The organism is Pseudomonas sp. Z3-6 (assembly GCF_051131985.1).
GTDB lineage: Bacteria > Pseudomonadota > Gammaproteobacteria > Pseudomonadales > Pseudomonadaceae > Aquipseudomonas > Aquipseudomonas zanjanensis.
On sequence record NZ_CP071644.1, the window covers coordinates 688,941 to 746,611 of the forward strand.

49 protein-coding genes, 2 tRNA genes and 2 rRNA genes (1 of these 53 only partly in view) are annotated in these 57,671 nt (G+C 59.7%); 28 read left to right on the forward strand and 25 right to left on the reverse strand.

Annotation, left to right across the window (positions count from 1 at the left end; all coding sequences use genetic code 11):
• Nucleotides 1-704, reverse strand: partial view of a DNA primase gene (gene dnaG, locus J3P88_RS03060; protein WP_024616738.1) — the start only. Its footprint begins 1,255 nt before the window's first position; the window shows 704 of its 1,959 coding nt (coding positions 1-704); it begins with the start codon at nt 702-704; its stop codon lies beyond the left edge, outside the window.
• A gap of 478 nt (nt 705-1,182) precedes the next feature.
• The gene (gene rpsU / locus J3P88_RS03065; RefSeq protein WP_002551877.1) at nt 1,183-1,398 is read right to left on the reverse strand and encodes a 30S ribosomal protein S21; all 216 of its coding nucleotides are present in this window, start codon (nt 1,396-1,398) and stop codon (nt 1,183-1,185) included.
• 199 nt (nt 1,399-1,597) lie between these two features.
• Here rpsU and tsaD point away from each other — a divergent pair, with 199 nt between their 5' ends.
• Nucleotides 1,598-2,623, forward strand: coding sequence for a tRNA (adenosine(37)-N6)-threonylcarbamoyltransferase complex transferase subunit TsaD (gene tsaD / locus J3P88_RS03070; RefSeq protein ID WP_186706959.1), 1,026 nt, complete (start codon nt 1,598-1,600; stop codon nt 2,621-2,623).
• A gap of 8 nt (nt 2,624-2,631) precedes the next feature.
• Here the strand turns inward: tsaD and plsY are convergent, their stop codons facing one another.
• The gene (gene plsY, locus J3P88_RS03075; RefSeq protein ID WP_003206189.1) at nt 2,632-3,201 is read right to left on the reverse strand and encodes a glycerol-3-phosphate 1-O-acyltransferase PlsY; all 570 of its coding nucleotides are present in this window, start codon (nt 3,199-3,201) and stop codon (nt 2,632-2,634) included.
• A gap of 74 nt (nt 3,202-3,275) precedes the next feature.
• On the opposite strand from plsY, the gene folB reads away from it, so the two are divergent.
• Together folB and folK are read left to right on the forward strand one after the other, a co-directional pair.
• Nucleotides 3,276-3,629 (forward strand): dihydroneopterin aldolase, encoded by a 354-nt coding sequence (gene folB / locus J3P88_RS03080; RefSeq protein WP_039590767.1) that lies wholly within the window; start codon nt 3,276-3,278, stop codon nt 3,627-3,629.
• Entirely contained in the window at nt 3,620-4,138 is a 519-nt protein-coding gene (gene folK, locus J3P88_RS03085) for a 2-amino-4-hydroxy-6-hydroxymethyldihydropteridine diphosphokinase (protein WP_186729599.1), read from the forward strand. Before folB ends, folK begins: the two co-directional genes overlap by 10 nt.
• Before the next feature lie 131 nt (nt 4,139-4,269).
• Here the strand turns inward: folK and J3P88_RS03090 are convergent, their stop codons facing one another.
• The 11 genes from J3P88_RS03090 to J3P88_RS03140 form a co-directional block, all read right to left on the reverse strand.
• Nucleotides 4,270-5,496, reverse strand: a complete 1,227-nt coding sequence (locus J3P88_RS03090; RefSeq protein WP_434573957.1) for a multifunctional CCA addition/repair protein — start codon at nt 5,494-5,496, stop codon at nt 4,270-4,272.
• 63 nt (nt 5,497-5,559) lie between these two features.
• Nucleotides 5,560-7,125 (reverse strand): SpoVR family protein, encoded by a 1,566-nt coding sequence (locus tag J3P88_RS03095; protein ID WP_186706962.1) that lies wholly within the window; start codon nt 7,123-7,125, stop codon nt 5,560-5,562.
• Nucleotides 7,122-8,393 carry a YeaH/YhbH family protein gene (locus J3P88_RS03100; RefSeq protein WP_003206179.1) on the reverse strand — a complete coding sequence of 424 codons (1,272 nt, stop codon included), beginning with the start codon at nt 8,391-8,393 and terminating at the stop codon, nt 7,122-7,124. The genes J3P88_RS03095 and J3P88_RS03100 overlap by 4 nt, the downstream gene beginning before the upstream one ends.
• A gap of 113 nt (nt 8,394-8,506) precedes the next feature.
• Nucleotides 8,507-10,429, reverse strand: coding sequence for a PrkA family serine protein kinase (locus J3P88_RS03105; RefSeq protein ID WP_003177689.1), 1,923 nt, complete (start codon nt 10,427-10,429; stop codon nt 8,507-8,509).
• 299 nt (nt 10,430-10,728) lie between these two features.
• The gene (gene glpE, locus J3P88_RS03110) at nt 10,729-11,058 is read right to left on the reverse strand and encodes a thiosulfate sulfurtransferase GlpE (RefSeq protein WP_434573960.1); all 330 of its coding nucleotides are present in this window, start codon (nt 11,056-11,058) and stop codon (nt 10,729-10,731) included.
• Between the two features lie 32 nt (nt 11,059-11,090).
• Nucleotides 11,091-11,966 (reverse strand): symmetrical bis(5'-nucleosyl)-tetraphosphatase, encoded by an 876-nt coding sequence (locus J3P88_RS03115; protein ID WP_434573961.1) that lies wholly within the window; start codon nt 11,964-11,966, stop codon nt 11,091-11,093.
• Entirely contained in the window at nt 11,966-12,346 is a 381-nt protein-coding gene (gene apaG / locus J3P88_RS03120) for a Co2+/Mg2+ efflux protein ApaG (protein WP_434573963.1), read from the reverse strand. The genes J3P88_RS03115 and apaG overlap by 1 nt, the downstream gene beginning before the upstream one ends.
• 116 nt (nt 12,347-12,462) lie before the next feature.
• Nucleotides 12,463-13,281, reverse strand: coding sequence for a 16S rRNA (adenine(1518)-N(6)/adenine(1519)-N(6))-dimethyltransferase RsmA (gene rsmA / locus J3P88_RS03125; protein WP_186706966.1), 819 nt, complete (start codon nt 13,279-13,281; stop codon nt 12,463-12,465).
• Entirely contained in the window at nt 13,278-14,267 is a 990-nt protein-coding gene (gene pdxA, locus J3P88_RS03130; RefSeq protein ID WP_186729596.1) for a 4-hydroxythreonine-4-phosphate dehydrogenase PdxA, read from the reverse strand. Before pdxA ends, rsmA begins: the two co-directional genes overlap by 4 nt.
• Nucleotides 14,264-15,580, reverse strand: coding sequence for a peptidylprolyl isomerase SurA (gene surA / locus J3P88_RS03135; protein WP_139197732.1), 1,317 nt, complete (start codon nt 15,578-15,580; stop codon nt 14,264-14,266). The genes pdxA and surA overlap by 4 nt, the downstream gene beginning before the upstream one ends.
• The gene (locus J3P88_RS03140; protein WP_434573966.1) at nt 15,561-18,359 is read right to left on the reverse strand and encodes an LPS-assembly protein LptD; all 2,799 of its coding nucleotides are present in this window, start codon (nt 18,357-18,359) and stop codon (nt 15,561-15,563) included. The genes surA and J3P88_RS03140 overlap by 20 nt, the downstream gene beginning before the upstream one ends.
• Before the next feature lie 130 nt (nt 18,360-18,489).
• On the opposite strand from J3P88_RS03140, the gene J3P88_RS03145 reads away from it, so the two are divergent.
• Genes J3P88_RS03145 through J3P88_RS03155 form a run of 3 tightly spaced genes read left to right on the forward strand, consistent with a single transcriptional unit; the run spans nt 18,490 to nt 20,952 of the window.
• Entirely contained in the window at nt 18,490-19,515 is a 1,026-nt protein-coding gene (locus J3P88_RS03145; protein WP_434573968.1) for an aminoglycoside phosphotransferase family protein, read from the forward strand.
• Entirely contained in the window at nt 19,512-20,183 is a 672-nt protein-coding gene (gene murU, locus J3P88_RS03150; RefSeq protein WP_186729595.1) for an N-acetylmuramate alpha-1-phosphate uridylyltransferase MurU, read from the forward strand. Before J3P88_RS03145 ends, murU begins: the two co-directional genes overlap by 4 nt.
• 1 nt (nt 20,184) lies before the next feature.
• Nucleotides 20,185-20,952: a TerB family tellurite resistance protein gene (locus tag J3P88_RS03155; protein ID WP_434573970.1), complete on the forward strand. Its 768-nt coding sequence runs from the start codon at nt 20,185-20,187 to the stop codon at nt 20,950-20,952.
• Between the two features lie 179 nt (nt 20,953-21,131).
• Here J3P88_RS03155 and J3P88_RS03160 read toward each other — a convergent pair whose 3' ends face one another.
• Nucleotides 21,132-22,124, reverse strand: a complete 993-nt coding sequence (locus J3P88_RS03160) for an alpha/beta hydrolase family protein (protein WP_434573972.1) — start codon at nt 22,122-22,124, stop codon at nt 21,132-21,134.
• A gap of 74 nt (nt 22,125-22,198) precedes the next feature.
• Between J3P88_RS03160 and J3P88_RS03165 the strand changes: the two genes are divergently transcribed.
• From J3P88_RS03165 to trpE, 10 genes are all read left to right on the forward strand, one after another.
• Complete coding sequence (locus J3P88_RS03165) at nt 22,199-24,595, forward strand: PAS domain-containing sensor histidine kinase (RefSeq protein WP_434573974.1); 2,397 nt, start codon at nt 22,199-22,201, stop codon at nt 24,593-24,595.
• 205 nt (nt 24,596-24,800) lie between these two features.
• Nucleotides 24,801-25,430, forward strand: a complete 630-nt coding sequence (locus J3P88_RS03170; RefSeq protein ID WP_003206156.1) for a response regulator — start codon at nt 24,801-24,803, stop codon at nt 25,428-25,430.
• Nucleotides 25,431-25,776: 346 nt separating this feature from the next.
• On the forward strand, nt 25,777-26,901 hold the full coding sequence (locus J3P88_RS03175; RefSeq protein WP_053125916.1) for an ABC transporter ATP-binding protein: 1,125 nt from the start codon (nt 25,777-25,779) through the stop codon (nt 26,899-26,901).
• A 49-nt stretch (nt 26,902-26,950) separates the two neighbouring features.
• On the forward strand, nt 26,951-27,994 hold the full coding sequence (locus J3P88_RS03180) for an ABC transporter substrate-binding protein (RefSeq protein WP_003206153.1): 1,044 nt from the start codon (nt 26,951-26,953) through the stop codon (nt 27,992-27,994).
• A gap of 225 nt (nt 27,995-28,219) precedes the next feature.
• Nucleotides 28,220-29,467, forward strand: a complete 1,248-nt coding sequence (locus tag J3P88_RS03185) for an ABC transporter permease (RefSeq protein WP_434573977.1) — start codon at nt 28,220-28,222, stop codon at nt 29,465-29,467.
• Between the two features lie 13 nt (nt 29,468-29,480).
• Nucleotides 29,481-30,305: an ABC transporter permease gene (locus J3P88_RS03190; protein ID WP_186706975.1), complete on the forward strand. Its 825-nt coding sequence runs from the start codon at nt 29,481-29,483 to the stop codon at nt 30,303-30,305.
• Nucleotides 30,306-30,506: 201 nt separating this feature from the next.
• On the forward strand, nt 30,507-31,655 hold the full coding sequence (locus J3P88_RS03195; RefSeq protein ID WP_434573979.1) for an iron-containing alcohol dehydrogenase: 1,149 nt from the start codon (nt 30,507-30,509) through the stop codon (nt 31,653-31,655).
• A gap of 78 nt (nt 31,656-31,733) precedes the next feature.
• Nucleotides 31,734-32,408, forward strand: a complete 675-nt coding sequence (rpe, locus tag J3P88_RS03200) for a ribulose-phosphate 3-epimerase (protein WP_186706977.1) — start codon at nt 31,734-31,736, stop codon at nt 32,406-32,408.
• Nucleotides 32,405-33,223, forward strand: a complete 819-nt coding sequence (locus tag J3P88_RS03205) for a phosphoglycolate phosphatase (protein WP_186729591.1) — start codon at nt 32,405-32,407, stop codon at nt 33,221-33,223. Before rpe ends, J3P88_RS03205 begins: the two co-directional genes overlap by 4 nt.
• A gap of 70 nt (nt 33,224-33,293) precedes the next feature.
• Nucleotides 33,294-34,775 (forward strand): anthranilate synthase component I, encoded by a 1,482-nt coding sequence (gene trpE / locus J3P88_RS03210; protein WP_434573982.1) that lies wholly within the window; start codon nt 33,294-33,296, stop codon nt 34,773-34,775.
• A 225-nt stretch (nt 34,776-35,000) separates the two neighbouring features.
• Here trpE and estP read toward each other — a convergent pair whose 3' ends face one another.
• Entirely contained in the window at nt 35,001-36,908 is a 1,908-nt protein-coding gene (gene estP / locus J3P88_RS03215; protein WP_434573984.1) for an esterase EstP, read from the reverse strand.
• 410 nt (nt 36,909-37,318) lie between these two features.
• On the opposite strand from estP, the gene J3P88_RS03220 reads away from it, so the two are divergent.
• From J3P88_RS03220 to J3P88_RS03235, 4 genes are read left to right on the forward strand one after another with little or no spacing between them, the layout of a single operon-like run.
• Nucleotides 37,319-37,912: an aminodeoxychorismate/anthranilate synthase component II gene (locus tag J3P88_RS03220; protein WP_434573985.1), complete on the forward strand. Its 594-nt coding sequence runs from the start codon at nt 37,319-37,321 to the stop codon at nt 37,910-37,912.
• Between the two features lie 9 nt (nt 37,913-37,921).
• Entirely contained in the window at nt 37,922-38,971 is a 1,050-nt protein-coding gene (gene trpD / locus J3P88_RS03225; RefSeq protein WP_092146427.1) for an anthranilate phosphoribosyltransferase, read from the forward strand.
• Nucleotides 38,968-39,804, forward strand: a complete 837-nt coding sequence (trpC, locus tag J3P88_RS03230) for an indole-3-glycerol phosphate synthase TrpC (protein ID WP_186729588.1) — start codon at nt 38,968-38,970, stop codon at nt 39,802-39,804. Before trpD ends, trpC begins: the two co-directional genes overlap by 4 nt.
• A 3-nt stretch (nt 39,805-39,807) precedes the next feature.
• The gene (locus J3P88_RS03235; RefSeq protein WP_434573988.1) at nt 39,808-40,509 is read left to right on the forward strand and encodes a lipoate--protein ligase family protein; all 702 of its coding nucleotides are present in this window, start codon (nt 39,808-39,810) and stop codon (nt 40,507-40,509) included.
• Here J3P88_RS03235 and crp read toward each other — a convergent pair.
• Entirely contained in the window at nt 40,506-41,150 is a 645-nt protein-coding gene (crp, locus tag J3P88_RS03240; RefSeq protein WP_186706984.1) for a cAMP-activated global transcriptional regulator CRP, read from the reverse strand. The two genes, J3P88_RS03235 and crp, sit on opposite strands and share 4 nt — an antisense overlap.
• Nucleotides 41,151-41,385: 235 nt before the next feature.
• Between crp and J3P88_RS03245 the strand changes: the two genes are divergently transcribed.
• Nucleotides 41,386-41,808, forward strand: coding sequence for an OsmC family protein (locus tag J3P88_RS03245; RefSeq protein ID WP_003206127.1), 423 nt, complete (start codon nt 41,386-41,388; stop codon nt 41,806-41,808).
• Nucleotides 41,809-41,935: 127 nt separating this feature from the next.
• Here J3P88_RS03245 and coq7 read toward each other — a convergent pair whose 3' ends face one another.
• From coq7 to hemJ, 6 genes are all read right to left on the reverse strand, one after another.
• Nucleotides 41,936-42,583 carry a 2-polyprenyl-3-methyl-6-methoxy-1,4-benzoquinone monooxygenase gene (coq7, locus tag J3P88_RS03250; protein WP_060740380.1) on the reverse strand — a complete coding sequence of 216 codons (648 nt, stop codon included), beginning with the start codon at nt 42,581-42,583 and terminating at the stop codon, nt 41,936-41,938.
• A gap of 75 nt (nt 42,584-42,658) precedes the next feature.
• Nucleotides 42,659-42,997, reverse strand: coding sequence for a histidine triad nucleotide-binding protein (locus J3P88_RS03255; protein ID WP_003316306.1), 339 nt, complete (start codon nt 42,995-42,997; stop codon nt 42,659-42,661).
• Nucleotides 42,998-43,080: 83 nt separating this feature from the next.
• Entirely contained in the window at nt 43,081-43,869 is a 789-nt protein-coding gene (locus J3P88_RS03260; RefSeq protein WP_434573992.1) for an SDR family NAD(P)-dependent oxidoreductase, read from the reverse strand.
• A gap of 62 nt (nt 43,870-43,931) precedes the next feature.
• Nucleotides 43,932-44,897 (reverse strand): DUF805 domain-containing protein, encoded by a 966-nt coding sequence (locus J3P88_RS03265; protein WP_186706986.1) that lies wholly within the window; start codon nt 44,895-44,897, stop codon nt 43,932-43,934.
• Between the two features lie 51 nt (nt 44,898-44,948).
• A complete protein-coding gene (locus tag J3P88_RS03270; RefSeq protein ID WP_186706987.1) occupies nt 44,949-45,917 on the reverse strand; it encodes an NAD(P)H-dependent flavin oxidoreductase in 969 nt (322 codons plus the stop codon).
• A gap of 35 nt (nt 45,918-45,952) precedes the next feature.
• Nucleotides 45,953-46,384: a protoporphyrinogen oxidase HemJ gene (gene hemJ, locus J3P88_RS03275; protein WP_186706988.1), complete on the reverse strand. Its 432-nt coding sequence runs from the start codon at nt 46,382-46,384 to the stop codon at nt 45,953-45,955.
• A gap of 135 nt (nt 46,385-46,519) precedes the next feature.
• Between hemJ and argC the strand changes: the two genes are divergently transcribed.
• Nucleotides 46,520-47,554: an N-acetyl-gamma-glutamyl-phosphate reductase gene (argC, locus tag J3P88_RS03280; protein WP_122566710.1), complete on the forward strand. Its 1,035-nt coding sequence runs from the start codon at nt 46,520-46,522 to the stop codon at nt 47,552-47,554.
• 141 nt (nt 47,555-47,695) lie between these two features.
• On the forward strand, nt 47,696-48,046 hold the full coding sequence (gene erpA, locus J3P88_RS03285) for an iron-sulfur cluster insertion protein ErpA (protein WP_003177727.1): 351 nt from the start codon (nt 47,696-47,698) through the stop codon (nt 48,044-48,046).
• A gap of 67 nt (nt 48,047-48,113) precedes the next feature.
• On the opposite strand, the gene J3P88_RS03290 is transcribed toward erpA, so the two are convergent.
• Nucleotides 48,114-49,205: an anhydro-N-acetylmuramic acid kinase gene (locus tag J3P88_RS03290; protein ID WP_434573995.1), complete on the reverse strand. Its 1,092-nt coding sequence runs from the start codon at nt 49,203-49,205 to the stop codon at nt 48,114-48,116.
• A 2-nt stretch (nt 49,206-49,207) separates the two neighbouring features.
• Complete coding sequence (locus J3P88_RS03295) at nt 49,208-50,626, reverse strand: peptidoglycan DD-metalloendopeptidase family protein (protein WP_434573997.1); 1,419 nt, start codon at nt 50,624-50,626, stop codon at nt 49,208-49,210.
• A gap of 212 nt (nt 50,627-50,838) precedes the next feature.
• On the opposite strand from J3P88_RS03295, the gene tyrS reads away from it, so the two are divergent.
• The 5 genes from tyrS (at nt 50,839) to J3P88_RS03320 (ending at nt 57,555) form a co-directional block, all read left to right on the forward strand.
• On the forward strand, nt 50,839-52,038 hold the full coding sequence (tyrS, locus tag J3P88_RS03300) for a tyrosine--tRNA ligase (protein ID WP_434573999.1): 1,200 nt from the start codon (nt 50,839-50,841) through the stop codon (nt 52,036-52,038).
• 561 nt (nt 52,039-52,599) lie between these two features.
• A 16S ribosomal RNA gene (locus J3P88_RS03305) occupies nt 52,600-54,136 on the forward strand.
• Nucleotides 54,137-54,259: 123 nt separating this feature from the next.
• Nucleotides 54,260-54,336, forward strand: a tRNA-Ile gene (locus J3P88_RS03310).
• Between the two features lie 10 nt (nt 54,337-54,346).
• Nucleotides 54,347-54,422, forward strand: a tRNA-Ala gene (locus J3P88_RS03315).
• A gap of 241 nt (nt 54,423-54,663) precedes the next feature.
• Nucleotides 54,664-57,555, forward strand: a 23S ribosomal RNA gene (locus J3P88_RS03320).
• The 16S and 23S rRNA genes sit together here with 2 tRNA genes alongside, the layout of an rRNA operon.
• Nucleotides 57,556-57,671: the final 116 nt, after the last annotated feature.

The window sequence follows — 57,671 nt, forward strand, 5'->3', positions numbered from 1 at the left end:
GAGTTCAGGTATTTCGGCTTGTCGTCGCCCAGTACCCGGCCACCAAAGGCGATGATCCGCCCGCGTGTGTCGCGGATCGGAAACATGACCCGGTCGCGGAAGCGGTCGTAGCGCTTGCCGGTTTCGGCGTTTTCGATCAGCAGGCCGGCGTCGATCATGGCGCGCTGCTGCAGTGTGTCGCTGCTTAAGTGCTTGTACAGGTTGTCCCAGCCGGGCGGGGCGAAGCCGAGGCCGAAGTCCCGGGCGATTTCGCCAGTCAGGCCGCGGCCCTTGAGATAATCCACCGCGGCCTTGCGCGCCGGATGGCTTTTGAGGGCCTGGCGATAGAAATCGGCTGCAGCCGTCAGTAGCGGGTAGAGCGGCGAATCGGTCGGTTGGCGCGGCTTGTGTTGTCGACCGCTTTCCTCCCGGGGAATTTCCATGCCCGCGGCTTTGGCCAGTTCTTCGACGGCCTGGGGAAAGTCCAGGTTGTCGTGGTCCATGATGAAGCCGAGGGCGTTGCCGCCAGCGCCGCAACCGAAGCAATAGTAGAACTGCTTGTCGGGGCTGACGCTGAAGGAGGGGGTTTTCTCTTTGTGAAACGGGCAGCAGGCGGTGTAGTTCTTGCCTGCTTTCTTCATTTGCAGGCGAGAGCTGACCACGTCGACGATGTCGGTGCGGTTCAGGAGGTCGTCAATAAAGCTCTGGGGAATCAGCCCGGCCATGGCGTTCTCATCATCACTGCGCGAAATAGGGGCCCGAAATCGGCAGGCGTAACCGGGTCTGGGTTTGAGGCACGCTGAATCGGTGGCTCGACCGGGTCGTCTGCATCATCGCTGTCGGGAAGTGTATCTGCCGATAATCCACTGACGTTAATAACTATCAGTATTCGACTGTTTGAATGTGTTGCGCTGAGTCCGGTAACGGCCGGTCGGGCCTCGGATAGCTCATGAAGCGGGCACGCAGGTAGGTGCCTTGGGCTGATCGTCGTTAGAGGAATCAGGGTGTGCTCGTCGGTAGCCTTGGAAGGCTCGTCAGGAAAGACGTGCACCGCTGGCAAAAGAGCCAGGTCTGACGCAGTGAAGCGGTTGTCTTGGTCGCGTCTGCGGCTTTGACGGTGAAGCATCAAGCGTTATTCCGCAAATGCCATAAGCCCGGCTTGAAGGCCGGGCTTGGCAGAAGCTTGCTACGGACGTCTGTGTATTAGTACAGACGTACGGCGCGGCGCTGTTCGCGCTGAACTTTCTTGGCGTGACGCTTAACAGCGGCTGCTGCCTTGCGCTTACGCTCAGAAGTCGGCTTCTCGTAGAATTCGCGGCTACGAACTTCAGCCAGAACACCGGCTTTTTCGCAGGAGCGCTTGAAACGACGCAGAGCTACGTCGAAGGGTTCGTTCTCTTTTACTTTGACGGCTGGCATCCAGAGCTACCTTCATTCATTACCGGGGTCAACATCCTCGCGGCAAAAGAGCACTTGAAGACGTCGGTTTTTAAGGGTTGCGGATGTTAACCCCTCATCGCTCGGAATGCAAAGCCTCTGATCGAAAACCGCTGGTCGGGGCACAACGCGGCGACTATTATGCGCGCCTTCGAATTCAGCCTCTACAAGGCGCAAACCCATGCTAGTACTGGGATTAGAAACCTCCTGCGACGAAACCGGTGTCGCACTTTACGACAGTGAGCGCGGCTTGCTGGCCGACGCGCTGTTCAGCCAGATCGACCTGCATCGCGCCTACGGCGGGGTGGTGCCCGAGCTTGCCTCTCGCGATCACGTCAAACGCATGCTGCCCTTGATCCGTCAGGTCCTGGCTGAAGCCGGCTGCGTGCCGACCGAGATCGACGGCATCGCCTACACCGCCGGCCCGGGCCTGGTGGGCGCGTTGCTGGTGGGCGCTTCCTGTGCCCAGGCGCTGGCCTTTGCCTGGGGCATTCCAGCCTTGGGCGTGCATCACATGGAAGGCCATTTGCTGGCGCCGATGCTGGAGTCGCAACCACCAGAGTTCCCGTTCGTCGCTTTGTTGGTTTCGGGTGGCCATACGCAGCTCATCCGGGTCGATGGAATCGGCCAATACGAGCTGCTCGGCGAAACCCTCGACGATGCCGCCGGCGAAGCGTTCGACAAAACCGCAAAAATGATGGGACTCAATTATCCAGGCGGGCCGGAAATTTCCCGGCTGGCGACGCAAGGGGTCGAGGGGCGTTTCGTGTTCCCGCGGCCGATGTGCGACCGTCCCGGCCTGGATTTCAGTTTCAGTGGGCTGAAGACCTTCGCCCTGAACACCTGGCAGCAGTGCGTCAGCGCCGGGGACGACAGTGAACAAGCCCGTTGCGACATCTCACTGGCGTTCCAGCAGGCCGTGGTGGAGACTTTGACCATCAAGTGCAAGCGTGCCCTGAAGCAGGCCGGACTCAAGCGGTTAGTCATCGCCGGCGGCGTGAGTGCGAACAAGGCCTTGCGGACATCGTTGGAGAAAATGCTCGGCGACATGAAGGGCGACGTTTACTACGCCCGGCCGGAGTTCTGCACAGATAACGGTGCGATGATTGCCTTTGCCGGCTGCCAGCGTTTGCAGGCCGGCCAGCAGGAAAGCCTGGCGATCAGCGTGCAGGCGCGCTGGCCCATGGAGCAGTTGGCACCCTTGTGAAACGTTATTTAAAAATGCCGTTCGCGCCCGGCGAACAGGTCGCGTAGATTGCCGCGGTGACGCCAGACGATCAGGGCAACCAGCGCGGTCATTGGCAGCAAGGCCGCCGGTTCCTGCCAGGCCAGTAACGGCAGGGTCAGCGGTGTGGCGATCAGCGCGGCCAGGGAGCTGGTGCGGGTCAGGTAGAACGTCAGCAGCCAGGCACAGACAGCCAGCAGGGCGGCGGGCGGGTACAGGCCCAGCAGCATGCCGGCGGCGGTGGCGACACCCTTGCCGCCACGAAAGCGAAAGTACAGCGGGAATAGATGGCCGATGACGGCGCAGACGCCGATCCAGGCCTGTTGCTGCAACGAAAGCCCTGCAAGGCTGGCGATCAGTACCGGGACAAGGCCTTTGCAGAGGTCGCCCAGCAGGGTCAGGATGGCGAGTTTGCGTCCGGCCAGGCGCAGCATGTTGGTGGCGCCGGCATTGCCCGAGCCACTCATTCGCGGATCCGGGCGACCGGTCAGGCGGCTGAGCAAAATGGCGAAGGACAGCGAGCCGAGCAGGTAGGCGAGAATCGCCAGTAACCAAAACATGCTAACTATTCCGGGCGAGGACGCCCTGATTCTAACGGGGCATCGCGCCCTTGTCGTGCTGCGGAGAAGAGTGCTTGGACAGAGTGTTTATCGAGGGCCTGGAAGTCGACACGGTAATCGGTGCCTACGACTGGGAGCGAGGCATCCGACAGTGCCTGCGGCTTGACCTGAGCTTCGCCTGGGACAACCGCCCGGCCGCCGCAGGCGACGACCTGACCCTGGCGCTCGACTACGCCAGCGTGTCGTCGCGCATCCAGGCGTTTGCCGAGCAGGCGCAGTTCCAGTTGGTCGAGACCTTCGCCGAACGACTGGCCCAGGAGCTCATGGACGAGTTCAAGATCACCTGGTTGCGTCTGAAAGTGACCAAGCCTGGCGCCGTACCGGCGGCCAGCGGCGTTGGCGTGGAGATCGAGCGCGGATGTCGCTGACTCAGGTTTTTCTCGGGCTCGGCAGCAATATCGAGCGCGAAACCCATTTGTGCGCCGGTCTTGAGGCCTTGGCTGGATTCCTCGTGGACATGCGCTGTTCAGCCGTGTTCGAGAGCCAGCCGGTGGGGATCAAGAGCGGGCCGTTCTTCAATTTTGTCGTCTCGGCCTTCACGGATCTGCCGCTGATGGAATTGGACCGTCGCCTCAAGTTCATCGAGGCGGATAACGGTCGCTATGCGCCGGACCGCAAGGGATTGCCACTGGATATCGACGTGTTGTTGTATGGCGAACAGGTCGGCAACTTCGATGGGCTGATCCTGCCGCGCGCGGAAATTCTCAAGAACGCCTTCGTCCTGTGGCCTTTGTCATTGATGGCGCCGGATCGAATTCATCCGGGCGTGGGCAAGAGCTTCGCCACGCTGTGGGAAGAAGCGCAGATCGACCAGGTGCTGGCACCGGTGGCTTTCGAATGGCGAGGCCAGCCGCTTACGCCGTCGAATCTGTTGTGAGACGGCTGCCGTCATCGCGAGCAAGCTCGCTCCCACATTAGGATTTCAGCGTGCACCTATCTTGTGCTCAACGAGATCCACTGTGGGAGCGAGCTTGCTCGCGATGACGGCGGTTGACCTGAAAACGCCTGTCAGTTCGCCGCTTCCTTGTAGGCTTTCAACGCCCTGAGGCGCTCACGCTTGATTGCCTCTCCCAACTGCGGCCCCTTGAAACCCTTCTCCAGCAAAGGCTGCACCGCCACCGCGCGGGCCGCTGCCGCAGCGCCCCGCAGATACTCAGCCTGTGGATAACTTCGCTCTTCGAGCCCCTTGCGCCCCCGTGCATCCATCTCGCATGCCGCAATGAATTCCTCGAAGCGCTGGGGCCGACGATACACATCAAAACTTTGCAGCAGCTCAAGCAAAGTAGAGGCCTTCAGTTCAAGCGCACGGTGGCCATGGGTGTGGTACTGGCCAACCAGTAACGCCAGTTCCTGACAGTCCCGCGGTGCCTTGAAGCGTTCGCTGACGGCTCTGATCAGCTTCAGGCCCGTGTGCTCATGGGCGATGTGACGCGGCCATTCGTGTTGAGGTGTCAGGCCTTTACCCAAGTCATGGAGCAGGCAGGCCCAGCGGACCGTTAACGGTTGTTGGTGCAATGCCGCCTGCTCCAGCACGCTCAAGGTGTGGACGCCGGTATCGATTTCCGGGTGATGGGCTTCAGGCTGCGGCACGCCGAACAGCGCGTCGACCTCGGGCATCAAGATCTTGAGCGCCGTGCAGTCGCGCAACACCTGGATAAATACCTGTGGCTGTTTTTCCATGAGGGCGCGGGAAATTTCTTTCCAGCTGCGCTCGGCCGTCAACGCCTCCAATTCGCCGGACTCACTGAGCTGGCGCATCAGTTCGAGGGTTTCGTCCGCCACCTTGAAACCCAGCGGCGCATAACGGGCGGCAAATCGGGCAACACGCAGGACTCGGAGTGGATCTTCGGCGAAAGCGGGGGAAACGTGGCGTAATACCCGGGCTTCCAGATCGCGCTGGCCGTGGTACGGATCGGTCAGGTTGCCATGGTCATCTTCAGCCATGGCATTGATGGTCAAGTCCCGGCGAACCAAGTCTTCTTCCAAGGTCACTTCGGGGCTGGCATGGAACACGAAGCCGCCATAGCCGCGGCCGCTCTTGCGCTCAGTGCGGGCGAGGGCGTATTCCTCGCCAGTCTTCGGGTCGAGGAATACTGGAAAGTCGGCCCCCACAGGGCGAAAACCCTTGGCGAGCATTTCCTCGGCAGTCGCCCCCACCACGACCCGATCGACGTCGGTGACGGGAATGCCCAGCAGGCGATCGCGAACGGCGCCGCCAACTTTATAGATCTGCATAAAAAACCTCCGTTGGTTCGACAGGATAACCTTTGCGTCGGACCTCTGGAGGCGAAAACGGGATCAAAGATGGATGACGGCCAGGTCCAGGCGGCCATAGTCGCCTTCGGCTTGTTCGCTTCTTGGAGGGACGTGATGGGTTTTCATCACTTGGTCGCCTTGCAGGGTTTCCAGATGAATATCGAAACCCCAGAGCCGATGCAGGTGCTTGAGCACCTCATCGGTGGAGTCACCAAGAGGTTTACGGTTGTGGGCCTGGTGGCGCAGGGTCAGCGAGCGGTCTCCGCGGCGATCGATGCTGTAGATCTGCACATTGGGTTCGCGGTTACCCAGGTTGTACTGCGCCGCCAGGGTTTCGCGGATGATGCGGTAGCCGCTCTCATCATGAATGGCAGGAACCACCAAGTCATCTTTCTGATCGTCATCAAGGATGCTGAACAATTTCAGGTCGCGGATCACCTTGGGTGAAAGGTACTGCAGGATGAAGCTTTCGTCCTTGAAGCTGCTCATGGCGAATTTGATGGCGGACAACCAGTCCGAGCCGGCGATCTCGGGGAACCAGCGACGATCTTCCTCGGTAGGGTTTTCGCACATCCGCCGGATGTCGCGGTACATGGCGAAGCCCAGTGCGTAAGGATTGATGCCACTGTAGTACGGGCTGTCGAAGCCAGGTTGGAACACCACGCTGGTATGGGACGTCAGGAACTCCATCATGAAGCCGTCGGTGACCAGGCCTTCGTCGTACAGGTCGTTCATCAGCGTGTAGTGCCAGAACGTGGCCCAGCCTTCGTTCATCACCTGGGTCTGGCGCTGTGGATAGAAGTACTGGGCAATCTTGCGCACGATGCGCACGATTTCCCGCTGCCACGGCTCCAGCAACGGCGCATGTTTTTCAATGAAATAGAGAATGTTCTCCTGGGGCTCGGCCGGGAAACGGGCATTGTCTTTTTCGTTGTACTTGTCGGCACCTTTGGGAATGGTGCGCCATAGGTCGTTGATCTGTTTTTGCAGGTGCTCTTCGCGGTCCTTCTGGCGTCGGCGTTCCTCTTCGGCGGAAATCGGATAGGGGCGCTTGTAGCGATCCACGCCATAGTTCATCAGGGCGTGGCAGGAGTCCAGCAAGTCCTCCACCGCGTCGATCCCATGGCGCTCCTCGCATTGCATGATGTACTGCTTGGCGAACACCAGGTAATCGATGATCGAACTGGCATCGGTCCACGTGCGGAACAGGTAGTTGCCCTTGAAGAAGCTGTTGTGCCCGTAGCAGGCATGCGCCACCACCAAAGCCTGCATGCAGATGGTGTTTTCTTCCATCAAGTAGGCGATGCATGGGTCGGAATTGATCACGATCTCATAGGCCAGCCCCATCTGGCCGCGGCTGTAGGATTTCTCGGTACTGAGGAAATGCTTGCCGTAGGACCAGTGGTGATAGCCCAGCGGCATGCCGACCGACGCGTAGGCGTCCATCATTTGCTCGGCGGTGATCACCTCGATCTGGTTCGGGTAGGTGTCCAGGGCATAACGGTCTGCGATACGGCTGATTTCGCGGTCGTAGGCCTTGATCAGCTCGAACGTCCATTCGGAGCCGGTGGAAATGGGCTGGCGCTTCTGCTCTTTTTTGGCGGTCATGTCACTAACCTGCGCTGGAAGAGTTCACGGAAGACCGGGTAGATATCCCCGGCCGAGACCAGTTGCTGTTGGGCAAACGTGTCGGAAAATGCTTCGGCAATCCGTTCGTATTCGTACCACAAGGCCTGGTGTTCCCGTGGGGTAATTTCCACATAGGTGTAGTACTGGACGAACGGCATGATCTGGTTGATCAGGATGTCACGGCAGATCGGTGAATCGTCGTTCCAGTTGTCGCCGTCCGACGCCTGGGCCGCATAGATGTTCCACTCGTTGGCGGGGTAGCGTTCGGCCATGATTTCCTGCATCAGCTTCAGGGCGCTGGACACAATGGTGCCGCCGGTTTCCCTGGAGTAGAAAAACTCCTCTTCGTCCACTTCCCGGGCGCTGGTGTGATGGCGGATGAACACCACGTCGATCTTGTCGTAATTCCGTTTCAGGAACAGGTACAACAGGATGAAGAAGCGCTTGGCGATGTCCTTGGTCGCTTGGGTCATGGAGCCGGAAACGTCCATCAGGCAGAACATCACCGCCTTGGAGCTGGGGTTTGGCTGCTTCACCAGCAAGTTGTACTTGAGGTCGAAGGTATCGAGGAACGGGACGCGATGGATGCGGGCGCTAAGCTTCTCGATTTCCGCTTCGAGGTCTTGAATATCGCCGAAATTGTCGGGTTCTTCGCGTTTGAGGCGAGCCAGTTCTTCCTTGGCTTCGCGCAGCTTTGCCCGGCTGCTGCCCGACAGCGCGATGCGCCGGGCGTGGGCGGAGCGAAGGGTGCGGATGATGTTGATGCGTGATGGGTTGCCTTCATTGCTGATACCGGCACGCACGGTCTTGAAGGTGTCGGTGCCGGTCAGGTTGCGCTTGACCAGGTTCGGCAGCTCCAGGTCCTCGAACATGAACTCCAGGAATTCCTCCTGGGTGATCTGGAAGACGAACTCATCCATGCCTTCGCCGGAGTTGCCGGCCTTGCCGGGGCCCTTGCCGCCACCTCCGCCTTGGGGACGGGGGATATGCTCGCCACTGGTGAACTCCTTGTTGCCAGGGTGCACGACGGTCTGCTTGCCGCCGCGCCCATGGTGCAGCACCGGCTCGTCGATGTCGCGGCCGGGGATGCTGATCTGTTCGCCGTGTTCCATGTCGGTAATGGAGCGTCGGCTGACCGCCTCTTCAACGGCCTTCTTGATGTGGTCACGGTAACGCCGCAGAAACCGCTGGCGGTTCACCGTGCTTTTGTTCTTGCCATTAAGGCGTCGGTCGATCACATAGCTCATAGGCCCCTCCGGGGGAGCTTCAAGTCGTAAGCCTCAAGCCGTAAGGGGCGTGGCGTCGAGCCTTGGGCTCAACGCCGTTCCCTTGCAGTCTGTAGCTAGAAGCTTGCCGCTGCTTATTGCGATTTCCGGACCCGCAGGTACCACTCGGAAAGCAGTCGTACCTGTTTGTCGGTGTAGCCACGTTCGACCATGCGTGTGACGAAGTCGTTGTGTTTTTGCTGGTCCTCCTTGCTGGCCTTGGCGTTGAAGCTGATTACGGGCAGCAGGTCTTCGGTGTTGGAGAACATTTTCTTCTCGATGACCACCCGCAGCTTTTCATAGCTGAGCCAGGTTGGGTTCTTGCCGTTGTTGTTGGCCCGGGCGCGCAGCACGAAGTTGACGATTTCGTTGCGGAAGTCCTTCGGATTGCTGATGCCGGCTGGTTTCTCGATTTTCTCCAGTTCCTCGTTGAGGGCCACGCGGTTGAGTATCTCGCCGGTTTCCGGGTCGCGGTATTCCTGGTCCTGGATCCAGAAGTCTGCATACAGCACATAGCGGTCGAAGATGTTCTGGCCGTATTCGCTGTAGGACTCCAGGTACGCCGTCTGGATCTCCTTGCCAATGAACTCGATGTAGCGCGGTGCCAGGTATTCCTTCAAGAAGCGCAGGTAGCGTTCGCGGGTTTCGGCCTGGAATTGCTCCTGCTCGATCTGCTGTTCCAGCACATACAGCAGGTGAACCGGGTTGGCCGCGATCTCGTGGGGGTCGAAGTTGAAGACCTTGGACAGGATCTTGAACGCGAAGCGCGTGGACAGCCCGTTCATCCCTTCGTCCACACCCGCGTTGTCGCGGTACTCCTGGATCGACTTGGCCTTGGGATCGGTGTCCTTGAGGTTTTCACCGTCGTACACGCGCATCTTCGAATAGATGTTGGAGTTTTCCGGTTCCTTGAGGCGCGACAGCACCGTGAACTGGGCCAGCATTTTCAAGGTGTCGGGGGCGCAATGAGCCTTGGACAGCGAACTGTTGAACAACAGCTTGTCGTAGATCTTCACCTCATCGCTCACTCGCAGGCAGTACGGCACCTTGACGATATAGATCCGGTCGATGAAGGCTTCGTTGTTCTTGTTGTTGCGGAAGGTATGCCATTCCGATTCGTTGGAGTGAGCCAGCAGAATGCCGGTAAACGGAATGGCCCCCAGGCCCTCTGTACTGTTGTAGTTGCCTTCCTGGGTAGCGGTCAGCAGCGGGTGCAGTACCTTGATGGGCGCCTTGAACATTTCGACGAATTCCATCAGGCCCTGGTTGGCCCGGCACAGCGCACCCGAATAGCTGTAGGCGTCGGCGTCGTTCTGTGGGAATTCTTCCAGTTTGCGGATATCGACCTTGCCCACCAGGGCCGAGATGTCCTGGTTGTTCTCGTCACCCGGCTCGGTCTTGGCGACCGCGATCTGGTTGAGGATCGAGGGGTAGAGCTTGACCACCCGGAACTGGCTGATATCACCGCCGAACTCGGCCAGGCGCTTGGTCGCCCATGGCGACATGATGGTATTGAGGTAGCGGCGTGGAATGCCGAAGTCTTCTTCGAGGATCGCGCCGTCCTCGGTGGCGTTGAACAGCCCCAGGGGCGATTCGAACACCGGCGAGCCCTTGATGGCATAGAAGGGCACTTTTTCGATCAGTTGCTTGAGTTTTTCGGCCAGGGACGATTTACCGCCACCTACGGGGCCGAGCAGATAAAGGATCTGCTTCTTCTCTTCCAGGCCTTGGGCGGCGTGGCGGAAATAGGACACGATCTGTTCGATGCATTCTTCCATCCCGTGGAAGTCCGCAAAGGCCGGATAGCGGCGAATCACCTTGTTGGAAAAGATGCGCGAGAGCCTCGAGTTGGTCGAGGTATCCAGCAGCTCCGGTTCTCCGATGGCCAGCAACAGACGCTCCGCAGCCGACACATAGGCACTGCGGTCCTGCTTGCAGAGTTCGAGGTATTCCTGCAGCGAGTATTCCTCTTGCCGCGTGGACTCGAAACGTTGCTGGAAGTGGCTAAAAATGCTCATGACGTCACCTCGCTCGATACGTGGAGCCGGTGTCGGATCAATCAGTCGATGCTGGACAGCCCCTGGGGACCCAGTTGCCGTTTACCCCCCAGAATGCTTTCAAGAATGCAGGCTCCTGAAAGCTGACTCCCGATGACCCGCGCGCCGGTGTACCGGCTCTCCCCTGTTTTGGATGGCCTGAGGCTAAGGATAGTTCGGAATCGGGGAGGTAAAGGTGGAATACGTAATTAGTTGTGGCAGACCGTTCGTCTGCCATCGCTCAAGCCCACGGTTCACGCGGGCTTGGCCGGGATAAAAAATTATTCGTGGGTGCCTTGCGCTGTTTCTGCAGGATAAGTCGCACGCCATAGCTCAAATCCGCCGTCGAGGCTGTAGACGTCGCTGAAGCCCTGGCTGATCAGATAAGCGGCTGCGCTCTGGCTGGAATTGCCGTGATAGCAGACCACGACAGTGGGCGCATCGAGGTCGGCGGCACGGATGAAATCGGCAATGGAATGGTTATCCAGATGTTTGGAGCCACGGATATGCAAAGCGGCAAAAGTGGCCGGGTCGCGAACATCGACGACGACCGCGCCTTGCTCGCGCAGGGCTTGGGCCTGTTCCGGGGGGATGCGTTTGAATTCGGTCATGGGGGACTCCTGTAGCGTGGGCGCAACGCCGGTCAAACGGCGGTGCCGGCCGGCGATGGTGCTGTGGCTGGGGGGTGGGTTTTGGCGTGGCCCTGTTCGTCGCAATCGCAGCGCAGTTGCTCGCCGGTGTCGATGTTCATCAGCGTCAGGGCGCTGCCCCACACGCAGCCGGTATCGAGGGCGAAGACGCCGGGTTCGTCGCACTGGCCTTCCAGCGCCGCCCAGTGCCCGAAAATGATCTTCAAGTGACGGGTCTTGCGCTCGCTGTGCTTGAACCACGGGGCATAGCCGGGTGGTGCGGTCTCGATGCCTTCCTTGCCCTTGAGGTCGAGCTTGCCGTCGCGGGTGCAGAAGCGCATGCGCGTGAAGTAATTGGTGATGACGCGAAGGCGGGCGCTGCCGGTGAGGTCGTTGTCCCACTTGACCGGCTCGTTGCCGTACATGCCATCCAGGTAGGGCGCGAACAAATTGTCGTCGCGTAATGCCTGTTCCACCTCGGCCGCACACTTGAGCGCCTTGCGCAGGGACCACTGGGGCGGGATGCCGGCATGGACCATCGCCAGGTTGCGCTGCTCGTCGTAGTGCATGAGCTTTTGCTGGCGCAGCCACTCCAGCAATTCAACGCAATCGGGGGCGGCGAGGATTTCGCTCAAGGTATCGGATTTTTTCAGGCGCTCGATGTTCTGCCAGGTGGCCAGCAGGTGCAGGTCGTGGTTGCCGAGTACGCACACCACCGACTGGCGGATACCGTGGAGAAAGCGCAGCGTCTCAAGGGACTGCGGGCCGCGGTTGACCAGGTCACCCACCAGCCACAGCGTGTCTTTTTGTGGATCGAAGGCGACGCGCTCCAATAGACACTTGAGCGGGTCGAGGCAGCCCTGCAGGTCGCCGACCGCGTAGGTGGCCATTAGTGCAAGGCCCCGGGCACAGCCAGGCGAAACGGCTTGATGACAGCATCGAAGCGTGTACCGTCCTCGGCCAGCATTTGGTAGGTGCCCTGCATGGTGCCGACCTTGGTGGTCATCACCGTCCCGCTGCTGTAGTTGTGGCTTTTACCGGCGTCGATCAATGGTTGCTGGCCGACCACGCCTTCACCACGCACTTCTTCAACGTGACCGTCGCCGTCGGTGATGACCCAGTGCCGCGACAACAGCCTGGCCGGCAACGAACCGTTGTTGCTTACGGTAATACTGTAGGCGAAGGCGAAGCGGTCATGTTCGGGTTGCGACTGTTCTGCCAGATAACGGGTGGTGACGCTGACGTCGACTTGGTAACGAGGATCAGACATGCAAATAAGGCCTTAAAAACGAAGCGGGACGCGGGCGCGACTCAGGAGATGAGTCTAGGCCAAGTATCGGGTAGTAAACCAGACTGGCGTACTGCCCGATAGCGCTCGACCTCTGTTCAGTTGGCGTCGGCTTGCGGGGCGGCCTGTTCGCTGAGTTTGTCGGCCAAGCGTACGAACGCCGCCAGGTCCAACTGCTCGGGGCGCAGGCTGCCATCAACGCCGGCGGCTTCGATTTCGGCGCTGCTGAGCAACAGTTTCAAGGTGTTGCGCAGGGTCTTGCGGCGCTGGTTGAACGCTTCGCGCACCACCCGCTCCAGCAGGCGATGATCCTTGGCCGGGTGCGGCAGGACGGCATGAGGCACCAGGCGAACGATGGCCGAGTCGACTTTCGGTGGCGGGTTGAATGCACCCGGGCCTACGTTGAACAGGTGTTCGACCCGGCAATGGTACTGGACCATGATCGACAGGCGACCCCAGTCTCCACCACCAGGGCCGGCGGCTAGACGTTCGACCACTTCTTTTTGCAGCATGAAGTGCATATCGCGGATCAGGCCGGCATTGCTCAGCAGATGGAAGATCAGCGGCGTGGAAATGTTGTACGGCAGGTTGCCCACTACCCGCAGGCTGTTCGGCGCGGCGTTCAGGCTATTGAAGTCGAACTTCAGCGCGTCGCCCTGATGCAGGTTGAAGTTGCTCTTGCCGGCGAACTGCTGGTTGAGGATCGGGACCAGGTCTTTATCCAGCTCCACCACGTCCAGTTGTGCGCCGCTGTCGAGCAGGCCCTCGGTCAGGGCGCCCTGGCCCGGCCCGATTTCCAGCAAGCGGTCGTCGGGCTTGGCCCGGATGGAACGCAGGATGCGATCGATCACGCCGGCGTCATGCAGGAAGTTCTGGCCGAAGCGCTTGCGCGCGCGGTGTTGGTATTGCTCGGTCATAAATGGGTCTCGGCCATCTGGTAGGCGGTTTCTAGCGCGACTTGCAGGCTGCCGGTATCGATCTTGCCGCTGCCGGCCAGGTCCAGGGCGGTGCCATGGTCCACGGAGGTGCGGATGATCGGCAGGCCCAACGTCACGTTGACTGCCGCGCCGAAGCCTTTGTATTTCAGCACGGGCAGGCCCTGGTCGTGGTACATCGCCAGCACCGCATCGCAGTGCTCCAGATATTTGGGGGTAAACAGAGTGTCGGCAGGCAGCGGGCCACGCAGGTCCATGCCCTCGCTGCGCAAGCGCTCCAACGTGGGTTCTATGATGTCGATTTCTTCTCGGCCCAGGTGTCCGCCTTCACCGGCATGGGGGTTGAGTCCACAGACCAGGATGCGCGGTCGGGCGATGCCGAATTTTTCCTGGAGGTCTGCGTGCAGGATGCGCGTGACCCGTTCCAGGCGTTCCGGGGTGATGGCGTCGGCGATGTCCCGCAAGGGCAGGTGAGTGGTCACCAGGGCCACGCGCAGGCCACGAGTGGCGAGCATCATCACCACTTGCGCGGTGTGGGTCAGCTCCGCCAGGAATTCGGTGTGCCCGGAAAAGGCAATCCCGGATTCGTTGATCACGCCCTTGTGCACCGGCGCGGTGATCATGCCTGCGAACGCCCCATCCAGGCAGCCTTGACCGGCGCGGGTCAGGGTTTGCAGGACGAACGCGGCGTTGGCCTGGTCCAATTGCCCGGTGACGACCGGGGCGCCCAACGGCGTATCCCAGACGTACAGGCTATTGGCGGGCGCTGGAATATCCGGCCAGGCCTGCGGCGTCACCGGCAACAGGTCGACGACCACCCCCAGTTGCGCGGCCCGCTCAAGGAGCAGGTCGCGACTGGTGATGGCAATCAGGGGATGCGGCTGGGGTTGCGAGGCGAGCAGCAGGCACAGGTCGGGACCGATGCCGGCTGGTTCGCCGGGTGTCAGCGCGAAACGCTTGGGTTTCACTGCGCTGCCTGGTCTGCACCAGGAAGTTTGATTTCAACGTAGGCTTCGTCGCGAATCTGACGCAGCCAGGTTTGCAGCTCTTCGTCGTATTTGCGGTTACGCAATACGGTCATCGCCTGCTGTTCGCGCGCCTGGGTGGTGCTGTCGGTGGCGCGACGGCCGAGGACTTCCAGTACGTGCCAGCCATAAGGGCTCTTGAACGGCTTGGACAGCTGGCCTTGCGGCGTATCAGCCATGACCTGGCGGAACTCGGGAACCAGGGCGTTTGGGTCCACCCAGTTCAGGTCGCCGCCGTTGAGGGCCGAACCCGGGTCTTCCGAGAAGCTCTTCGCCAGTTCGGCGAAGTCTTCACCCGCTTCGATGCGGTCGTAGAGTTTCTCCGCCAGACGCTTGGTCTCGGCTTCGCTGCGAATCTCGCTTGGCTTGATCAGGATGTGGCGAACATGGACTTCGTCACGGACCTGGGTTCCGCCACCGCGTTTTTCCAGCACTTTCAGGATAATGAAGCCACCTGGGGTACGTGCTGGCTGGGTGATGTCGCCGACGGCCATGGCGCTCAGCTCGCGGTCGAACGGAGGCGGCAATTGAGCGGGCTTGCGCCAGCCCATGTCGCCGCCTTCCAGGGCGTTGTCGCTGCCCGACTTGGCAATGGCCATCTGGCCGAAGTCGGCCCCTTGCTTGAGCTGCTGGTAGACATCCATTGCCTGGCGATAAGCACTTTGGATGGCTTCGGAGTTAGCGCTTTCCGGGGTAGGAATCAGGATGTTCGCCAGGTGCAGCTCTTCGGAAAGCTGCATCTTGCCCAAGTCGGAGGCGAGGAAGTTTTTCACTTCCTGTTCCGACACCTGGATGCGTTCGGCGACACGGCGCTGGCGCACACGGCTGATGACCATTTCGCGGCGGATCTGATCGCGGGCGTCCTCGTAGGAGAGGCCGTCGCGAGCCAGGGCGGCACGGAACTGGTCGATGCTCATGTTATTGCGCTGGGCAATGGTGCCGACGGCCTGGTTCAGTTCTTCATCGGTGATGCGGATGCCGGAACGTTCGCCGATCTGCAATTGCAGGTTTTCGACGATCAGGCGTTCGAGCACTTGCTGGTCCAGCACGCCTGGAGGCGGCAGGCCTCCGCCGCGCTTGGCGATGGTTTGCTGCACTTCATGGACGCGCTGGTCCAGTTGGCTCTGCATGACTACGTCGTTGTCGACGATGGCCACTACCTTGTCGATGGACTGTACCGCGGCGTTGGCTGCGGTACCCAGGAACAGCGCGCCCAACATCAGCGGGCGCAGACAATCAGAAAGCTTGGTCTTCACGTTCACGATAACCTTGGATGCCTTTGTCGAGGAAGCTCTCTACCTTGGCGCCAGTCAGGCCGCCGAGTCCCTTCAGAACAATTTGGAGGAAGATGCCGCGGTCGCCTTTTTCGTTTTCCGGGGCGGCTTGACTGAACTCTTCGTAGTCGACCCAGTAACGGTTGATCAGGCGCAGTTTCCAGCAGCAGTTGTCGTATTCGAAACCACCGAAGGCTTCCAGGGTACGGTTGCGGTTGTAGTCATACTGCCAGCGGCTGATGAGGTTCCACTGTGGCACGATCGGCCAGATGACCGAGAAGTCGTGCTGCTTGATCTTGTAGTAGTCCTTCACGTAGCCAGGTGTGCCTGGCGTGCCGTAGTCGCCACCGCCCACGGACCATTGACCCGTAGTCTGGTCGTAACGGACCTGGTCGTTGCGATAGCGATAACCGGCGTTGATGACCTTGTTCGGGTTGTCTTCTGGCTGGTAGTGGAACATCGCGCTGCCCGAGCGAGGGCTGTGGGTGTCCGGATCCCAGTTGTAGGTAGCCGTGGTGCGCCAGTCACGGTTCCAGCGGAATTCGTACTCCAGTGCGTATGGAGATACGTCTGACTTGGCATCTTCACGCGTGTTGAAGTCGATGCCTGGCAGTTGAACTTCGCGGTCCTTGAAGTAAAAGGCCTGGCCGACACTGACGCGCTGGCGCTCGAAACCGTTTTCCTGGATCCAGCGACTGGTCACGCCCAAGGACAGTTTGTTCTCGTCGCCGACACGGTCGGAGCCGGAGAAACGGTTGTCCCGGAACAGCGAGGAATAGCTGAAGGTGGATTCGCCGGTGTCGAAAACCGGAATGTCGCTTTGATCTTTCTCTGGGACATAGAGGTAGAACAGGCGCGGCTCCAGGGTTTGACGGTAGTTGCTACCAAACCACTGGGTGTCCCGGTCGAAGTACAGGCCGCTGTCGATGCTGGCGATTGGAACGCCGCGGCTCTGGCTGCCACTGTAGGTGCCGCGCAGGCGATCAGCCTCGGCCGATTGTGCGGCGATTTGCGACTTGCCGGTGCTATCCAAGTCCAGATCGTACTGGGTGTACTGGTATTTGAGCGACGGCTTGATGAAGCCATAGCTTGCTTCCATCGGTAGGCTCATGACCGGCGCCAGGTTCAGGCGATTGCCGTTAGCCCGTGCCAGGCCGCGAACGTTAGTGTCCAGCCGGTCCTCGGTATTACCGTCTTCGTCAGTGTAGACACCAGTCCGCAAATCTCGATCAAACCGAACCAACTCCGTCCTGTAAGCGAAATCCAGGCCGTACGGATGCTGAGGCAGCGATCCGTCAAAGGTGATCTGAGGCAGGCGATTATACGGTGTGATCTTCGAAATCGTCGCCAGCTGGTAAGCCTGTGCATTCAAGCGGGCAACATAGTTGTCCCCCCGATAGCTGACGATCCCTTGCTGATTGACGCGATCATTGGACTCGATACCAATCTGATCGCTTTCAAGGTCCTGGAAATAGTACGGATCGCTGATCTTGGTGTAGTCGACTTCCGTCAGCACGCGGGAATCGAGGCCGCCCTTGTGCTGCCAGTTGTACATGTAGCGGGTCTTGTCGTAGTCGCTCTGCCCGCTGCGCTCATCGTCTTCGTCGTTGAGGTACGCAGCACCGAACTGACCTTCGCTGGACTTGGTCAGGTAGCGGAACTCGCCTTCCATCAGCAGGCCGCGCTTGGCCATGTAGCGCGGGTACAACGTGGCGTCGTAGTTCGGCGCCAGGTTGAAGTAGTACGGGGTGACCAGTAGGAAGCCGGTGTCGCTGCTGGTGCCGATGGTCGGCGGCAGGAAGCCGGACTGGCGACGGTCGTCGATCGGGAAATAGATGTACGGCGTGTACAGGACCGGGAAGTCCTTGACCCGCAGCGTCACGTTGGTCGCGGTGCCGAAACCGGTGGCCGGGTTCAGGGTGATGTTGTTGCCCTTGAGTGTCCAGGCGTTGCTGCCCGGCTCGCACGTGGTGTACGTACCGTCCTTGAGGCGGATGATCGCGTTCTCGGCGCGCTTGGCGTACAGCGCGTTACCGCGGATGCGCGATTTGTGCATCACGTATTCGGCGTTGTCGACCTTGGCTTCGCCGGTGTCCAGTTGCACATCGGCGTGGTCGCCGACGATCAGCGCACCGTTGTCGCGAACCCGCACGTTGCCGCTCAGCTCGCCACGGTTCTCGGCCTGGTACAGGCTGGCCTCGTCGGCCTCGACCTGCATGCTGCCCTGGCGCATGACCACGTCGCCGGCCAGGGTCGCCACCTGTTCTTCCTGCTGATAGCGCGACGCCTTGGCGCCGAGGAAGGTGGGCGCATCGCTCTTGGCCGTCTTGTCATCCATGCCAGGACGCGTCGGCTCGATATAGGCACCCGCGCAGTAAGGACCAGTTTCAGCCAGTTGCGCCGGGGTGAGGTTCTCGCGTGGAACCCAATCCAGGTGGCTGTAGTCTGCACTGCGCGACTTCAGGCCACGGCCCTTGGCTTCGGTCACGAGCATCGGCTTTTCGCCGGCTTCCTCGCCCGAGCCGCTGTCGGCCGGAGCAGCGCCGCTGTCGGAAACCGCACTGCCATCATGCACGGGACGCGGCGGCAACGCGGCGGCCGGTGTCTTGGGTGCGCAGTCCCAGGCACCCGAAGCGGAGACGGAGCAGTCATACTGCTGCGCCGCGACGACGAATGAAGAGGCCAGGGGTTGCAGGGCCAGCAGACTGCCGGTGACCAGCAACGGAAATTTTTTACGAAACGCGGGGGATTTCAATGCCATCTTATTAGTCCGGGCTTCCTGCGTGCCATCTGCCCGCGGTGTGGGCCGCACGCCTCTCGATGGTCTGAAAAAGATGCTGGATAATAAAGCATGACCCGCTTGACGGCTAGCGCCGTCGGAGACCCTTGCAATGCCCGACCAAGATGTACGCTTGCAACACCTGAAACTTTGGCTCGATGAACAGCTGCCGATCCTTTTCACTCAACAGGGGTGGGGGGCTGTACCCCCGGCCACGTTGACCGCCGCCAGCAGTGACGCGAGTTTCCGGCGGTATTTCCGCTGGGAAGGCGAGGGCCGCACGTTGATCGTGATGGATGCGCCGCCGCCCCAGGAAAACTGCAAACCCTTCGTGGATATTGCTTTTTTACTGGCGAAATCCGGCATCAACGTGCCGAAAATTTATGCCGAAGACCTCGAACGCGGCTTTCTTTTGCTCAACGACCTGGGCAACCAGACGTATCTGGACGTGATCGACGGTGAAAATGCCGACGATTTATTCGCAGATGCCCTGCAAGCCTTGTTGGCTTTTCAGCAACTGCCGATGGTCGCGCCGCTGCCGAGCTACGATGTCGCGTTGCTGCGTCGAGAGCTGGAACTGTTTCCCGAGTGGTACGTCAAGCGCGAGTTGGGCATCGAACTCGATTCGGCCCAGCAGCAACTCTGGCAGCAAGCCACCGAGCTGCTGATCGACAGCGCCTTGGCCCAGCCCAAAGTGCTGGTGCACCGCGACTACATGCCGCGCAACCTGATGCTCAGCGTGCCGAACCCCGGCGTGCTGGACTTTCAGGATGCGGTCTATGGCCCGGTGACCTATGACGTGACCTGCCTGTTCAAGGATGCCTTCCTCAGTTGGCCCGAGGCGCGGGTGCACGGTTGGCTGGAGCGTTACTGGCAGCAGGCCGGCGCCCTGGGTATTCCCGTCCAGCCGGATCTTGAGGATTTCCTGCGGGCCAGCGATTTGATGGGCGTGCAGCGTCATCTCAAGGTCATCGGGATCTTCGCGCGCATTTGCCATCGTGACGGCAAGCCACGTTACCTCGGCGATGTGCCGCGTTTCTTTGCCTATATAGAAGCGGTCATTGCCCGTCGTCCTGAGCTGGCACCGCTCGATGAGCTGCTTGGCAGCCTGCGGCAATCGGCCGGGGAAACGGCATGAAAGCGATGATCCTGGCCGCGGGCAAGGGCGAGCGCATGCGCCCCTTGACCCTGACCACGCCAAAGCCGTTGATTCGTGTGGGTGGCGTGCCCTTGATCGAATACCACTTGCGGGCGCTCGCCAAGGCCGGTTTCACCGAGGTCGTGATCAATCACGCCTGGCTCGGCCAGCAGATCGAAGATCATTTGGGGGATGGTTCACGGTTTGGCGTGAACATCCGTTTTTCCCCCGAAGGCGAGCCGCTGGAAACCGGCGGTGGAATCTTTCGGGCCTTGCCGCTGCTGGGCGATGACGCGTTTTTGGTGGTGAACGGCGATGTCTGGACCGATTACGATTTCAGTGTATTGCGCAAGCCGCTGGAAGGACTGGCGCACCTGGTGCTGGTCGATAATCCCGAGCATCACCCGGGCGGTGATTTCACCCTGGTCGACGGAAAGGTTCACGATGGGCAAACACCTGCCGACAACCTGACCTATAGCGGCATCGCCGTCCTGCATCCGCAATTGTTCAATGGTTGCTCGGACGGTGCCTTCAAGCTTGCACCGCTGTTGCGCACGGCCATGGCCGAGGGGCGCGTCAGTGGCGAGCACCTGAAAGGGCATTGGGTCGATGTCGGTACCCATGAACGTTTGGCGCAGGTCGAAACCTTGATAGAAGCGAGCGGTTGATATGTGGTGGCCAGGGACTCTGATTGGAGCCGGGGCGGGCTTTGCCATAGCCAGCATCCCGGGGGCCATGCTCGGCGCGTTGTTAGGGCAGGCGCTGGACCGGCGCCTGAACCTGCAGGGTTGGGCGCAAATACGTGAGCGTCTAGGCGGACGCCCGGCGTTACGCAACGACGAATTATTGTTTGTGTTGCTCGGACGCCTGGCCAAATGCGACGGGCGTGTGGTCGATGGCCATATCCAGCAGGCTCGCCAGGAGATGCGGGCGCTGGACTTGAGCGAATCGGCGCAACGCCGGGCCATCGCGGCGTTCAACCGGGGCAAGTCCGGCAACGATCGCTTGCGCGGCTATATGCGTCGCCTGGCCGCCCAGCCCCATGCGGCCGAAGGGGTGTTGCGCGCCTGTTGGCGGATGGTCTGGGCCGACGGACGCGCCGGTGTCGGCGAGCGAGAACTGGTGACCCAATGGGGACGCTGGTTGGGCTGGACGCCGCAACAGGTCCAGGCGTTGGCGGCTGATTACGAACCGCAGAAACTGTCGCGGCCCAACGTCGGCGTGACCTATCAGGAGGCCTTGCGCCTGCTGGGGGTTTCGGCCACCAGCGAACCGTCGCAGATCAAGCGCGCGTATCGGCGCCTGCTCAGTCGGCATCACCCGGACAAGATTGCCGGCAGCGGTGCGACACCCTTGCAGGTGCGTGAAGCCACCGATAGAACCCGGGAATTGCATAACGCCTATCGGTTGATTCGCGAGCGACGGGATTTTCGTTAGCCTCACCGCCTCTGTGGCGAGGGAGCTTGCTCCCGCTCGGCTGCGCAGCAGTCCGCAATCCGGTTCACGCGATCGTTCTTTGAAGAGCGGCGGCGCCTGGTCTCAGGACCGCTTCGCAGTCCAGCGGGAGCAAGCTCCCTCGCCACGGTGGATGGTGGGCGCACACGCTGGACTAGCCCTTACTCCCCCACCTTCTGCGGATCCAACCAACCCCGCACCCGCCGAAACAGCTGTTCCTGCTCCGCCGACCGGTTCGGCAGGGCCTTGAGGGACACTTGGCTGAATGTGGAACCTTTCAAGCGTTTGCTTCCCTGCAAGCGCTCCAGCGCCGCGTTGCGATCCAACGCCTTGTCCATGTAGAAAATATCGGCGGTGGCCAGTTTCAAGGTCGGGGTCAGTTCGGCCAGGCCAGGCTTGGCGGTGACTGGCGTCTGGGCGGCCACCATCACGAAGCGTTCGACTTGCGAGGGCTGTTTTTCACTCAAGTAACGCGCGGCCCAATAGGCGCCGGTGCCATGGCCCAGCAGCACGATGCGGCGTGCGCTTTGCTGTTCGGCGTAGGCCAGCGCCGCGTCGATGCGGGCAAAGATGCGCTCGGCATCGGCCCTGGTGTGTTCTTCATCGGCTTGGGCAACGACTGGCTCTACCGCATCGGCTTCGCCGCCGGCAACCTGTTCGATCGGCGCTGAAGTGGTCGCGTCCGGTGCCGCTGCAACGGCGTCGGCCGGTTTGGTCTCGGGCGGCGCTTCCACCACGCGCGGTGCAATGACGTCGCTTTGCAGGTCCGGCAGGGTGATACTCAGGCTGCTCCACTGGGCATCGGGCAGTTTTTTACGCAATGGGCCGACGACTTGAGGCCAGTCAGCCGTTTCGCCGGCACCGGGGATTATGATGACCGCACCCCTGGGGTCACTGGTATTGGCCGGTTTCCACAGCGCCAGGAAGGTGTCGCTGCCGGTCTGCAACTGTTGCTGTTCCTGGGGGGGAACCTTTCGTTCAAGTGCCGTCGCTTCCTCCTGGCTACGCTCGAGCAAGGGTTGGCGCTCGACGGGTTTCTCCTCGGCAGGTTGCTCGGCGACGGGGGCCGTTTCGCTGGCCTGGACAGAAAAGGCACTTGGCAGGATCAGCGACAGGCACAATGCTGGCAATGCCAGGCGATAAACAAAGGGCATCGGATATTCCATGACCAGAAGTATTTCCGGCAGCCTAATGGGTTGGTCAGTATTTGTCAGTGCATGAGACTTCAATGATGCGTTTTTGCTGCCTGTGGGTTATCGGCTGTTTATGGCTTCCCTTGATGGCGTGGGCCGCCCCCGCGCCGTCGTCGCCTGGGGTGCAATTGAATGCAGGGCAGCGCCAATGGCTGGTGCAACATCCACAATGGCGGGTCGGCCTGGTCTTGCAGGCGCCTTATGCGCAATACGACCGACGCTTGCAGCGGTTGTCCGGCACCAACGTCGAGTTGATGCAATGGCTGGGCAAGGCATTGAACGTCGAGCTGACCTGGCGCAATTTCCAGGACGTGGCGCAACTGGAATCCGCGGTGCGCGCGGGTGAGGTGGACATCGCTCCCGGCCTGACCCAGTCCCCGGGCGGGCTCAAGCTCTGGCAGTTCTCCAACCCCTACATGCGTGTGCCGCAATTGATCGTCGGAGCGCAGAAGGGCGCCGAGGGGGTGGAGTTGGAAAAACTCGACGCCCAGGCCCGCGTCGCCGTGCGCATGCCCAGCGCCACGGCTGATTACTTGCGCAGCAACTACCCGACACTGAATCTGCAAGGTGTGCCGCTGGAGCGCGAGGCCCTGCAATTGCTGCTGACCCAGCAGGCCCGATACGCGGTGGTCGACGAGGCGCAACTTGGACGACTGATGGTCGAACCCGAATTCGCCGAGCTGGCGGTGGTGGGCGACATTGGCCTGCCGCAGCTGCTGCGGGTCGCCACACGCCGGGATTGGCCGGAACTGGCCGAGATCATCGACAGCGGTTTGCAGGCAATCCCGGCCAAGGAGCTGGAGCAACTGCACAGCCGTTGGCTCAAGCCCAAATACCCGCGCCTGACCGAAACCCCGGGTTTCTGGCAGAACCTGACCCTGTTGATCCTGGCCTTGCTGCTCAGCAGTGTCGCCATCGTGTTCTGGCAGCGCCGCCAGCAACGCGGCCTGGAGCGCCGACTGCGTACCGCGCGGGAAGACATCGCCCAGCGTACGGCCAGCGAGGAGGCCTTGCGCCTGACGCAGTTCTCCATTGATCAAAGCACGGTGGGCATCCTCTGGGTCAATTGGGACAGCCACGTGCGTTATGCCAACCGAGCGGCCGAAACCATGCTCGGCTACGCCTCGGGCGCCATTATTGACCGGCCCCTGATTGACTTCGAACCGGGCTTGCACATGGATCGCTGGCTGAACCTGTGGAAGCGCGCCCGGGCCAGTGAAGACGGACCGCAGAGTTTCGAGACCGAATGCGTGCGAGCCGATGGCAGCATCCTGCCGGCCGACGTTTCCCTGAGCTTCCTGCGTTTTCGCGACGCCGAATATTTGGTGGTCTACCTCAACGACGTGACCGAACGCCGACGTGCGCTGGCGGCGTTGCGCGAAAGTGAGGCGCGGTTGCAAGGGATCGCCGCCAATGTGCCGGGCATGGTCTTTCGCCTGGAGCGGGCGCCGGTGACCAGCCAGATCGACTTCGCCTACATCAGCGAAGGCAGCGAAAGCCTGGTGGGCTATTCCCCTGCAATCCTGGCCCGCAGCGACACTGGGCTGCGCAGCCTGGTGCACCCGCAGGACAAGGCCGATTACCACCGTACCCAGGACCAGGCGCTGGATACCGACAGTGACTGGTCCTGGCAGGGCCGTATCCTGACCCGCGAAGGCCAGGAACGTTGGGCCGAGATCAAGGCGATCACCCGTCGCCTCGAGGATGGCGCCTACGTCTGGGACGGTATCGTTTGGGACATCACGAACAGCAAGCGCATCGAGCTGGAGCTGGCCAGCTCCCGGGAGCAATTGCGCGAATTGTCGGCACACTTGGAGAGTGTGCGGGAAGAGGAAAAGGCCCGTATTGCCCGGGAAGTTCATGATGAGCTGGGCCAGATGCTGACGGTGTTGAAGCTTGAAACATCCATGTGTGAGTTGGCCTATGCGCAACTCGACCCGGGTCTGCAGGAGCGGCTTAACAGCATGAAGCGCCTGATTGCCCAGTTGTTCCAACTGGTGCGGGACGTGGCGACGGCGTTGCGCCCGCCCATCCTGGATGCGGGCATTGCCTCGGCCATCGAATGGCAGGCCCGGCGCTTCGAGGCGCGTACGCAGATTCCTTGCCTGGTGCAGGTGCCGGACAACCTGCCAACCCTGAGCGACGCCAAGGCCATCGGCCTGTTTCGGATTCTCCAGGAGGCGCTGACCAACGTGATGCGCCATGCCCAGGCGCATACCGTGGAGTTGACGCTGGTCCAGCAAGGTGCTGATTTATGTCTGACGGTCAGCGACGACGGTGTAGGATTTATTGCCGATACGAGCCGGCCGACGTCCTTTGGCCTGGTCGGCATGCGTGAACGGGTGCTGATCATGGGTGGGCAATTGACCTTGGACAGCGAGCCGGGGGAGGGGACGACCCTGTCGGTGCGGGTGCCGCTGCATGAGGCCTGATGGTCTTGGGTTGCCTGGGCTGGCGCCTTCGCGAGCAAGCCCGCTCCCACCTTGTATCGGGGTGGATTCAAGATGTGTGTTTACCGCCGATCCATTGTGGGAGCGGGCTTGCTCGCGAAAGCGGTGTATCGGCTTGCAAGGATGTCGAGCGTAAAGTAGCCATTGCGAACCCGTTCGCGATGAGATCCTGAATCTGGAGAGCAATGTGATCCGTGTACTGGTAGCCGAAGACCACACCATTGTCCGCGAAGGCATCAAGCAGTTGATCGGCCTGGCCAAGGATCTGGTGGTGGTAGGGGAGGCGAGCAATGGCGAACAATTGCTCGAGACCCTGCGTCACGTGCCCTGCGAAGTGGTGCTGCTGGACATTTCCATGCCGGGGGTCAACGGCCTGGAGGCGATCCCACGGATCCGGGCGCTGAACAATCCGCCGGCTATCCTGGTGCTGTCGATGCATGATGAAGCGCAAATGGCTGCTCGCGCGCTTAAAGTCGGCGCCGCCGGCTACGCGACCAAGGACAGCGACCCGGCCCTGCTGCTCATGGCGATTCGCAAGGTCGCGGCCGGTGGACGCTACATCGACCCGGACCTGGCCGACCGCATGGTCTTCGAAGTCGGCCTCACCGATACGCGGCCGCTGCACTCGCTGTTGTCCGAACGCGAATTCTCGGTCTTCGAACGCCTGGCCCAGGGTGCCAACGTCAACGACATCGCCCAGCAACTGGCCCTGAGCAGCAAGACCATCAGCACCCACAAGGCGCGGCTGATGCAAAAGCTCAACATCACCTCGCTGGCCGAGCTGGTGAAGTACGCCATGGAGCACAAGCTGCTCTAAACTCCGCAATTTCCTCTGTGGGAGCGGGCTTGCTCGCGAAGGCGGTCTGACATCCAACACATCTGTCGACTTATACACCGCCTTCGCGAGCAAGCCCGCTCCCACAGAAGAGATGTGTCTGCATATCCATTTGCGACACCCCACAACAGCGCTTTTTGCCCCTGCTTGCAGCTTGCCGTTTGAAACTCGCCACTGTCCTTATCCAATCCCGCCATCCTTGTAGGGCAATCCCTACCCCGACTCTTCCATCCGGCTGAGGCGATTCTCTCCTGCCCCCCGATTTGCGCGGCCCCCAGGCTCCACTAGGCTTGATTCACAAGCAGTCATCAAAACAAAAGGTGCGGGTATGAGCCAGGTCGATTCAAGCGCGGGGGCCAGTGATGTGCTGGTCAGCTTTCGTGGTGTGCAAAAGAGCTACGACGGCGAGAACCTGATCGTCAAAGACCTCAACCTGGACATTCGCAAAGGCGAATTCCTGACCCTGCTCGGGCCCTCCGGCTCCGGCAAGACCACCAGCCTGATGATGCTCGCCGGGTTTGAAACCCCAACCGCCGGCGAGATCCTGCTGGCCGGGCGCTCGATCAATAATGTGCCGCCGCACAAGCGCGACATCGGCATGGTGTTTCAGAACTACGCTTTGTTCCCGCACATGACCGTCTCCGAGAACCTCGCCTTCCCACTGACTGTGCGTGGTTTGAACAAGAGCGACGTAAGCGATCGGGTCAAGCGCGTCCTGAGCATGGTCCAGCTGGACAGCTTCGCCCAACGCTACCCGGCGCAATTGTCCGGCGGCCAGCAGCAGCGGGTAGCCCTGGCCCGGGCGCTGGTGTTCGAGCCGCAGCTGGTGCTGATGGACGAACCCCTCGGCGCGCTGGACAAGCAATTGCGCGAACACATGCAGATGGAAATCAAGCACCTGCACCAGCGCCTTGGCGTGACCGTGGTCTACGTGACCCACGACCAGGGCGAAGCCTTGACCATGTCCGACCGCGTGGCGGTGTTCCACCAGGGCGAGATCCAGCAAATCGCCCCACCACGCACCCTGTATGAAGAGCCGAAAAATACCTTCGTCGCCAACTTCATTGGCGAAAACAACCGTCTCAACGGTCGCCTGCACAGCCACACCGGCGATCGTTGCCTGGTGGAGTTGGCGCGCGGCGAGAAAGTCGAGGCCCTGGCGGTGAACGTCGGCCAGCCCGGCGAGCCGGTGACCCTGTCGATCCGTCCGGAGCGGGTGAGCCTCAATGGCGTCAGCGAACAATGTGTCAACCGCTTCTCAGGGAGGGTGGCGGAATTCATCTATCTGGGCGACCACGTCCGGGTTCGCCTGGAAGTCTGCGGCAAGAACGACTTCTTCGTGAAACAGCCGATTGCCGAGCTCGATCCCGCGCTCGCCGTCGGGGACGTGGTTCCGCTTGGCTGGCAAGTCGAGCATGTGCGTGCGCTCGATCCCCTTTTAGAGGCGAATTGATCGCCCCCTGCTGTACCAACACCAACCCTGCACGTGGAGAGAACAATAAATGTTGAGATCCCTGAAGTTCACAGCCCTGACACTGGGCATGATGGGTGCGGCAAGCGCGATGGCGGCGGGCCCGGACCTGACCGTGGTGTCTTTCGGCGGGGCGAACAAGGCGGCTCAGGTCAAAGCCTTCTACGCACCGTGGGAAGCGGCCGGCAACGGCAAGATCGTGGCTGGCGAGTACAACGGCGAAATGGCCAAGGTCAAGGCCATGGTCGACACCAAGAGCGTTTCCTGGGACCTGGTGGAAGTCGAGTCTCCGGAATTGTCCCGTGGTTGTGATGAAGACATGTTCGAGCAACTCGATCCGGCCCTGTTCGGCAAGGCCGAAGATTACGTCAAGGGCGCTATCCAACCTTGCGGCGTCGGTTTCTTCGTGTGGTCGACCGTGCTGGCCTACAACGCCGACAAGCTCAAGACCGCACCGACCAGTTGGGCGGACTTCTGGGACACCAAGCAATTCCCAGGCAAGCGCGGCCTGCGCAAAGGCGCCAAGTACACCCTGGAATTCGCCTTGATGGCCGACGGCGTTGCACCGAAGGACGTCTACAAGGTGCTGGCCGGCAAAGATGGCCAGGACCGTGCGTTCAAGAAGCTCGATGAGCTCAAGCCGAATATCCAGTGGTGGGAAGCCGGCGCCCAGCCGCCGCAGTACCTGGCATCCGGTGACGTGGTCATGAGTTCGGCCTACAACGGCCGGATCGCCGCGGTACAAAAAGAAAGCAACCTGAAGGTGGTGTGGAACGGCGGCATCTACGACTTCGACGCTTGGGCCATCCCTCGCGGCCTGGACAAGACCCGCGCCGAAGCGGCGAAGAAATTCATCGCCTTCTCGGTGGCACCGCAGCAGCAGAAGACCTACTCGGAAAACATCGCCTACGGCCCGGCCAATACCCAGGCAGTGCCGTTGCTGGCCAAGGATGTCCTGAAAGACATGCCGACCACCCCGGAAAACATCGCCAACCAGGTGCAGATCGACGTCAGCTTCTGGGCTGACAACGGCGAGCAACTGGAGCAGCGCTTCAACTCCTGGGCTGCGAAGTAACCCACGTCTTCCGGTGAGGCGAGGCTTTTGTGGCGAGGGAGCTTGCTCCCGCTTGAGTGCGCAGCACTCACAAAATAGGCATTGCCGACAAATTTTGGGGCCGCTTCGCGGCCCAGCGGGAGCAAGCTCCCTCGCCACAACCACGCGTACCACCAGGTTGCGGTTTCAAAAGAACAGAGGCGGCTCGCCGCCCCTGTAACGATAAAAAGATTTGCGGAGTTCGCCATGGCCATCGCCGTTCCACTGAACGCGGGCACCAGCCCCACCCTCAAGCAGCGGCTCAAACATGCCGAGCGGGTCAACCGCTGGAAAGCCCAGGCCTTGATCGCGCCGCTGGTGCTGTTTCTGTTGCTGGTGTTTCTGGTGCCAATCGTGGCGCTGTTGTTCAAAAGCGTCAGCAACCCGGAAGTGGTGGGCGCCATGCCGCGCACTGTCGCCGCTGTCGCGGCCTGGGACGGACGCGGTCTGCCGGGCGAGCCGGTGTACAAGGCTGCCACTGAAGACCTGGCCGAAGCCCGCAAGAATCAGACCCTGGGCGATTTGTCCAAGCGCTTGAACATGGAATTGGCCGGCTACCGCAGCCTGCTGACCAAGACCGCTCGGGCGTTGCCGTTTGCCACCGAGCCGGCTTCCTATAAAGAAGCCCTGGAAAGCCTCGATGAGCGTTGGGGCGACCCGGCGTACTGGCAGGTGATCCGCCGCAACACCAGTAACGTTACCCCGTATTACCTGCTGGCAGCCGTCGATCACCGCATCGATGACCTCGGCGAACTGGCCCCGGCCACCCCTGACCAGTCGATCTACCTCGACATCTTCGCCCGCACCTTCTGGATGGGCCTGGTGATTACCGCCATCTGCCTGGTGCTGGCCTATCCGTTAGCCTACCTGTTGGCGAACCTGCCATCGCGCCAGAGCAACCTGTTGATGATTCTGGTGCTACTGCCGTTCTGGACGTCGATCCTGGTGCGGGTCGCGGCGTGGATCGTGCTGCTGCAATCGGGCGGCTTGATCAACAGCGCGCTGATGGCCATGGGTGTCATCGATAAACCCCTGGAACTGGTGTTCAACCGCGTCGGTGTGTACATCTCCATGGTTCACATCCTATTACCGTTCATGATCCTGCCGATCTACAGCGTGATGAAAGGCATCTCGCCTACTTACATGCGGGCGGCGATTTCCCTGGGCTGCCACCCGTTCGCCAGTTTCTGGCGGGTGTACTTCCCGCAGACCTACGCCGGTGTTGGCGCCGGTTGCCTGTTGGTGTTCATCCTTGCGATTGGCTACTACATCACGCCGGCGTTGCTGGGCAGCCCGAACGACCAGATGGTCAGCTACTTCGTCGCGTTCTACACCAACACCAGCATCAACTGGGGCATGGCCACGGCGCTCGGCGGGCTGCTGTTGCTGGCGACCATCGTGCTTTATCTGATTTACAGCTGGCTGGTGGGCGCCAGTCGCCTGCGCCTGAGCTAAGGGGAGATCGAAAATGGTGAGTCCTTACATGTCCCCCATTGAGCGGGTTTGGTTCTACAGCCTGCGCATACTCTGCGGGTTGATCCTGTTGTTTCTGATCCTGCCGGTGCTGGTGATCATTCCGCTGTCGTTCAACTCCGGCAGTTTCCTGGTCTACCCGCTGCAAGGTTTTTCGCTGCAGTGGTACCACGATTTCTTCGCCTCGGCCGAATGGATGCGGGCACTGAAAAACAGCATCATCGTGGCCCCGGCGGCGACCTTGCTGGCGATGATCTTCGGCACGCTCGCGGCCATCGGCCTGACCCGCGGCGACTTCCCCGGCAAGGCGCTGGTGATGGCCTTGGTGATCTCGCCCATGGTGGTGCCGGTGGTGATCATCGGCGTGGCCAGTTATCTGTTCTTCGCACCGCTGGGGATGGGCAACAGTTTCTTCTCGCTGATCGTGGTCCATGCGGTGCTGGGTGTGCCGTTCGTCATCATCACGGTGTCGGCGACCTTGCAGGGGTTCAACCACAACCTGGTCCGCGCCGCCGCCAGCCTTGGAGCATCACCACTGACGGCGTTTCGTCGGGTGACCCTGCCGTTGATCGCCCCGGGCGTGATCTCTGGGGCACTGTTCGCCTTCGCGACATCGTTCGATGAAGTGGTGGTGACGCTGTTCCTCGCGGGTCCTGAGCAGGCAACCCTGCCACGGCAGATGTTCAGTGGTATCCGCGAAAACCTCAGCCCTACCATCGCCGCGGCGGCGACGTTGCTGATTGCGTTCTCGGTGGTCCTGCTGCTGACCCTGGAGTGGTTGCGCGGGCGTAGCGAGAAGCTGCGCACTGCCCAAGTCTGACGCCAGCGTTGATCCCTGTGGGAGCGGGCTTGCTCGCGAAAGCGGTGTAACAGTCGACCCAGTTGTTGGATGTTCCACCGCATTCGCGAGCAAGCCCGCTCCCACATTGGGTTTGCGGTGTATTCATAAGCTGAATGGCAGACAACCCTCAATACCGAGCTATCCTTGTGCCAGCCCATACTCGAATAAGAGGCCGCGCACATGAGTCTTTCCTCATTCAAGATCGCCCATAAACTGATCACCGGTGCCGCTGCCATCGAGCAACTGGCCGCCGAGCTGACGCGGCTGGACGTCGACAATCCGCTGATCGTGACCGACGCGGCGCTGGTCAAGTCCGGCACCGTGGACTTGGCCCTGCAGCACCTGGGCGGGCGCGACTACGAGATTTTCGACCGGGTCATGCCGGACCCGGAAATCGCCATCGTCGAAGATTGCATGCAGGCCTACCGCGACGGCGGCCACGATGGCCTGATCGGCCTGGGCGGCGGCAGTGCCATCGACATCGCTAAATGCGTGGGCGTCTATGCCGGTTACCACGGCGAATTGCAGGACATGTTCGGCATCGATCAGGTGCCGCGCAAAGGCCCGCCCATGATTGCCATCCCCACCACGGCCGGCACCGGTTCGGAAGTCACCAACGTGGCGATCCTCTCCGACAAGGCCGCGCAACTGAAAAAAGGCATCGTCAGCGATTTTTTGTTGCCGGACGTGGCGCTGGTCAGCCCGCAAATGACCCTCACCTGCCCGCGCAGCGTCACGGCCGCCAGTGGCGTCGATGCGCTGGTGCACGCCATCGAGGCCTACCTGTCGCTCAATGCTTCGCCGATCACCGATGCCCTGGCCATCGGCGCAATCAAACTGATCACCCGCGCGCTGCCCAAGGCCTATGCCAATCCTAACCATCTGCAAGCCCGTGAAGACATGGCCACGGCCAGCCTGATGGCCGGCATGGCCTTCGGTAATGCCGGGGTCGGGGCGGTGCATGCGCTGGCCTATCCGTTGGGCGGGCGCTTTCATGTGTCCCATGGTGTCGCCAACGCCTTGTTGCTGCCGTATGTGATGGCCTGGAACAAGATGGCCTGCGTCGAGCGCATGCGTGATATCGGCGAGGCCATGGGCATCAGGACCGCTCATTTGAGTGATCTTGAAGCGGCCGACGAAGCCGTGGAAGCCATGGTTGCGCTGTGCGCCGCCGTGCAGATTCCCCAGGGCCTGAGCAGCCTGGGGGTGACCGAGGACGTGATCCCGTCCATGGCGGTGGAGGCGGCGGGGATCGAGCGCCTGATGCGCAACAATCCGCGTCAGTTGAGCGCCGCCGATATCGAGAAGATCTACCGCGCGGCGTATTGATCGACTGTCACGGTGGGCGCGCCAAATCTTGAGGTATACAATGCGCGCCATCGTGATTTCGCTCAAAACAGGTGCGTCATGCAGCCCTTCGCTATTGCTCCGTCGATTCTCTCCGCCGACTTCGCCCGCCTGGGGGAGGAAGTGGACAATGTTCTGGCCGCCGGGGCCGACATCGTGCACTTCGATGTCATGGACAACCACTACGTGCCCAACCTGACCATCGGCCCGATGGTCTGCGCGGCGCTGCGCAAATACGGCATCACCGCGCCGATCGACGCGCACCTGATGGTCAGCCCGGTGGACCGCATCGTCGGTGACTTCATCGAGGCGGGCGCCACCTACATCACCTTCCACCCGGAAGCCACGCTGCATGTCGACCGCTCCCTGCAGTTGATCCGCGAAGGCGGTTGCAAGGCTGGCCTGGTGTTCAACCCGGCGACACCCTTGGACGTGCTCAAGTACGTGATGGACAAGGTCGACATGATCCTGCTGATGAGCGTCAATCCTGGCTTCGGCGGGCAGAAATTCATCCCGGGCACCCTCGACAAGCTGCGCGAAGCCCGTGCCCTGATCGACGCCTCGGGCCGTGACATCCGCCTGGAAATCGACGGTGGCGTGAACGTGAACAATATCCGTGAAATCGCCGCGGCCGGCGCCGACACCTTTGTCGCCGGCTCTGCGATCTTCAACGCGCCCGACTACCAAGAGGTGATCGCAAAAATGCGCGCCGAACTGGCCCTGGCGCGCCCATGAGCGGCTTCGAGCAGCTGTTTCCCGGCAGCTTGCCGCGTCTGGTGATGTTCGACCTCGATGGCACCTTGGTCGATTCGGTCCCGGACCTCGCGGCGGCCGTGGACACGATGCTGCTCAAGCTTGGGCGCCCGCCCGCCGGCATCGACGCGGTGCGCCACTGGGTCGGCAACGGCGCGCCCATGCTGGTGCGCCGGGCCCTGGCCAACGACATCGATGCCCAAGGCGTCGATGAGGCCGAAGCCGAGCAGGCGCTGGCGTTGTTCAATGAAGCCTACGAAGACAATCACCAGCTGACAGTGGTCTATCCTGGCGTGCGTTCCACCCTCAAGTGGCTGAAAAAGCAGGGCGTGGAAATGGCCCTGATCACCAACAAGCCGGAACGCTTCGTCGCGCCGCTACTGGACCAGATGAAAATTGGCCGCTATTTCCGTTGGATCATCGGTGGCGATACCTTGCCACAGAAAAAACCTGACCCGGCCGCGCTGTTCTTCGTGATGAAAATGGCCAACATCCCGGCCTCCCAATCCTTGTTCGTCGGCGACTCGCGCAGCGATGTACTGGCGGCCAAGGCGGCGGGGGTCAAGTGTGTGGCGTTGAGTTACGGCTACAACCACGGCCGGCCGATCGCCGAAGAGTTTCCGACGCTGGTGATCGACGATTTGCGCCTGTTAATTCCCGGTTGCCTGGACCCGGCCGCTGAGATAACGTTGCCCGACGCTGTTCAATCCTCTTCTGGAAACGCCATCGTGGTGGTCACTCGCAAACTCTGGATGAAAGTCATGAAGGCCCTGGCCCGCTGGCGTTGGCGCACCTGACATGATCCTGGCCGGTTATCCGGCGCGTTTGCATACCTGACTGTCAGTTCCTCTTGCCACGAGGCATCCCATGATCCGTGAAGAATTCCTGCGTCTAGCCGCTGCCGGCTACAACCGCATCCCCCTTGCCTGCGAAACCCTGGCCGACTTCGACACACCGCTGTCGATCTATCTCAAGCTCGCCGACCAGCCCAACTCCTACCTGCTCGAATCGGTACAGGGCGGCGAAAAGTGGGGCCGATATTCCATCATTGGCTTGCCGTGCCGTACGGTGCTGCGGGTCCATGACCATCGCATCAGCGTGACCCACGACGGCGTCGAAATCGAAAGCCTCGAAGTCGAAGATCCGCTGGCCTTCGTTGAAACCTTCAAGGCCCGCTACAACGTGCCGACCATCCCCGGCCTGCCGCGTTTCAACGGCGGGCTGGTGGGGTATTTCGGCTACGACTGCGTGCGCTACGTGGAAAAGCGCCTGGGCACCTGCCCGAACCCCGATCCGCTGGGCGTGCCGGACATCTTGCTGATGGTCTCCGACGCGGTGGTGGTCTTCGATAACCTCGCCGGCAAGATGCACGCGATCGTCCTTGCCGACCCGTCCCGGGAAGATGCCTACGAGCAAGGTCAGAAAAGCCTGCAGGCACTGCTGGAAAAACTCCGTCAGCCGATCACGCCGCGTCCCGGCCTGGATTTCAGCAAGCAGTCGGCGGCCGACCCGGTGTTCCGTTCCAGCTTCACCCAGGACGATTACGAACGGGCCGTCGACACCATCAAGGAATACATCCTCGCCGGCGACTGCATGCAAGTGGTGCCGTCGCAACGGATGTCTATCGACTTCAAGGCCGCGCCCATCGATCTCTACCGGGCGTTGCGCTGCTTCAACCCGACGCCCTACATGTACTTCTTCAACTTCGGCGACTTCCATGTCGTGGGCAGTTCGCCGGAAGTGCTGGTGCGGGTCGAAGACAACCTGATCACCGTGCGCCCGATCGCCGGCACTCGCCCCCGTGGCGCCACGGAGGAGGCTGACCGGGCGCTGGAAGAGGACCTGCTGTCGGACGAGAAGGAAATCGCCGAGCACCTGATGCTGATCGACCTGGGGCGCAACGACACCGGGCGGGTCTCGGAAATCGGTTCGGTGAAGCTCACCGAGAAGATGGTCATCGAGCGCTATTCCAACGTGATGCACATCGTCTCCAACGTCACCGGCCAATTGAAGGCCGGGCTGACGGCGATGGATGCCTTGCGGGCGATCCTGCCTGCGGGCACTTTGTCCGGCGCGCCGAAAATCCGCGCGATGGAAATCATCGATGAACTGGAGCCGGTCAAGCGCGGGGTATACGGCGGGGCGGTGGGTTATTTCGCCTGGAACGGCAACATGGACACCGCGATTGCCATTCGCACCGCGGTGATCAAAAACGGCGAACTGCACGTGCAGGCCGGCGGCGGTATCGTCGCCGACTCGGTGCCGGCATTGGAATGGGAAGAAACCCTGAACAAGCGCCGCGCGATGTTCCGCGCCGTGGCGCTGGCCGAGCAGACCTCGAACGACTGACGTCCTTCAGCATACAACTGTGGCGAGGGAGCTTGCTCCCGCTGGCCTGCGAAGCGGGCCCATCAAATCGATGCGGCTGCTGCGCAGCCGAGCGGGAGCAAGTCCTTCAGGCAACTCAATCTGTGTGGGAGCGAGCTTGCTCGCGATGAGGCCGTCACCTTCAACAAATAGGTTGGCTGAAAGTTCGCTATCGCGAGCAAGCTCGCTCCCACAGGTTCCCCTCGATCAGAAGTCCAGGCTGACCCCCAGGCTCACCCCTTGCTGGGTCATGTCATCGTCCTTGCGCAGTGTATAACCGCCCCGCAACGCCAAGTCCTGCGTCAACTTGTGGCTGACCCCCAGGCTCAGGCGATTCAGGTGGCTCTGTGGTGTGTAGCCTTCCAGCGTGAAGTCGTTGGCCGGCAGGCTGTTGAGGGCGATGTTGACCTTTTGCGTGTCGTCTTCGTACTCGCGTTCGTGGGCATATTCGCCAAACACCTGGGTCTGCCGGGTGATGTTGTATTTGCCCTGCAAGCCAATGCCCAGGCGTTTCGAATCGCGGGTCTGGTCATCGAAGGTCAGGGCCGTGGAGCGGTTGCTCTTTTCCGAATAACCATCCACTTCCACCTTCGCATAATCAGCGCTGACAAACGGCGAGAGGTGCCATTCGCTGCCCGGCTGGGCGATGTCGTAGCCCACCCGCGTGCTGAATGCCCAGAGATGGCCGTCGGTGTTGCCTTTCTCCTGCGCTTCGTTGACGCCCAGGTCGAACTTGCGCTCCAGGTTGTCGTAGTCGAGCTTGCCGCCGGTCAGCGCCGCGTCGGCCCACCAGCGGTTTTGCTGGAACTGGGCGAAAGCCGTCGCCAGGTAGCTGTTGAGCTTGTACGTCGAATCGTTATCGCCTGCGTCCATGTCCTGGCGGTAGAAACCGGCGGCGACACCCATGCGCCAAGCCTCGTTGAGGCGATAGCTGCCGCCCACGTTGAGGCTGTAGCCGCTGCCGTCGGCGCTGGCGCCGCTGCCTTGGCTGTCCATGTCCAGGTGCTGGCCGCCACCGGCGACGATGGCTCGCCACTCGCCGACCGTCTGCCAGTCTTCCCAGTCCGATTGCCACTGGCTGCGCAATTCATCCTGGTGAGCACGTAAGGTCGAGTGGGCCATTTCCGGCAGCAGTGTCAGCTCCCAGGGCGCCGCGAGCAGGGAAAAGGCGTAGTCGGCGATCAGTTTCTGTCCGGCTTCGGTGGGATGGACCGCGTCGTTGTAGATCAGCTTGCTGGGATCCGGCGTGGCACTGTTGATGCCATAGGTGGCGTTCTCCGTGCAGCCGTTGCCGCTGAAGCAAGTGGCGGTGAGGTTCTCGCCGGTGGCGAGGCCGAATCTTGCCGGATCGGCGAAGCTCTCCTTCAACAACAGTGGAATGTTCAACGGAATGATTTCGGCATCGATGCCTTGCAGTCGGGTGATCAGTTGTTGGTTGAACTGATTGCCCAGTTGCGAAAAGGTGTCCTGCAAGGGGCCACCGTTGAGGGCCGGGGTCAGGCCCAGGTCGGGCAACAGCCAGACCATCACATAGCGGGCGCCGGCCGTTTGCAGCACCTGGACGCTGTCGGCCAGCCGGTCGGCGGCGGCGTTCGCTTGCGCGGTGTTCAATACCCGGCCTTGAAGGAAGTCGTTACCACCACCGGAAAGGTAATACAGCGCATTTGGATCGGCGCGCAGACCGTTGGATTGCAAGTAGCCAGGACGGCTGCGCTCGCCGGTGTCGGACACGCCAGTAATCGATTCGAGGATCTGGTCGGTGCGATACCCGCCTACCGCCCAGTTATTGCCATCGGCCAGCCCCTGGCCGGCGCGGACCGCCGACGTGGAAGCCGCGGTCTCGTCGGCGGAATAGCCCAGGCGCCCACCAAGCAATTGGGTGGAGTTGGCCGAATAGGCTTCGCCGCTGCCGTCGGTGTAGATCGGACCGGTTCGGTTGGTATAGCGCTCGGTCGAACCGGGCGGGCCGTTCGGGTCGGCGAACTGGCCGGCGTCGTTGAGACTGTCGCCGAATACGATGAACTTGGAATACGGGTTGGGGCCGGCGCTCGCCTGGGTGCAGGCCATCGCCAACAGGCAGCTGGCAATCGGTACGAACAGCGTCTTCTTTATCATGGGAAAGTCCGTTTTTATCTTATTGTTGTTAGAAAACGAAACGACAGTACCAAAAACTTCCGGCGTTTTGCCATCTATCCGGAACGTCGCGATTGTTTCAAAGCCCTTCGGGATCGGTCATATTGCGTGCTCCGCCCAGCTAAGCTACTGTGCCGGGACGTATGAACGAGACTTCCCCTGTGTCGATTGTCAGCAAACTTCTGGATCAAATGATCAAGGCACACGCCCGTTGGCGTTGGCGCGCCTGAACAATCTCCGCCGGCCTCGCCGGACCTGTACCGATTTGCCTTCTTTACCCGCTGTAGAACCGCTTCGCCGGGGTATCAATCGCCGCGCCAAGCGCAGCAGCGTGCGGGTCACTCTCTGAAGGCTGTATTTAAAGTCAGTGAATTCAATAGGTTGCTTACGCCATGTTGCTGATGATCGATAACTACGACTCTTTTACCTACAACGTTGTGCAGTATCTCGGCGAGCTGGGTTCCGAGGTCAAGGTCGTGCGCAACGACGAACTGACCATCGCCGAAATCGAAGCCCTCAAGCCTGAGCGCATCGTGGTTTCCCCCGGCCCGTGCACGCCAACCGAAGCGGGCATTTCCATCGACGCTATCAAGTATTTCGCCGGCAAGCTGCCAATCCTGGGCGTCTGCCTGGGGCATCAGTCGATCGGCCAGGCGTTCGGTGGCGATGTCGTGCGCGCCCGGCATGTCATGCACGGTAAGACTAGCCCGGTATTCCACGAGGACAAGGGCGTGTTCGCGGGGTTGAATCATCCGCTTACCGTAACCCGCTACCACTCGCTGATCGTCAAGCGCGAAACTCTGCCCGACTGCCTGGAGTTGACGGCCTGGACCCAGCTTGAAGACGGCTCCGTCGATGAAATCATGGGGTTGCGCCACAAGACGTTGAATATCGAGGGTGTGCAATTCCATCCCGAGTCTATTCTCACCGAGCAGGGCCACGAGCTGTTCGCCAACTTCCTCAAACAAACCGGCGGCACGCGCTAAGGACTTTTCATGGATATCAAGACAGCCCTGAGCCGTATCGTCGGCCATCTCGACCTGAGCACCGACGAGATGCGCGACGTGATGCGTGAAATCATGACCGGCCAATGCACGGATGCGCAGATCGGCGCGTTCATGATGGCCATGCGCATGAAGAGCGAGAGCATCGATGAAATCGTCGGTGCCGTGTCGGCGATGCGTGAGCTGGCGGACAAGGTCGAACTCAAGACCCTGGACGGCGTGGTCGATGTGGTCGGCACCGGTGGTGACGGCGCCAATATCTTCAACGTGTCCACCGCCTCGTCGTTTGTCGTTGCGGCGGCCGGTTGCACCGTTGCCAAGCATGGCAACCGCGCAGTCTCAGGCAAGAGCGGCAGTGCCGATCTGCTGGAGGCGGCTGGCATCTACCTGAACCTGACGCCGGTTCAAGTGGCGCGCTGTATCGACAATGTCGGCATTGGTTTCATGTTTGCCCAGACGCACCATAGCGCCATGAAACACGCTGCCGCGCCGCGCCGTGAGCTGGGCCTGCGTACGCTGTTCAACATGCTCGGCCCGCTTACGAATCCGGCCGGCGTGAAGCATCAAGTGGTGGGCGTGTTCAGCCAGGCGTTGTGCCGGCCGTTGGCCGAAGTCCTGCAGCGCCTGGGCAGCAAGCACGTGCTGGTGGTCCATTCGAAGGATGGCCTGGATGAATTCAGCCTGGCGGCGCCGACATTCGTGGCCGAACTAAAAAATGATCAGATCAGCGAGTATTGGGTCGAACCTGAAGACCTCGGCATGAAGAGCCAGAGCTTGCATGGCCTGGCGGTCGATGGTCCGGCCCAATCGCTGGAGTTGATCCGCGATGCCCTGGGTCGCCGCAAGACCGAGAATGGCCAGAAAGCCGCCGAGATGATCGTGCTCAATGCCGGTGCCGCGTTGTACGCCGCCGACCACGCCAGCAGCCTCAAGCAAGGCGTGGAACTGGCCCATGATGCACTGCACACTGGCCTGGCCAGGGAAAAACTCGAAGAGTTGGGTGCATTTACCGCCGTATTCAAAGTGGAGAACGAAGGATGAGCGTGCCAACGGTTCTGGAAAACATTCTGGCTCGCAAGGCTGAGGAAGTGGCTGAGCGTCGCGCTCGCGTCAGTCTGGCCGAGCTGGAAAACCTGGCGCGTTCAGCGGATGCGCCGCGGGGTTTTGCCACGGCGCTGATCGATCAGGCCAAGAAAAAACAGCCGGCGGTGATTGCCGAAATCAAGAAGGCGTCCCCCAGCAAGGGCGTGATCCGTGAACACTTCGTTCCGGCCGACATTGCACGGAGCTACGAGAAGGGCGGCGCGACCTGCCTCTCGGTGTTGACTGACGTCGACTTTTTCCAAGGGGCCGACGACTACCTGAAGCAGGCGCGGGCGGCGTGCAAGTTGCCGGTGATCCGCAAGGATTTCATGATCGATCCGTACCAGATCGTCGAGGCTCGGGCGCTGGGCGCCGATTGCGTGCTGTTGATCGTTTCCGCCCTGGACGACGTGAAAATGGCCGAACTGGCGGCCGTAGCCAAGAGTGTCGGGCTGGATGTCCTGGTGGAAGTCCATGACGGCGACGAGTTGGAGCGAGCCCTGAAAACCCTCGATACGAAACTGGTCGGTGTGAACAATCGCAACCTGCACACCTTTGAAGTGAGCCTGGAAACCACTCTGGACCTGTTGCCGCGCATCCCACGGGATCGCCTGGTCATCACTGAAAGTGGCATCCTCAATCGGGCCGATGTCGAGCTGATGGAAGTCAGCGATGTCTACTCATTCCTGGTGGGCGAGGCCTTCATGCGGGCCGAGAACCCGGGGACGGAATTGCAACGACTGTTCTTTCCTGAACGAGGCCTGCCGGTGAGCGGCTCGACGCTGGACTGATCCATGTCGCCTGTGATGTCCCTTACCGTCGAAGCGGGTCTGCAAGCCGAACAGGATCTGTTGGCCAGCATCTGCGCGGGCGACGCCGAATTCGGCCTGCTGTTCTGGCAGCCCAATGACCGTGCGCTGGTCATGCCGCGCCGCTTGAGTCGCCTGCCGGGATTCGAGCACGCCTGTGAAGTCTCGGCCGCCCATGGCTGGCCAGTCCTGCTGCGCGAAACCGGCGGTGAGCCGGTGCCGCAGTCGGCCGCTACCGTCAATATCGCCTTGGTCTACGCGCCACCGCGCAGCGAAGGTGACCATGGCCGCATCGAAACCGGGTACCGCCGATTGTGCGATCCCATCTGCCAATTGCTGGATGAATTGGGCGGGGTGCCTTCGCTGGGCGAAGTGGAAGGGGCCTTTTGCGACGGACGCTTCAACGTCAACCTCGACGGCCGGAAGATGGTTGGCACCGCTCAGCGCTGGCGCCAGAGCAAGGGCGGTCAACGTCCGGTGGGTCTGGTTCATGGCGCGCTGTTGCTGGAGAACGAGCGCGAGTCCATGGTCGCGGCGGTCAATCGCTTCAATGAAGCCTGTGGCCTGGAGCAGCGAGTGCGTGCCGAGAGCCACATCGCCCTGCATGAAAAATTCCCGGCGCCTCACGCGTTGGAGCGGCTCGAAGCGTTGTATCGGCAAATGCTGACCCAACTGCTGGGCGCTTAACGCGTTCCGAACACCACCATGGTCTTGCCTTTGACGCTGACCAAGTTGCGCTCTTCCAAGTCCTTGAGTACGCGACCGACCATTTCCCGCGAACAACCGACAATCCGTCCAATCTCTTGGCGGGTCACCTTGATCTGCATGCCGTCGGGGTGGGTCATGGCATCGGGCTGCTTGCACAATTCCAGCAGGCAACGTGCGACACGTCCGGTGACATCGAAAAACGCGAGATCGCCGACCTTGCGGGTGGTATTGCGCAGGCGTTGTGCGATTTGTCCGCTGAGGACGTAAAGAATGTCCGGGTCTTGCAGGGACAGTTCTCGGAATTTGGCGTAGCTGATTTCCGCAACTTCACATTCAATCTTGGTCCGCACCCAGGCACTGCGTTCTTGCTCCTTGCCCGCCTGTTCGAACAACCCCAGCTCGCCGAAGAAATCTCCGGAGTTGAGGTAGGCGATGATCATTTCCCGACCGTCGTCATCTTCTATCAGGATGGTAACCGAGCCCTTGAGGATGAAAAACAGCGTGTCGGAACGATCACCTGCACAAATGATGTTGTGTTTGGCTGGATAGCGGCGGCGCTGACAATGCATCAAAAGTTTGTCGAGATTCTTGATCTTGAGCGTGGGAGTAATGGCAACCATGGTTGTATCCCGAAAGACTGCGCAGTGTTGTGGTTTGGTTTTGTTATGAGGGCGAATGGCTATCGCTAAAAGCTGGCCATACGCCAGCGAATTCGCGCCAGCTTAACAGAGGCGTCTTGAATAGATTCGAGAATTTACCTACAGGCTGACAGGAAGAGCTTCCTACGACGGAGAGCCGTCATGACGAGGTGCTGTGCTAAGCTGGCGACCCTTTTTTAACAGTGGAGTCTTGGCGATGAAGGCACGCATCCAATGGGCTGGCGAAGCCATGTTCCTCGGTGAGTCAGGCAGTGGTCATGTGGTCGTCATGGACGGCCCGCCAGAGGCCGGTGGCCGGAACCTGGGTGTTCGGCCGATGGAAATGCTCCTGTTGGGCGTGGGCGGTTGCAGCAACTTCGACGTGGTCAGCATTCTCAAGAAGTCCCGCCAGGCCGTCGAAAGCTGCGAAGCGTTCCTCGAAGCGGAACGCGCCACTGAAGACCCAAAGGTGTTTACCAAGATTCACATGCACTTCGTGGTGAAGGGGCGAGCCCTGAAGGAAGCCCAGGTCAAGCGCGCCATTGAGCTGTCTGCTGAGAAGTACTGCTCGGCTTCGATCATGCTTGGTGCCGCCGGGGTCGAAATTACCCACGATTATGAAATCATCGAGTTGGGTTGAGTCGCCATCCAAGGGCTTGCGACTTGCTGCACTGAAATGGTCGGATAGAAAAAAGGCGACTCCCGTTGGGAAGTCGCCTTTTTAGTTTCCGGGGAATGAGGATGGGTTATCCAAATCCCAATCATCGTCAAATCCGATAAGTGCTCTTGGTCATGACCTTGGCCAGCAGGCTCATGCCGAATTTCACCGGGGCCGGGAAACGGAAGCCACCGGCGTCAAGCGCGCTTTCGGCGTGGTGTTCTTCATCCACGCGCATCTGCTCGAGGATCGCCCTGGATTTCTCGTCCTCAGCCGGCAATTGCTCCAGGTGTTCGTTCAAGTGCTTGCACACTTGATGCTCGGTCGCCGCGACGAAGCCGAGGCTGACTTTGTCGCTGATCAGCCCGGCGACGGCGCCGATCCCGAACGACATCCCATAGAACAGCGGGTTCAGGACACTGGTGTGGCTGCCCAGTTGGCGAATCCGTTGTTCACACCAGACCAAGTGATCGATTTCTTCCTCGGCGGCATGTTCCATTGCCTCACGCACCTGCGGCAGCTTCGCTGTCAGCGCCTGGCCCTGATACAGCGCCTGGGCGCAGACTTCGCCGGTGTGGTTGATACGCATCAATCCAGCGACGTGGCGGGTTTGCTCGTCACTCAATTGCGCGTCCGGTTGCACGATAGCCGGTGATGGGCGGTACGGCTGGCCACTGAAGGGCAGCAGAGTGCGCATCGCGGTGTCGGCTTGCAGCAACAGGCGGTCAATCGGCGAGTAGTGACGTTGGGTAGTCATGCTTACCTCCGGGAAAAATCACAGCGGCCAGTTTAACCCAATCGGCCGTCGAAGATTTGCGTTGGGTCAGGGGTATCAGCCCGGCGGCCAGTTCATCTGGCGCTGACCCAGCACATGCATATGAATGTGATAGACCGTCTGCCCACCCAGTTCATTGCAATTCATCACCACGCGAAAACCTTCTTCACAGCCCAATTCCAGCGCCAGGCGCTGGGCAGTGAACAGAATGTGCCCGGCCAGGCCCTTGTCTTCTTCGGTAAGGTCATTGAGCGTGCGGATCGGTTTCTTTGGAATGACTAGAAAGTGCACGGGCGCTTGGGGGGCGATGTCGTGGAAGGCCAGTACCTGGTCATCCTCGTAAATGATCTTCGCCGGGATTTCCCGGTTGATGATCTTGGTAAACAGAGTATCCACAGCTGTTTTCTCCGTTGGGTTCGTTGAGGTCGAATGCCTCGAAGGCCTCGATCGAGGTGTCTTGGCTGTTCAGCGTGAGGGCATCAGTGCGGGCAGTAAGCCTTGTTGACCATGCCGGCGATCGTCCGGACCAGCCACCGTGATCCTAGCCGCGGCAGTACGGCCAGCCAGCGGTTGCGGCGTCCGGGAATGATGATGGCGCGGTTTTTGTCCAGTGCGCGCACGGCGTACAGGGCGACTTCTTCCGGGCTCATCAGCGATTTGCTGGCGATGAGTTTTTGCTCGTCCATCTGCGCCTTGGAAAAAAAGCCGGTTCGGGTCGGACCAGGACAAAGCACCGAGACCTTGATCGCGCATTTTTTCAATTCAACCCGCAGGGCTTCGGAGAAGTGCAGCACATAGGCCTTACTGGCGTGGTAGGTGCTCATCCAAGGTCCGGGCTGGAACGCGGCGACCGAGGCAACGTTGAGGATCTGGCCGCCGCCAAGCAGCGCCATGCTATTGCCAACGGCATGACAAAGCCGTGTCAGGGCAAGGATGTTGACTTCGATCAGGTCCTGCTCGGTCATCCAGTCCTGGCCCAGGAACGGCCCGCTGGTGCCGATACCCGCGCAATTGACCAGCAGGTCGATTTGCCGTTCACCTTCCTCCAGTTCCAGCAAAAAGCCTGAAAGCCTCAGCGGTTCGCCCAGGTCGCAAGCCCGGAACAGTACCTCCACGCCAAACCGCTGGGTCAGTTCGATTGCAATGCTTTCCAGCCGATCACGTTGTCGAGCCACCAGTATCAAGTTGCGGCCACGCCGGGCCAGCGCTTCAGCCATGGCCAGGCCGATGCCGCTGGAGGCGCCAGTGATCAGTGCGTAACGGGTCATGCAGTTCTCCATCGCAACAGCCCGCCGCCAAATGACTGGGCTGTCACCGGCATGAAGCGCGCTTATTGTTCCTCTTCTTCTTCATAGTCTACAGAAGGCGGAGCGGGCTCGGCTGCCTCAACGGCGGGCTCTTCAGCGGTTTCGCTGCTGGACTCGCTGCTTTCGTAGCTGCTCAGGCTGCTGGTGTCGTAGTCTTCCTGGAGGGCTCCGAAGATGCCTGCAAACGTGGCGATGAAAATCAATACGATCATCACGAGCCAGAGCGAGGCCAACAGCTTGACCCCCGTGGTATTGCGCGGGGGTGGCGGGCCATATTGGTTTGCACCGGTGTTGCCTGGCGCGATGATGAGGATGAACGGGAAGATGCTGCCCACGAAGGGAACCAGGTTGATCAGCCACAACCACCCCGACCAACCGAGGTCGTGCAGGCGCTGGACGTTGAACTGGATGCTCACGAAGGCAAAGGCAAGCACAACGACCGCAGCGAGCAGGCCGCCGACAATGAGCGCCGCTATCGAGTCGGAAGCCAGCAGCCAGGTCGAGGCGAGCCAGAAGCCCACGCCGACCAAGGGCAGTAGAGCCAGGGTCAACGCCATGGTCCAGGCCAGGTAGCGAAGGCGCCCAATACGGCCATCGAAGCTGAAGGGCTTGAGGGTGCTGTACTCGGCAAGCGCTTCACCGACTTCGGCGCGGGGAGGCGCGTAGGGCGAGGCGGGTTCGATGATCGAATCGGGGTGGCGTCCACTCGGTTGCCGTGGCGCGTCCTGTACTTCGCCAAGGCTCAATTGGACGGTGGGTTCGGCTTCGATCCTGGCATCGATACCGCTTTTGTTGAGCGCTTCGAGGTACTGCTGCGCCTCGTTCTGGGACAGGTTGCTTTTCAGGGCCACCTTGCGACCGGTGAACAGTCGTTCAATGGCGGCGACGTCGCTCTTGAACAGCTCGGCGAGGTTGAGTTTGGCGGTGGTGGTATCGACGCCCGGCATCACGCCGCCGTCGAACACGATGTTGAAACGGGTTTCGCTCATGCCCGGCATCCTTGTCTCTGAAAGTTAAGTAGTTGTTTTGTTTGGGCTGGTTCAGCGCGGCCATTGCCCGCCAAGCTGTGCCGCCCGGGCTTGTGCTTGACGGTATTCTTCATCCAGGCGCGCCACCAACTGATCGACGCTGGGCAAATCATCGATTCCCCCCACGCCCTGGCCGGCGGACCATACGGTTTTCCAGGCCTTGGCTTCATCGTTCAGCGGTTTGAGTTTCGAGCCAAAATCCACCTCGCCTTTGTTCTGCAGGGCGGCGAGATCGAAACCGGCATTCTCCAGGCTCTGGCGCATGAAACTCGCCGGCACCCCGGATACAGCAGGAGTATGCACGATGTCCGCGGCTCTGGATGTGAGCAACATCTCTTTATAAGCGTCAGGTGCGTGGCTTTCGCTTGTACCGATAAATCGCGTACCGAAGTAGGCCAGGTCCGCGCCAAGCAATTGTGCGGCCAGAATCTGATGGCCGTGGTTCAGGCATCCTGCAAGCAGCAGGGTCTTATCGAAAAACTGGCGGATCTCGGCAATCAGTGAAAACGGGCTCCAGGTCCCGGCATGCCCGCCTGCGCCGGCGGCAACGGCGATCAAGCCATCGACACCGGCTTCGGCGGCTTTTTCGGCATGACGTCGGGTCGTCACGTCATGGAACACCAGCCCGCCATAACCGTGCACCGCGTCCACTAGTTCTTTCACCGCGCCCAGGCTGGTGATGACGATCGGCACCTTGTGTTCGATGCAGATGGCCAGGTCGGCTTGAAGTCGCGGGTTGCTGTGATGGACGATCAGGTTCACGGCGTAGGGCGCCGGGTTTTCCAAGGTCGCCAGGCCTGCTTCGATTTCTTCCAGCCAGGCCTTGAAGCCGCTGCTTTCGCGCTGGTTCAACGCCGGAAAGCTGCCGACGATGCCATTGCGGCAGCAGGCCAGCACCAATTGCGGATTGGAAATCAGGAACATGGGCGCCGCCACGACGGGCAGGCGCAAGCGTTGTTCAAGCAGAGCGGGCAACGACATTGGAAGTACCCCGGATAATGAATGCTGATTGGAGATTAGAACGGTCGGACGACGACCAGAATTACGATAGCCAGCAATATCAGAACCGGCACCTCATTGAACCAGCGATAAAAGACATGGCTGCGGGTGTTTTCGCCACGAGCGAAGCGTTTCACCTGGGCGCCGCACATGTGGTGGTAACCGATCAACAGCACGACCAAGGTCAACTTGGCGTGCATCCAGCCTCCCTGAGTGAAGTAGGCACCGGCGTTGAGGCTCAGCAGCCAGATGCCGAATATGAGGGTGGCGATCATCGCCGGGCCCATGATGCCGCGGTACAGCTTGCGCTCCATGACGCTGAAGCGCTCTTTGCTGACGCTGTCCTCGCTTTGGGCGTGATAGACAAACAGGCGAGGCAGGTAGAACAGGCCGGCGAACCAGCAGACCATGCTGACAATGTGAAGTGCTTTGAGCCACAGATAGAGCATTTTTAGTTATTCCAAGAAATCACGGTAGCTCGATAGTAGAGGTTAGAGCGGCCGCACGTCACCTTGACGGTTGTCGCCACGCCCTGCGGCCCCTATCATCGACGGCTTTCCAGTGGGTTCGTTGAGGGCAGGTTTATGGTCAAGGTCGGTATCGTCGGCGGCACGGGTTACACCGGTGTCGAACTGCTGCGTCTGCTGGCACAGCATCCGCAGGCTGAAGTGGTGGTCATCACCTCCCGATCCGAGGCCGGCCTGGCCGTCGCCGACATGTACCCGAACCTGCGAGGCCATTACGACGGCCTGGCGTTCAGCGTTCCGGACGTCAAGACCCTCGGCGCCTGCGATGTGGTGTTCTTCGCCACGCCCCACGGTGTTGCTCACGCCCTGGCCGGCGAACTGCTGGCCGCCGGCACCAAGGTCATCGACCTGTCGGCGGACTTCCGCCTGCAGGACGCCGATGAATGGGCCAAATGGTACGGCCAGCCCCACGGTGCGCCGGAACTGCTTGAAGAGGCGGTCTACGGCTTGCCGGAAGTCAATCGCGAGAAGATCAAACAGGCACGATTGATCGCTGTGCCGGGTTGCTATCCGACGGCGACACAGCTGGGGTTCTTGCCGCTGCTGGAAGCCGGTCTTGCCGATGCTTCGCGCCTGATCGCCGACTGCAAGTCCGGTGTCAGCGGTGCCGGGCGTGGCGCCAGTGTCGGCTCGCTGTATTCCGAGACGTCGGAAAGCATGAAGGCGTACGCGGTCAAAGGGCATCGCCACTTGCCGGAAATTCGCCAGGGCTTGCGCCGGGCAGCGGGCAAGGACGTCGGCCTGACCTTCGTGCCGCACCTGACCCCGATGATTCGTGGTATCCATTCCACCCTGTATGCGACTGTCGTCGATCGTTCGGTGGATCTGCAGGCGTTGTTTGAAAAACGTTATGCCAACGAACCGTTCGTCGACGTGATGCCGGCTGGCAGTCATCCGGAAACCCGCAGCGTGCGCGGTGCGAACGTTTGCCGGATCGCCGTGCATCGTCCCCAGGACGGTGATCTGGTGGTGGTGTTGTCGGTCATCGACAACTTGGTCAAGGGCGCGTCCGGCCAGGCCGTGCAGAACCTGAACATCCTGTTCGGGCTGGATGAGCGCCTGGGGCTGTCCCATGCGGGGATGTTGCCTTAAGAGCAGCCACAAGCTGCAAGCTTGCAGCTTTGAACTTGTAGCTTGCCGCTGCTCCGCAAATAGTTGACCAATTTTCTAGGAGAAGCGGATAATGCCCGCCATCACGCATTATGGCGGCGTAAGCGCCGGGAGATATTCAGCATGAGCGTCGAAACCTTCACCCCCACGGCTTTGCAATTCACCCACGGTGCCGCGCACAAGGTGAAGAGCCTGGTCGATGAAGAGGGCAATGATCGTTTGAAGCTGCGCGTATTTGTTACGGGCGGCGGTTGTTCCGGTTTCCAGTACGGCTTCACTTTCGATGAAGAAGTGGCCGAAGACGACACCATTGTCGAGCGCGAAGGGGTCAGCCTGGTGGTCGACCCGATGAGCTTCCAGTACCTTGCAGGTGCCGAGGTAGATTATCAGGAAGGTCTGGAAGGCTCGCGTTTCGTGATCAAGAACCCTAACGCCACCACCACTTGTGGGTGCGGCTCTTCGTTCTCGATCTGAAGGCTTCAATAAAAACGCCGCGGTGCCTTAGGCCCTGCGGCGTTTTTTTTGTCCGTGATTATTGGATTCAGGCCGGGTAGATAGCGCCGAGTATGCGCAGGCCACGGGCGCCCGTGACACTTGGACGGTTACCTGGAATACCTTCAAGACAGCAATGGGCGAGCCAGGCGAACGCCATGGCTTCGACCCAGTCCGGATCCACTCCATATGCCGCCGTGCTGCTGACGGTGGCCTCTGGCAGCAATTCAGCCAGGCGCTTCATGAACGCCTGGTTGTGCGCGCCGCCGCCGCAGACCAGCAACTCCTGAGTATTCGGCTGGGCATACTGAAGTGATTCGACGATGGTCAGGGCGGTCAGTTCGAGTAACGTCGCCTGGACGTTTTCCGGGGCGAAGGCTGGCAACTGCGACAAATGCTGGCTCAGCCACGGCAGGTTGAATACTTCACGACCGGTACTTTTCGGACCCTTGGTGACGAAGAAGGGGTCGCTGAGCAGTGCCTTGAGCAAGGCTGGCTCGACTTTTCCGCTGGCGGCCCATTGGCCGTCGCGATCGAAATGCTCACCGCGTTGTTGATGAATCCAGGCATCGAGCATTACGTTGCCTGGGCCGCAGTCGAAACCGGCGACAGGTTTTGCGGGCGCTATCAGGCTGAGGTTGCTGAAGCCACCGACATTCAGCACGGCACGATGACCGGCTCGTTCTTCGAACAATGCTTCGTGAAACGCCGGGACCAGTGGGGCGCCTTGCCCGCCAGCGGCGACATCGCGGCTTCGGAAATCGCTGACGACGGTGATGCCGGTCAATTCGCTCAACAGTGCCGGATTGCCAATTTGCACAGTAAACCCACGGGCCGGTTCATGGCGGATGGTCTGGCCGTGGCTGCCAATCGCCCTGATGTCTTCAGGCTTGAGTTTCTGTTCGTTGAGCAGGGTATGGATGCCCTGCGCGGCCAGCTTTACCCAGCTTTGTTGGGCAATGGCGGAACGGGCGATCTCATCGGGCCCGCTGCTGCACAATTCGAGCAATTCGGTGCGCAGAACGGCGGGCATGGGGATGTAGTGCGTGGCGATCAATTTGATCGCCGGGGTCAGTTCGATCAGTGCGATATCCAAGCCGTCCAGGCTGGTCCCGGACATCACACCGATATAAAGCGCCATGCTTAGCGCTTGCTCGAGGCCAGCATGGTGGCTTTCTCTTGATCCATGCGAGCCATCAAAGGTTGGCTTTGAGCCAGGAAGCGTGCGCGCTCGCCCTTGGCGATCGGATCGGCCATCGGCAACTTCTGGCCAAGTGGATCGACATGAACGCCGTTGACCTGGAACTCATAGTGCAAGTGCGGGCCGGTGGAGAGGCCGGTGGTGCCGATGTAGCCAATCACCTGGCCTTGCTTGACGGTGCCGCCAGTCTTCACGCCTTTGGCGAAGCCCTGCATGTGCCCGTACAGGGTGCGATAGGTATTGCCGTGCTGAATGATCACGGTGTTGCCATAACCGCCGCGACGGCCTGCCAGCAACACCTTGCCGTCGCCGGCTGCCTTGATTGGCGTGCCACGAGGGGCGGCGTAGTCGACACCTTTGTGGGCGCGAATCTTGTTCAGGATCGGATGCTTGCGACCTGCGGAGAACTTCGAGCTAATACGGGCGAAATCAACCGGTGTACGGATGAATGCCTTGCGCATGCTGTTGCCGTCGGCGGTGTAGTAGCTGCTGTTGCCTTGCTTGTTGGTGTAGCGCACCGCAGTGTACGTCTTGCCGCGGTTGGTGAAGCGCGCGGAGAGAATCGGGCCGTTGCCGACGCTCTTGCCATTGACCACTTTCTGCTCGTAGATGACGTCGAATTCGTCGCCCTGGCGAATGTCCTGGGCGAAGTCGATGTCGTAGCCGAAGACACTGGCCATATCCATGGTCAGGCTATGGGAAAGGCCGGCGCGCGCAGCGGACTGGGACAGCGAGCTGTTGATGACGCCATGGACGTAGGCCGAGCGAACGGTAGGCTTGGCGGTGACGCGGTTGAATACATAACCCTTGTCATTTTTGGTCAGGGTGATGCTTTCCAGGTCACTCAGCTTGGTGTGCAGGTTGGTCAGCTGTCCGTCTGGATTGAGTTCGAATTCGAGTTTCTGGCCGCGTTGCAATTGAGTGAATTGCTTGGCTTGTTTGTCGCTGGCCAGGACTTCATGGACCGAAGTCGAAGGCAGGCCAACCTTTTCGAAGAGTGTGGAGAGAGTGTCGCCCTTGGCAACAATCACTTCGCGATGGTCCGGTCCTTTCTTTTCTTCTGCCACAGGCGCTTCTGCCTGAGAGGCGGCCTGGGCAGGGTCTTGCGGGCTGTTTTCAATCTGTGCAAACGGAGAAGCAGCCGGCTCGTTTGTGGCTTGAACGGCTTCGGCGGCGTCTTGTTCTTGTGTCAGTTGTTCAGCAGGGCTTTCCAGTTCAAGACTCAGAGTCGTCTTTTTGGCTTCAACATCGCTGGAGGGAAACACCAGGAGCGCCAGGCTAAGGAGGGCTGCGATGCCACTTGCGGCAAGCAGGTGGGTCTTCGGGTAAAGCGGCGGCGCTTTAGACGGTTCTGTGGTCATAAGTAATTTTGGCTTTTGAAAAAATGAATTGGAAAAGATGAATGACATGATGAAGATGAAATAACTGTATAAAATATAACCAAAACCCCTGCGAAGCAAGCCCGCGAACGCTCTGTTCTGTGGATTGGCGTCCTTGCGCCTGGCAAACCTTGTATTTGGTGCGCGATCTTGTATGGTTGGGGCCCTTTGAATCTGAGCCTTACGGGTCTGTTATGAAGTCGGTTGAAGAGCAGCTAGCGCTGATCAAGCGTGGTGCGGAAGAACTGTTGGTCGAGTCCGAGTTGATCGAAAAGCTCAAGCGTGGGCAGCCGCTGCGTATCAAGGCTGGCTTCGATCCGACGGCGCCCGATCTGCACCTGGGTCACACCGTGCTTATTAATAAGCTGCGCCAGTTCCAGGATCTGGGCCACCAGGTCATCTTCCTTATAGGTGACTTCACCGGCATGATCGGTGACCCGAGCGGCAAGAGTGCTACGCGCCCGCCGCTGACCCGTGAGCAGGTCCTCGATAACGCCGAGACCTACAAGACCCAGGTATTCAAGATTCTTGATCCGGCCAAGACCGAAGTGGCTTTCAACTCCACTTGGATGGATAAGATGGGGCCGGCGGATTTCATTCGCCTGACGTCTCAATACACCGTGGCTCGCATGCTTGAGCGCGATGATTTCGACAAGCGCTATACAACCAATCAGCCAATCGCTATCCATGAGTTCCTCTATCCGCTTGTACAGGGTTATGACTCGGTTGCGTTGCGCGCGGACGTTGAGCTCGGCGGCACCGATCAGAAATTCAACCTGTTGATGGGGCGTGAGCTGCAGCGCGGTTATGGTCAGGAGGCGCAGTGCATCCTGACCATGCCATTGCTGGAGGGGTTGGATGGCGTGAAGAAGATGTCCAAATCGCTGGGCAACTACGTGGGCATCCAGGAAGCGCCAGGCGCCATGTACGGCAAGCTGGTCTCCATTCCTGATGCGCTGATGTGGCGCTACTTCGAGCTGTTGAGCTTCCGGTCAATGGATGAGATCAATGCGTTCCGTGCTGATGTAGAGGCTGGGGCTAATCCGCGGGACATCAAGATCAAGCTGGCCGAAGAGATCGTTGCTCGTTTCCATGGTGAAGAGGCAGCTGCCAGCGCTCACCGTGCGGCGGGTAATCGTATGAAGGATGGCGAGCTGCCGGATGACTTGCCGGAGATCGAGCTGGTTGCTGCCGAGGGTATGCCGATTGCGGCGGTCCTTAATAAAGCAGGCCTGGTCAAGAATGCGGCGGTGGCACGAGATCTCCTTGGTTCGGGCGGTGTGCGTGTAGATGGTGAGGTTGTGGATCGCACCTATATATATGAGCTGGGTTCTACTCATGTATGCCAGGCCGGCAAGAAGGCTTTTGCGCGGATTACGCTGAAATCCGAATAAAGCTGAAATTAAGGGTTGACGGCAGATTCTGGAAGTCTATAATTCGCCCCACTTCCGGCACAGTCGAAACGGAAAACTCCTTGAGATTCAATGAGTTAAGTAGGTTTCGAAGATGCAGGGCTTCAGTTCATCGAAGCTTGGAAGGAGCAGATAGAGCGGTGATGTTTGGCTCTATCGGCGGTTCGATCTTCTCGGTCGAAAGCGGTGAAAAAGAGGTGTTGACAGCAGCGAGTAACGCTGTAGAATTCGCCTCCCGCTAACGAGAGATCGGAAGCGCAAGTGGTTGAAGTTGTTGATGTTTCCGAAGCGAAACTTTGAAAACTTCTTAAAATAACCGCTTGACAGATACACGGGGCGCTGTAGAATGCGCGCCTCGGTTGAGACGAAAGACTCAGCCAACCGCTCTTTAACAACTGAATCAAGCAATTCGTGTGGGTGCTTGTGGAGTCAGACTGCTAGTCAACAGATTATCAGCATCACAAGTTACTCCGCGAGAAATCAAAGATGTAACCAACGATTGCTGAGCCAAGTTTAGGGTTTTCTCAAAACCCAAAGATGTTTGAACTGAAGAGTTTGATCATGGCTCAGATTGAACGCTGGCGGCAGGCCTAACACATGCAAGTCGAGCGGTAGAGAGGTGCTTGCACCTCTTGAGAGCGGCGGACGGGTGAGTAATGCCTAGGAATCTGCCTGGTAGTGGGGGATAACGCTCGGAAACGGACGCTAATACCGCATACGTCCTACGGGAGAAAGCAGGGGACCTTCGGGCCTTGCGCTATCAGATGAGCCTAGGTCGGATTAGCTAGTTGGTGGGGTAATGGCTCACCAAGGCGACGATCCGTAACTGGTCTGAGAGGATGATCAGTCACACTGGAACTGAGACACGGTCCAGACTCCTACGGGAGGCAGCAGTGGGGAATATTGGACAATGGGCGAAAGCCTGATCCAGCCATGCCGCGTGTGTGAAGAAGGTCTTCGGATTGTAAAGCACTTTAAGTTGGGAGGAAGGGCATTAACCTAATACGTTAGTGTTTTGACGTTACCGACAGAATAAGCACCGGCTAACTCTGTGCCAGCAGCCGCGGTAATACAGAGGGTGCAAGCGTTAATCGGAATTACTGGGCGTAAAGCGCGCGTAGGTGGTTCGTTAAGTTGGATGTGAAAGCCCCGGGCTCAACCTGGGAACTGCATTCAAAACTGTCGAGCTAGAGTATGGTAGAGGGTGGTGGAATTTCCTGTGTAGCGGTGAAATGCGTAGATATAGGAAGGAACACCAGTGGCGAAGGCGACCACCTGGACTGATACTGACACTGAGGTGCGAAAGCGTGGGGAGCAAACAGGATTAGATACCCTGGTAGTCCACGCCGTAAACGATGTCAACTAGCCGTTGGGAGCCTTGAGCTCTTAGTGGCGCAGCTAACGCATTAAGTTGACCGCCTGGGGAGTACGGCCGCAAGGTTAAAACTCAAATGAATTGACGGGGGCCCGCACAAGCGGTGGAGCATGTGGTTTAATTCGAAGCAACGCGAAGAACCTTACCAGGCCTTGACATCCAATGAACTTTCCAGAGATGGATTGGTGCCTTCGGGAACATTGAGACAGGTGCTGCATGGCTGTCGTCAGCTCGTGTCGTGAGATGTTGGGTTAAGTCCCGTAACGAGCGCAACCCTTGTCCTTAGTTACCAGCACGTTATGGTGGGCACTCTAAGGAGACTGCCGGTGACAAACCGGAGGAAGGTGGGGATGACGTCAAGTCATCATGGCCCTTACGGCCTGGGCTACACACGTGCTACAATGGTCGGTACAGAGGGTTGCCAAGCCGCGAGGTGGAGCTAATCCCACAAAACCGATCGTAGTCCGGATCGCAGTCTGCAACTCGACTGCGTGAAGTCGGAATCGCTAGTAATCGCGAATCAGAATGTCGCGGTGAATACGTTCCCGGGCCTTGTACACACCGCCCGTCACACCATGGGAGTGGGTTGCACCAGAAGTAGCTAGTCTAACCTTCGGGAGGACGGTTACCACGGTGTGATTCATGACTGGGGTGAAGTCGTAACAAGGTAGCCGTAGGGGAACCTGCGGCTGGATCACCTCCTTAATCGACGACCGCAGCTGCTTCATGAGCTCCCACACGAATTGCTTGATTCATTGAAGAAGACGATAGAAGCAGCTTTAAGCTCCAAGCTGATAGCTCACAGCTAACAGTTACAAGCTCGAAATTGGGTCTGTAGCTCAGTTGGTTAGAGCGCACCCCTGATAAGGGTGAGGTCGGCAGTTCGAATCTGCCCAGACCCACCAATTTTGTTATGGGGCCATAGCTCAGCTGGGAGAGCGCCTGCCTTGCACGCAGGAGGTCAGCGGTTCGATCCCGCTTGGCTCCACCATAAACTGCTTCTGAAAGCTTAGAAATGAGCATTCCATCGGTTCGATGGTGAATGTTGATTTCTAGTCTTTGACTAGTTCGTTCTTTAAAAATTTGGGTATGTGATAGAAAGATAGACTGGACGTTACTTTCACTGGTAACGGATCAGGCTAAGGTGAAATTTGTGAGTTCTCTTAGTTGAGAAATTCGAATTTTCGGCGAATGTCGTCTTCACAGTATAACCAGATTGCTTGGGGTTATATGGTCAAGTGAAGAAGCGCATACGGTGGATGCCTTGGCAGTCAGAGGCGATGAAAGACGTGGTAGCCTGCGAAAAGCTTCGGGGAGTCGGCAAACAGACTTTGATCCGGAGATGTCTGAATGGGGGAACCCAGCCATCATAAGATGGTTATCTTGTACTGAATACATAGGTGCAAGAGGCGAACCAGGGGAACTGAAACATCTAAGTACCCTGAGGAAAAGAAATCAACCGAGATTCCCTTAGTAGTGGCGAGCGAACGGGGACTAGCCCTTAAGCTTCTTTGATTTTAGCGGAACGCTCTGGAAAGTGCGGCCATAGTGGGTGATAGCCCTGTACGCGAAAGGATCTTAGAAGTGAAATCGAGTAGGACGGAGCACGAGAAACTTTGTCTGAATATGGGGGGACCATCCTCCAAGGCTAAATACTACTGACTGACCGATAGTGAACTAGTACCGTGAGGGAAAGGCGAAAAGAACCCCGGAGAGGGGAGTGAAATAGATCCTGAAACCGTATGCGTACAAGCAGTGGGAGCCCACTTTGTTGGGTGACTGCGTACCTTTTGTATAATGGGTCAGCGACTTATTTTCAGTGGCGAGCTTAACCGAATAGGGGAGGCGTAGCGAAAGCGAGTCTTAATAGGGCGTCTAGTCGCTGGGAATAGACCCGAAACCGGGCGATCTATCCATGGGCAGGTTGAAGGTTGGGTAACACTAACTGGAGGACCGAACCGACTACCGTTGAAAAGTTAGCGGATGACCTGTGGATCGGAGTGAAAGGCTAATCAAGCTCGGAGATAGCTGGTTCTCCTCGAAAGCTATTTAGGTAGCGCCTCATGTATCACTGTAGGGGGTAGAGCACTGTTTCGGCTAGGGGGTCATCCCGACTTACCAAACCGATGCAAACTCCGAATACCTACAAGTGCCGAGCATGGGAGACACACGGCGGGTGCTAACGTCCGTCGTGAAAAGGGAAACAACCCAGACCGTCAGCTAAGGTCCCAAAGTTATGGTTAAGTGGGAAACGATGTGGGAAGGCTTAGACAGCTAGGAGGTTGGCTTAGAAGCAGCCACCCTTTAAAGAAAGCGTAATAGCTCACTAGTCGAGTCGGCCTGCGCGGAAGATGTAACGGGGCTCAAACCATACACCGAAGCTACGGGTATCACGCAAGTGATGCGGTAGAGGAGCGTTCTGTAAGCCTGTGAAGGTGAGTTGAGAAGCTTGCTGGAGGTATCAGAAGTGCGAATGCTGACATGAGTAACGACAATGGGTGTGAAAAACACCCACGCCGAAAGACCAAGGTTTCCTGCGCAACGTTAATCGACGCAGGGTTAGTCGGTCCCTAAGGCGAGGCTGAAAAGCGTAGTCGATGGAAAACAGGTTAATATTCCTGTACTTCTGGTTATTGCGATGGAGGGACGGAGAAGGCTAGGCCAGCTTGGCGTTGGTTGTCCAAGTTTAAGGTGGTAGGCTGGAATCTTAGGTAAATCCGGGATTCCAAGGCCGAGAGCTGATGACGAGTTACCCTTTGGGTGACGAAGTGGTTGATGCCATGCTTCCAAGAAAAGCTTCTAAGCTTCAGGTAACCAGGAACCGTACCCCAAACCGACACAGGTGGTTGGGTAGAGAATACCAAGGCGCTTGAGAGAACTCGGGTGAAGGAACTAGGCAAAATGGCACCGTAACTTCGGGAGAAGGTGCGCCGGTGAGGGTGAAGCACTTGCTGCGTAAGCCCACGCCGGTCGAAGATACCAGGCCGCTGCGACTGTTTATTAAAAACACAGCACTCTGCAAACACGAAAGTGGACGTATAGGGTGTGACGCCTGCCCGGTGCCGGAAGGTTAATTGATGGGGTTAGCTAACGCGAAGCTCTTGATCGAAGCCCCGGTAAACGGCGGCCGTAACTATAACGGTCCTAAGGTAGCGAAATTCCTTGTCGGGTAAGTTCCGACCTGCACGAATGGCGTAACGATGGCGGCGCTGTCTCCACCCGAGACTCAGTGAAATTGAAATCGCTGTGAAGATGCAGTGTATCCGCGGCTAGACGGAAAGACCCCGTGAACCTTTACTATAGCTTTGCACTGGACTTTGAATTTGCTTGTGTAGGATAGGTGGGAGGCTTTGAAGCGTGGACGCCAGTCTGCGTGGAGCCATCCTTGAAATACCACCCTGGCAACTTTGAGGTTCTAACTCAGGTCCGTTATCCGGATCGAGGACAGTGTATGGTGGGTAGTTTGACTGGGGCGGTCTCCTCCTAAAGAGTAACGGAGGAGTACGAAGGTGCGCTCAGACCGGTCGGAAATCGGTCGTAGAGTATAAAGGCAAAAGCGCGCTTGACTGCGAGACAGACACGTCGAGCAGGTACGAAAGTAGGTCTTAGTGATCCGGTGGTTCTGTATGGAAGGGCCATCGCTCAACGGATAAAAGGTACTCCGGGGATAACAGGCTGATACCGCCCAAGAGTTCATATCGACGGCGGTGTTTGGCACCTCGATGTCGGCTCATCACATCCTGGGGCTGAAGCCGGTCCCAAGGGTATGGCTGTTCGCCATTTAAAGTGGTACGCGAGCTGGGTTTAGAACGTCGTGAGACAGTTCGGTCCCTATCTGCCGTGGACGTTTGAGATTTGAGAGGGGCTGCTCCTAGTACGAGAGGACCGGAGTGGACGAACCTCTGGTGTTCCGGTTGTCACGCCAGTGGCATTGCCGGGTAGCTATGTTCGGGAAAGATAACCGCTGAAAGCATCTAAGCGGGAAACTTGCCTCAAGATGAGATCTCACTGGGACCTTGAGTCCCCTGAAGGGCCGTCGAAGACTACGACGTTGATAGGCAGGGTGTGTAAGCGCTGTGAGGCGTTGAGCTAACCTGTACTAATTGCCCGTGAGGCTTGACCATATAACACCCAAGCAATTTGCTGACTCGAAAGAGCGCCAGATTGCGGTGTGTGAAGACGAAACGAACCGAAAGTTCGAATTTCACAAAACACCGAAAGCTATCACATACCCAATTTG

Coding starts and splice junctions, on each gene's coding strand:
- rpsU (WP_002551877.1), bottom strand. CDS start 1,398: ATGCCAGCCGTCAAAGTAAAAGAGAACGAACCCTTCGACGTAGCTCTG.
- tsaD (WP_186706959.1), top strand. CDS start 1,598: ATGCTAGTACTGGGATTAGAAACCTCCTGCGACGAAACCGGTGTCGCA.
- plsY (WP_003206189.1), bottom strand. CDS start 3,201: ATGTTTTGGTTACTGGCGATTCTCGCCTACCTGCTCGGCTCGCTGTCC.
- folK (WP_186729599.1), top strand. CDS start 3,620: ATGTCGCTGACTCAGGTTTTTCTCGGGCTCGGCAGCAATATCGAGCGC.
- J3P88_RS03090 (WP_434573957.1), bottom strand. CDS start 5,496: ATGCAGATCTATAAAGTTGGCGGCGCCGTTCGCGATCGCCTGCTGGGC.
- J3P88_RS03095 (WP_186706962.1), bottom strand. CDS start 7,125: ATGACCGCCAAAAAAGAGCAGAAGCGCCAGCCCATTTCCACCGGCTCC.
- J3P88_RS03100 (WP_003206179.1), bottom strand. CDS start 8,393: ATGAGCTATGTGATCGACCGACGCCTTAATGGCAAGAACAAAAGCACG.
- J3P88_RS03105 (WP_003177689.1), bottom strand. CDS start 10,429: ATGAGCATTTTTAGCCACTTCCAGCAACGTTTCGAGTCCACGCGGCAA.
- glpE (WP_434573960.1), bottom strand. CDS start 11,058: ATGACCGAATTCAAACGCATCCCCCCGGAACAGGCCCAAGCCCTGCGC.
- J3P88_RS03115 (WP_434573961.1), bottom strand. CDS start 11,966: ATGGCCACCTACGCGGTCGGCGACCTGCAGGGCTGCCTCGACCCGCTC.
- apaG (WP_434573963.1), bottom strand. CDS start 12,346: ATGTCTGATCCTCGTTACCAAGTCGACGTCAGCGTCACCACCCGTTAT.
- rsmA (WP_186706966.1), bottom strand. CDS start 13,281: ATGACCGAGCAATACCAACACCGCGCGCGCAAGCGCTTCGGCCAGAAC.
- J3P88_RS03140 (WP_434573966.1), bottom strand. CDS start 18,359: ATGGCATTGAAATCCCCCGCGTTTCGTAAAAAATTTCCGTTGCTGGTC.
- J3P88_RS03145 (WP_434573968.1), top strand. CDS start 18,490: ATGCCCGACCAAGATGTACGCTTGCAACACCTGAAACTTTGGCTCGAT.
- murU (WP_186729595.1), top strand. CDS start 19,512: ATGAAAGCGATGATCCTGGCCGCGGGCAAGGGCGAGCGCATGCGCCCC.
- J3P88_RS03155 (WP_434573970.1), top strand. CDS start 20,185: ATGTGGTGGCCAGGGACTCTGATTGGAGCCGGGGCGGGCTTTGCCATA.
- J3P88_RS03160 (WP_434573972.1), bottom strand. CDS start 22,124: ATGCCCTTTGTTTATCGCCTGGCATTGCCAGCATTGTGCCTGTCGCTG.
- J3P88_RS03165 (WP_434573974.1), top strand. CDS start 22,199: ATGATGCGTTTTTGCTGCCTGTGGGTTATCGGCTGTTTATGGCTTCCC.
- J3P88_RS03175 (WP_053125916.1), top strand. CDS start 25,777: ATGAGCCAGGTCGATTCAAGCGCGGGGGCCAGTGATGTGCTGGTCAGC.
- J3P88_RS03180 (WP_003206153.1), top strand. CDS start 26,951: ATGTTGAGATCCCTGAAGTTCACAGCCCTGACACTGGGCATGATGGGT.
- J3P88_RS03185 (WP_434573977.1), top strand. CDS start 28,220: ATGGCCATCGCCGTTCCACTGAACGCGGGCACCAGCCCCACCCTCAAG.
- J3P88_RS03190 (WP_186706975.1), top strand. CDS start 29,481: ATGGTGAGTCCTTACATGTCCCCCATTGAGCGGGTTTGGTTCTACAGC.
- J3P88_RS03195 (WP_434573979.1), top strand. CDS start 30,507: ATGAGTCTTTCCTCATTCAAGATCGCCCATAAACTGATCACCGGTGCC.
- rpe (WP_186706977.1), top strand. CDS start 31,734: ATGCAGCCCTTCGCTATTGCTCCGTCGATTCTCTCCGCCGACTTCGCC.
- J3P88_RS03205 (WP_186729591.1), top strand. CDS start 32,405: ATGAGCGGCTTCGAGCAGCTGTTTCCCGGCAGCTTGCCGCGTCTGGTG.
- trpE (WP_434573982.1), top strand. CDS start 33,294: ATGATCCGTGAAGAATTCCTGCGTCTAGCCGCTGCCGGCTACAACCGC.
- estP (WP_434573984.1), bottom strand. CDS start 36,908: ATGATAAAGAAGACGCTGTTCGTACCGATTGCCAGCTGCCTGTTGGCG.
- J3P88_RS03220 (WP_434573985.1), top strand. CDS start 37,319: ATGTTGCTGATGATCGATAACTACGACTCTTTTACCTACAACGTTGTG.
- trpD (WP_092146427.1), top strand. CDS start 37,922: ATGGATATCAAGACAGCCCTGAGCCGTATCGTCGGCCATCTCGACCTG.
- trpC (WP_186729588.1), top strand. CDS start 38,968: ATGAGCGTGCCAACGGTTCTGGAAAACATTCTGGCTCGCAAGGCTGAG.
- J3P88_RS03235 (WP_434573988.1), top strand. CDS start 39,808: ATGTCGCCTGTGATGTCCCTTACCGTCGAAGCGGGTCTGCAAGCCGAA.
- crp (WP_186706984.1), bottom strand. CDS start 41,150: ATGGTTGCCATTACTCCCACGCTCAAGATCAAGAATCTCGACAAACTT.
- J3P88_RS03245 (WP_003206127.1), top strand. CDS start 41,386: ATGAAGGCACGCATCCAATGGGCTGGCGAAGCCATGTTCCTCGGTGAG.
- coq7 (WP_060740380.1), bottom strand. CDS start 42,583: ATGACTACCCAACGTCACTACTCGCCGATTGACCGCCTGTTGCTGCAA.
- J3P88_RS03260 (WP_434573992.1), bottom strand. CDS start 43,869: ATGACCCGTTACGCACTGATCACTGGCGCCTCCAGCGGCATCGGCCTG.
- J3P88_RS03265 (WP_186706986.1), bottom strand. CDS start 44,897: ATGAGCGAAACCCGTTTCAACATCGTGTTCGACGGCGGCGTGATGCCG.
- J3P88_RS03270 (WP_186706987.1), bottom strand. CDS start 45,917: ATGTCGTTGCCCGCTCTGCTTGAACAACGCTTGCGCCTGCCCGTCGTG.
- hemJ (WP_186706988.1), bottom strand. CDS start 46,384: ATGCTCTATCTGTGGCTCAAAGCACTTCACATTGTCAGCATGGTCTGC.
- argC (WP_122566710.1), top strand. CDS start 46,520: ATGGTCAAGGTCGGTATCGTCGGCGGCACGGGTTACACCGGTGTCGAA.
- erpA (WP_003177727.1), top strand. CDS start 47,696: ATGAGCGTCGAAACCTTCACCCCCACGGCTTTGCAATTCACCCACGGT.
- J3P88_RS03290 (WP_434573995.1), bottom strand. CDS start 49,205: ATGGCGCTTTATATCGGTGTGATGTCCGGGACCAGCCTGGACGGCTTG.
- J3P88_RS03295 (WP_434573997.1), bottom strand. CDS start 50,626: ATGACCACAGAACCGTCTAAAGCGCCGCCGCTTTACCCGAAGACCCAC.
- tyrS (WP_434573999.1), top strand. CDS start 50,839: ATGAAGTCGGTTGAAGAGCAGCTAGCGCTGATCAAGCGTGGTGCGGAA.